54 protein-coding genes (1 of these 54 running past the window's edge) are annotated in these 55,763 nt (G+C 68.8%); 28 read left to right on the forward strand and 26 right to left on the reverse strand.

Going from position 1 to position 55,763, the window contains the following annotated elements; all coding sequences use genetic code 11:
- The first annotated feature begins 613 nt into the window (after positions 1–613).
- On the forward strand, positions 614–973 hold the full coding sequence (locus ABVF28_RS13955; RefSeq protein ID WP_371030936.1) for a hypothetical protein: 360 nt from the start codon (positions 614–616) through the stop codon (positions 971–973).
- Here the strand turns inward: ABVF28_RS13955 and ABVF28_RS13960 are convergent.
- From ABVF28_RS13960 to ABVF28_RS13980, 5 genes are all read right to left on the reverse strand, one after another.
- Positions 924–1,232: a hypothetical protein gene (locus ABVF28_RS13960; protein WP_371030937.1), complete on the reverse strand. Its 309-nt coding sequence runs from the start codon at positions 1,230–1,232 to the stop codon at positions 924–926. The genes ABVF28_RS13955 and ABVF28_RS13960 overlap by 50 nt on opposite strands.
- Positions 1,232–1,450, reverse strand: coding sequence for a glutaredoxin family protein (locus ABVF28_RS13965; RefSeq protein WP_371030938.1), 219 nt, complete (start codon positions 1,448–1,450; stop codon positions 1,232–1,234). Before ABVF28_RS13965 ends, ABVF28_RS13960 begins: the two co-directional genes overlap by 1 nt.
- A gap of 50 nt (positions 1,451–1,500) precedes the next feature.
- On the reverse strand, positions 1,501–1,992 hold the full coding sequence (locus ABVF28_RS13970) for an SOS response-associated peptidase (RefSeq protein ID WP_371030939.1): 492 nt from the start codon (positions 1,990–1,992) through the stop codon (positions 1,501–1,503).
- 530 nt (positions 1,993–2,522) lie between these two features.
- Positions 2,523–6,140: a glycosyl hydrolase gene (locus tag ABVF28_RS13975; RefSeq protein WP_371030940.1), complete on the reverse strand. Its 3,618-nt coding sequence runs from the start codon at positions 6,138–6,140 to the stop codon at positions 2,523–2,525.
- A gap of 220 nt (positions 6,141–6,360) precedes the next feature.
- On the reverse strand, positions 6,361–7,194 hold the full coding sequence (locus ABVF28_RS13980; RefSeq protein WP_371030941.1) for an SDR family NAD(P)-dependent oxidoreductase: 834 nt from the start codon (positions 7,192–7,194) through the stop codon (positions 6,361–6,363).
- An 81-nt stretch (positions 7,195–7,275) separates the two neighbouring features.
- On the opposite strand from ABVF28_RS13980, the gene ABVF28_RS13985 reads away from it, so the two are divergent.
- The 6 genes from ABVF28_RS13985 to ABVF28_RS14010 all read left to right on the forward strand — a co-directional run bounded on the left by ABVF28_RS13985 (position 7,276) and on the right by ABVF28_RS14010 (position 13,435).
- Positions 7,276–7,884 (forward strand): TetR/AcrR family transcriptional regulator, encoded by a 609-nt coding sequence (locus tag ABVF28_RS13985; RefSeq protein ID WP_371030942.1) that lies wholly within the window; start codon positions 7,276–7,278, stop codon positions 7,882–7,884.
- Positions 7,885–8,063: 179 nt separating this feature from the next.
- Positions 8,064–9,572 (forward strand): sugar ABC transporter ATP-binding protein, encoded by a 1,509-nt coding sequence (locus ABVF28_RS13990; protein ID WP_104310154.1) that lies wholly within the window; start codon positions 8,064–8,066, stop codon positions 9,570–9,572.
- Entirely contained in the window at positions 9,572–10,624 is a 1,053-nt protein-coding gene (locus ABVF28_RS13995; protein ID WP_371030943.1) for an ABC transporter permease, read from the forward strand. Before ABVF28_RS13990 ends, ABVF28_RS13995 begins: the two co-directional genes overlap by 1 nt.
- Positions 10,621–11,694, forward strand: coding sequence for an ABC transporter permease (locus tag ABVF28_RS14000; protein ID WP_371030944.1), 1,074 nt, complete (start codon positions 10,621–10,623; stop codon positions 11,692–11,694). The genes ABVF28_RS13995 and ABVF28_RS14000 overlap by 4 nt, the downstream gene beginning before the upstream one ends.
- A gap of 96 nt (positions 11,695–11,790) precedes the next feature.
- Positions 11,791–12,822, forward strand: coding sequence for a rhamnose ABC transporter substrate-binding protein (gene rhaS, locus ABVF28_RS14005; protein WP_104310157.1), 1,032 nt, complete (start codon positions 11,791–11,793; stop codon positions 12,820–12,822).
- Positions 12,823–13,102: 280 nt separating this feature from the next.
- Positions 13,103–13,435 carry an L-rhamnose mutarotase gene (locus ABVF28_RS14010; protein ID WP_104244631.1) on the forward strand — a complete coding sequence of 111 codons (333 nt, stop codon included), beginning with the start codon at positions 13,103–13,105 and terminating at the stop codon, positions 13,433–13,435.
- Between the two features lie 192 nt (positions 13,436–13,627).
- Here ABVF28_RS14010 and ABVF28_RS14015 read toward each other — a convergent pair whose 3' ends face one another.
- Complete coding sequence (locus ABVF28_RS14015) at positions 13,628–14,143, reverse strand: adenine phosphoribosyltransferase (RefSeq protein ID WP_104310158.1); 516 nt, start codon at positions 14,141–14,143, stop codon at positions 13,628–13,630.
- Between the two features lie 70 nt (positions 14,144–14,213).
- Positions 14,214–15,086, reverse strand: coding sequence for a LysR substrate-binding domain-containing protein (locus ABVF28_RS14020; RefSeq protein ID WP_371030945.1), 873 nt, complete (start codon positions 15,084–15,086; stop codon positions 14,214–14,216).
- Positions 15,087–15,118: 32 nt separating this feature from the next.
- On the opposite strand from ABVF28_RS14020, the gene ABVF28_RS14025 reads away from it, so the two are divergent.
- Positions 15,119–15,628: a GNAT family N-acetyltransferase gene (locus ABVF28_RS14025; RefSeq protein ID WP_371030946.1), complete on the forward strand. Its 510-nt coding sequence runs from the start codon at positions 15,119–15,121 to the stop codon at positions 15,626–15,628.
- Between the two features lie 422 nt (positions 15,629–16,050).
- Here ABVF28_RS14025 and ABVF28_RS14030 read toward each other — a convergent pair whose 3' ends face one another.
- Positions 16,051–17,061: a LacI family DNA-binding transcriptional regulator gene (locus ABVF28_RS14030; protein ID WP_371030947.1), complete on the reverse strand. Its 1,011-nt coding sequence runs from the start codon at positions 17,059–17,061 to the stop codon at positions 16,051–16,053.
- A gap of 257 nt (positions 17,062–17,318) precedes the next feature.
- On the opposite strand from ABVF28_RS14030, the gene rhaI reads away from it, so the two are divergent.
- From rhaI to ABVF28_RS14050, 4 genes are read left to right on the forward strand one after another with little or no spacing between them, the layout of a single operon-like run.
- Positions 17,319–18,485 carry an L-rhamnose isomerase gene (rhaI, locus tag ABVF28_RS14035; RefSeq protein WP_104254704.1) on the forward strand — a complete coding sequence of 389 codons (1,167 nt, stop codon included), beginning with the start codon at positions 17,319–17,321 and terminating at the stop codon, positions 18,483–18,485.
- Between the two features lie 58 nt (positions 18,486–18,543).
- Positions 18,544–20,580 carry a bifunctional aldolase/short-chain dehydrogenase gene (locus ABVF28_RS14040; RefSeq protein ID WP_104254703.1) on the forward strand — a complete coding sequence of 679 codons (2,037 nt, stop codon included), beginning with the start codon at positions 18,544–18,546 and terminating at the stop codon, positions 20,578–20,580.
- Positions 20,577–22,058, forward strand: coding sequence for a rhamnulokinase family protein (locus tag ABVF28_RS14045; RefSeq protein ID WP_371030948.1), 1,482 nt, complete (start codon positions 20,577–20,579; stop codon positions 22,056–22,058). The genes ABVF28_RS14040 and ABVF28_RS14045 overlap by 4 nt, the downstream gene beginning before the upstream one ends.
- Positions 22,059–22,077: 19 nt before the next feature.
- Complete coding sequence (locus ABVF28_RS14050; protein ID WP_104310164.1) at positions 22,078–23,337, forward strand: alpha-hydroxy acid oxidase; 1,260 nt, start codon at positions 22,078–22,080, stop codon at positions 23,335–23,337.
- Between the two features lie 312 nt (positions 23,338–23,649).
- Here ABVF28_RS14050 and ABVF28_RS14055 read toward each other — a convergent pair whose 3' ends face one another.
- Genes ABVF28_RS14055 through ABVF28_RS14065 form a run of 3 tightly spaced genes read right to left on the reverse strand, consistent with a single transcriptional unit; the run spans position 23,650 to position 24,963 of the window.
- The gene (locus ABVF28_RS14055) at positions 23,650–24,513 is read right to left on the reverse strand and encodes a Cof-type HAD-IIB family hydrolase (protein ID WP_371030949.1); all 864 of its coding nucleotides are present in this window, start codon (positions 24,511–24,513) and stop codon (positions 23,650–23,652) included.
- 10 nt (positions 24,514–24,523) lie between these two features.
- Positions 24,524–24,736 (reverse strand): DUF2945 domain-containing protein, encoded by a 213-nt coding sequence (locus ABVF28_RS14060; protein ID WP_211891485.1) that lies wholly within the window; start codon positions 24,734–24,736, stop codon positions 24,524–24,526.
- Complete coding sequence (locus ABVF28_RS14065) at positions 24,733–24,963, reverse strand: hypothetical protein (RefSeq protein ID WP_371030950.1); 231 nt, start codon at positions 24,961–24,963, stop codon at positions 24,733–24,735. Before ABVF28_RS14065 ends, ABVF28_RS14060 begins: the two co-directional genes overlap by 4 nt.
- Before the next feature lie 94 nt (positions 24,964–25,057).
- On the opposite strand from ABVF28_RS14065, the gene ABVF28_RS14070 reads away from it, so the two are divergent.
- Both ABVF28_RS14070 and ABVF28_RS14075 read left to right on the forward strand, forming a co-directional pair.
- The gene (locus ABVF28_RS14070) at positions 25,058–25,402 is read left to right on the forward strand and encodes a PadR family transcriptional regulator (protein WP_371030951.1); all 345 of its coding nucleotides are present in this window, start codon (positions 25,058–25,060) and stop codon (positions 25,400–25,402) included.
- Between the two features lie 508 nt (positions 25,403–25,910).
- Positions 25,911–26,159 (forward strand): hypothetical protein, encoded by a 249-nt coding sequence (locus ABVF28_RS14075; RefSeq protein WP_104310170.1) that lies wholly within the window; start codon positions 25,911–25,913, stop codon positions 26,157–26,159.
- Positions 26,160–26,671: 512 nt separating this feature from the next.
- Here the strand turns inward: ABVF28_RS14075 and ABVF28_RS14080 are convergent.
- From ABVF28_RS14080 to ABVF28_RS14095, 4 genes are all read right to left on the reverse strand, one after another.
- Positions 26,672–27,565: an NAD(P)H-dependent flavin oxidoreductase gene (locus ABVF28_RS14080; RefSeq protein ID WP_371030952.1), complete on the reverse strand. Its 894-nt coding sequence runs from the start codon at positions 27,563–27,565 to the stop codon at positions 26,672–26,674.
- A gap of 18 nt (positions 27,566–27,583) precedes the next feature.
- On the reverse strand, positions 27,584–28,219 hold the full coding sequence (locus ABVF28_RS14085; RefSeq protein ID WP_371030953.1) for a Type 1 glutamine amidotransferase-like domain-containing protein: 636 nt from the start codon (positions 28,217–28,219) through the stop codon (positions 27,584–27,586).
- Positions 28,220–28,283: 64 nt separating this feature from the next.
- Complete coding sequence (locus ABVF28_RS14090) at positions 28,284–29,741, reverse strand: amino acid permease (RefSeq protein WP_371030954.1); 1,458 nt, start codon at positions 29,739–29,741, stop codon at positions 28,284–28,286.
- A 91-nt stretch (positions 29,742–29,832) separates the two neighbouring features.
- Positions 29,833–31,380, reverse strand: coding sequence for an aminotransferase class I/II-fold pyridoxal phosphate-dependent enzyme (locus ABVF28_RS14095; protein WP_371030955.1), 1,548 nt, complete (start codon positions 31,378–31,380; stop codon positions 29,833–29,835).
- A gap of 75 nt (positions 31,381–31,455) precedes the next feature.
- Here ABVF28_RS14095 and ABVF28_RS14100 point away from each other — a divergent pair, with 75 nt between their 5' ends.
- Positions 31,456–32,361 (forward strand): LysR family transcriptional regulator, encoded by a 906-nt coding sequence (locus ABVF28_RS14100; RefSeq protein ID WP_371030956.1) that lies wholly within the window; start codon positions 31,456–31,458, stop codon positions 32,359–32,361.
- Here the strand turns inward: ABVF28_RS14100 and ABVF28_RS14105 are convergent.
- Genes ABVF28_RS14105 through ABVF28_RS14115 form a run of 3 tightly spaced genes read right to left on the reverse strand, consistent with a single transcriptional unit; the run spans position 32,327 to position 34,870 of the window.
- Positions 32,327–32,839: an N-acetyltransferase family protein gene (locus ABVF28_RS14105; RefSeq protein ID WP_371030957.1), complete on the reverse strand. Its 513-nt coding sequence runs from the start codon at positions 32,837–32,839 to the stop codon at positions 32,327–32,329. The genes ABVF28_RS14100 and ABVF28_RS14105 overlap by 35 nt on opposite strands.
- Positions 32,840–32,870: 31 nt before the next feature.
- On the reverse strand, positions 32,871–33,896 hold the full coding sequence (locus ABVF28_RS14110) for a lactonase family protein (RefSeq protein ID WP_371030958.1): 1,026 nt from the start codon (positions 33,894–33,896) through the stop codon (positions 32,871–32,873).
- Complete coding sequence (locus ABVF28_RS14115; RefSeq protein ID WP_371030959.1) at positions 33,893–34,870, reverse strand: Gfo/Idh/MocA family protein; 978 nt, start codon at positions 34,868–34,870, stop codon at positions 33,893–33,895. Before ABVF28_RS14115 ends, ABVF28_RS14110 begins: the two co-directional genes overlap by 4 nt.
- 302 nt (positions 34,871–35,172) lie before the next feature.
- Between ABVF28_RS14115 and ABVF28_RS14120 the strand changes: the two genes are divergently transcribed.
- Positions 35,173–35,397, forward strand: a complete 225-nt coding sequence (locus tag ABVF28_RS14120; RefSeq protein ID WP_104254665.1) for a hypothetical protein — start codon at positions 35,173–35,175, stop codon at positions 35,395–35,397.
- A 4-nt stretch (positions 35,398–35,401) separates the two neighbouring features.
- Here the strand turns inward: ABVF28_RS14120 and ABVF28_RS14125 are convergent, their stop codons facing one another.
- On the reverse strand, positions 35,402–36,931 hold the full coding sequence (locus tag ABVF28_RS14125; protein WP_371030960.1) for an RNB domain-containing ribonuclease: 1,530 nt from the start codon (positions 36,929–36,931) through the stop codon (positions 35,402–35,404).
- Between the two features lie 20 nt (positions 36,932–36,951).
- Between ABVF28_RS14125 and ABVF28_RS14130 the strand changes: the two genes are divergently transcribed.
- From ABVF28_RS14130 to ABVF28_RS14145, 4 genes are all read left to right on the forward strand, one after another.
- Positions 36,952–37,110, forward strand: coding sequence for a hypothetical protein (locus ABVF28_RS14130; RefSeq protein WP_371030961.1), 159 nt, complete (start codon positions 36,952–36,954; stop codon positions 37,108–37,110).
- Positions 37,111–37,166: 56 nt separating this feature from the next.
- On the forward strand, positions 37,167–38,222 hold the full coding sequence (locus ABVF28_RS14135) for a hypothetical protein (protein WP_371030962.1): 1,056 nt from the start codon (positions 37,167–37,169) through the stop codon (positions 38,220–38,222).
- A 159-nt stretch (positions 38,223–38,381) separates the two neighbouring features.
- The gene (locus tag ABVF28_RS14140; protein ID WP_371030963.1) at positions 38,382–39,467 is read left to right on the forward strand and encodes a DUF4870 domain-containing protein; all 1,086 of its coding nucleotides are present in this window, start codon (positions 38,382–38,384) and stop codon (positions 39,465–39,467) included.
- 146 nt (positions 39,468–39,613) lie between these two features.
- Positions 39,614–40,114: a DUF5956 family protein gene (locus ABVF28_RS14145; RefSeq protein WP_371030964.1), complete on the forward strand. Its 501-nt coding sequence runs from the start codon at positions 39,614–39,616 to the stop codon at positions 40,112–40,114.
- A gap of 302 nt (positions 40,115–40,416) precedes the next feature.
- Here the strand turns inward: ABVF28_RS14145 and ABVF28_RS14150 are convergent, their stop codons facing one another.
- From ABVF28_RS14150 to ABVF28_RS14165, 4 genes are all read right to left on the reverse strand, one after another.
- Positions 40,417–40,803, reverse strand: coding sequence for a hypothetical protein (locus tag ABVF28_RS14150; protein WP_371030965.1), 387 nt, complete (start codon positions 40,801–40,803; stop codon positions 40,417–40,419).
- Positions 40,804–40,977: 174 nt separating this feature from the next.
- Positions 40,978–41,235 carry a hypothetical protein gene (locus ABVF28_RS14155; RefSeq protein ID WP_371030966.1) on the reverse strand — a complete coding sequence of 86 codons (258 nt, stop codon included), beginning with the start codon at positions 41,233–41,235 and terminating at the stop codon, positions 40,978–40,980.
- 94 nt (positions 41,236–41,329) lie between these two features.
- On the reverse strand, positions 41,330–42,130 hold the full coding sequence (fabG, locus tag ABVF28_RS14160; protein ID WP_371030967.1) for a 3-oxoacyl-ACP reductase FabG: 801 nt from the start codon (positions 42,128–42,130) through the stop codon (positions 41,330–41,332).
- A gap of 118 nt (positions 42,131–42,248) precedes the next feature.
- Entirely contained in the window at positions 42,249–43,217 is a 969-nt protein-coding gene (locus ABVF28_RS14165) for an aldo/keto reductase (protein ID WP_371030968.1), read from the reverse strand.
- 363 nt (positions 43,218–43,580) lie between these two features.
- On the opposite strand from ABVF28_RS14165, the gene glnT reads away from it, so the two are divergent.
- The 4 genes from glnT to ABVF28_RS14185 are packed head-to-tail and all read left to right on the forward strand — an operon-like array spanning position 43,581 to position 48,128.
- Positions 43,581–45,020, forward strand: a complete 1,440-nt coding sequence (gene glnT, locus ABVF28_RS14170; protein ID WP_371030969.1) for a type III glutamate--ammonia ligase — start codon at positions 43,581–43,583, stop codon at positions 45,018–45,020.
- A gap of 52 nt (positions 45,021–45,072) precedes the next feature.
- Positions 45,073–45,981, forward strand: a complete 909-nt coding sequence (locus ABVF28_RS14175) for a glutamine amidotransferase (protein ID WP_371030970.1) — start codon at positions 45,073–45,075, stop codon at positions 45,979–45,981.
- Positions 45,969–46,730 (forward strand): protein glxC, encoded by a 762-nt coding sequence (locus tag ABVF28_RS14180; RefSeq protein ID WP_371030971.1) that lies wholly within the window; start codon positions 45,969–45,971, stop codon positions 46,728–46,730. The genes ABVF28_RS14175 and ABVF28_RS14180 overlap by 13 nt, the downstream gene beginning before the upstream one ends.
- Positions 46,731–46,751: 21 nt before the next feature.
- Positions 46,752–48,128 (forward strand): FMN-binding glutamate synthase family protein, encoded by a 1,377-nt coding sequence (locus ABVF28_RS14185; RefSeq protein WP_371030972.1) that lies wholly within the window; start codon positions 46,752–46,754, stop codon positions 48,126–48,128.
- 136 nt (positions 48,129–48,264) lie between these two features.
- Here ABVF28_RS14185 and ABVF28_RS14190 read toward each other — a convergent pair whose 3' ends face one another.
- The gene (locus tag ABVF28_RS14190; protein WP_371030973.1) at positions 48,265–48,831 is read right to left on the reverse strand and encodes an AAA family ATPase; all 567 of its coding nucleotides are present in this window, start codon (positions 48,829–48,831) and stop codon (positions 48,265–48,267) included.
- A 459-nt stretch (positions 48,832–49,290) separates the two neighbouring features.
- Between ABVF28_RS14190 and ABVF28_RS14195 the strand changes: the two genes are divergently transcribed.
- The 3 genes from ABVF28_RS14195 to ABVF28_RS14205 all read left to right on the forward strand — a co-directional run bounded on the left by ABVF28_RS14195 (position 49,291) and on the right by ABVF28_RS14205 (position 53,886).
- Positions 49,291–50,535, forward strand: a complete 1,245-nt coding sequence (locus tag ABVF28_RS14195) for an FAD-binding protein (RefSeq protein ID WP_371030974.1) — start codon at positions 49,291–49,293, stop codon at positions 50,533–50,535.
- A gap of 181 nt (positions 50,536–50,716) precedes the next feature.
- Complete coding sequence (locus ABVF28_RS14200; RefSeq protein ID WP_371030975.1) at positions 50,717–51,391, forward strand: TetR/AcrR family transcriptional regulator; 675 nt, start codon at positions 50,717–50,719, stop codon at positions 51,389–51,391.
- A 14-nt stretch (positions 51,392–51,405) separates the two neighbouring features.
- On the forward strand, positions 51,406–53,886 hold the full coding sequence (locus ABVF28_RS14205; RefSeq protein ID WP_371030976.1) for a YhgE/Pip family protein: 2,481 nt from the start codon (positions 51,406–51,408) through the stop codon (positions 53,884–53,886).
- 69 nt (positions 53,887–53,955) lie between these two features.
- Here the strand turns inward: ABVF28_RS14205 and ABVF28_RS14210 are convergent, their stop codons facing one another.
- Both ABVF28_RS14210 and ABVF28_RS14215 read right to left on the reverse strand, forming a co-directional pair.
- The gene (locus ABVF28_RS14210; protein ID WP_371030977.1) at positions 53,956–54,693 is read right to left on the reverse strand and encodes a GPP34 family phosphoprotein; all 738 of its coding nucleotides are present in this window, start codon (positions 54,691–54,693) and stop codon (positions 53,956–53,958) included.
- A 77-nt stretch (positions 54,694–54,770) separates the two neighbouring features.
- Positions 54,771–55,430, reverse strand: coding sequence for an XRE family transcriptional regulator (locus ABVF28_RS14215; protein WP_179555821.1), 660 nt, complete (start codon positions 55,428–55,430; stop codon positions 54,771–54,773).
- Positions 55,431–55,531: 101 nt separating this feature from the next.
- Between ABVF28_RS14215 and ABVF28_RS14220 the strand changes: the two genes are divergently transcribed.
- Positions 55,532–55,763: the start of a hypothetical protein gene (locus ABVF28_RS14220; RefSeq protein ID WP_371030978.1), read on the forward strand. Its footprint extends 359 nt past the window's final position; 232 of the gene's 591 nt are visible here — the first part of the coding sequence; it begins with the start codon at positions 55,532–55,534; the stop codon falls past the right edge of the window.

The raw sequence follows: 55,763 nt of genomic DNA on the forward strand, positions 1-55,763 counted from the left end.
TAACGGGCGCCTCGAGCACCTCCGCGGTATCGCGCTCGGCTTCCGGAACCTGACCCACTACATCGCAAGATCACTCCTCGAGACCGGAGGATTCAGGCCCTCTCTACACTCTCAAACGCGATGAGCCAGGAATCTTTCATCGGCCCGACGGTGAAGGAGTGGACATTTCGGGAACGCTGGATAATTACGCGCCGGACGGGTTGGGAGGGCGGCAGCATCCCTGGCGCTTGGTCCTGGCGTGCCTGGGCGATCTCAGGGCTCTCCACGGCTGGGGACCGTTCGTCCGCCAGTCGACGGGAGAGCGTTGCAAACGCCTCGTCGAGCGACGGGGACGCGGTGCGGTGACCTGCTGCGCCTTGCGAGCGACTTCACGGATCGACTGGCGGTGGCCTCGGGGGTCCTGTCCCACGTCGAGGTCACTGCAGATGAGCGCGCAGAGACCGTCTCGCACAGGTTGACGAGCACCGCGAGGCGACTGTGCAGGTGCGCTCGCCGGCGGCGCGATCCTTCGTTCATCTGCACAACGAGTGCTCGCGCGGTCACGTGCGGGATTCGTCTATCTCAGCGCTTCTGGCCTCGCTGCGTGTCGGTGGTCGGCGGGAGCATGCGCGCCGTGTTCCCTTCGTTCGATCCTGGCTCCGACGTGCCATCCGCTGAACTCGTGCCCACTGCCTACGCTCTGGCAGCGCTCACCTTGCGCTGCGGGCGCATCCACTACGTGGGCATCAAGGGACGACCCTTCGTCAAGGAGATTCAGTGGGTGCCGCTCGCGACGCGCCCCGTTGACGGTCTCTCATGGCTGCTGTGGGAGAAGGTGCCGCCTTGCTATCCGAACTCGCTGCGCGAGCTGCCCGCGACGGGCCTGGAAAGCGCAGCCGTGTTCGTCGACGGTCACCGATACCTGGCGGATCGACGCAATTACCTCACCGACAGCTACAACCAGCTGCAGCCGGGTGCGTGGATGGCGAATTGACCGGTGCCTGGCCCAACTCGTCGATGAGCTCGGTCGCGGTCGCGGCGACGCTCTGGAAGTGATCGCGTTCCGCAGTGGTGCTGTCTTCTCGCTGCGCCTTGTCGAGAGCGTCATTCGCGTAGTCCTGGAGCGCGTTGACCAGGATCGCGTACCGGTCGCTGCCTGTGAGGTCGAGGGTCACGATGCGGGTCTGCTGCTCAGCCGTGGAGGCAGTCTCGCAGCTGCCACCGACAGTCAGGCCCGGAATGACGAGCGCCATTAGAGGAGGGTAGCCACCCTGTCGATGTGATCGGGACGGAACCCAGACCAGTGGTCCTCGTCATCGACGACCACGACGGGCGCTTCGGTGTACCCGAGCTCATTAGTGATGTATGCGTGGGCGGCAGCATTCTCGTCCAGGGTGTCGTCGACCTCGACGAACTCGATCCCTCTGGCGGCCATGGCCTTCTTGGTGAGCTCACCGCACGCAGCGCTCACCGGTCGTGTAGACCCGCACCGCCTCGCTCACGACGTCGCCTCGGTCTCCGCTAGAGCGTGACAGGTTCGATGAGGCTGGCATCGGTGCGGTCAAGCTTGCGGACGTTGTTCACGGCTTGAGAAACCGGGTGCGTGGTGATCGTCGCGGCCACGGCCACGGCCGCCGACGTCTCGTCGAGCTCGTGCAGCATGGCGTCCTTGTGCTCGATATTCTCGGCGCTGGTCCACAGGTCGAACATCTCCGGTTCGAGGAACATGGGCATGCGGTCGTGGATCTCACCGGAGGCGTCCTTGGCTTGGCGGGTGATGATCGTGAACGTTGAGCGCCACTCGTCGTTCTCGTCCTTATACGCGGCTTGCAGCCCTGCTGCGGCCAGCACGGTTGCGCGGGAGGAGATGAAGTACGGCTGCTTGCCGTCTTCCACTTCTTCCCACTCGTAGTAGCCGCTCATCGGCACGATGCAGCGGCTCCCTGCGAACGCGCCACAAAACAGCTTCCTGCGATCGGCCCGGAATCGATCGTTTCTGGTGCCGGAGTCCACGAGGGTTGACCACGAATAAGCACTGAGGATTCAGTTCCTCCTGGGCTAAACGTGGCTTCACGTGCGTTGCCACCAGGGTCCCGGTAGTGCATGCTCGCCACCGCCCTGTTCTGTTGCCTGGCATGTGGGCCGTGCTTCTGCGTCTTTTTGTGCGGCCGCGGCGCCGGTGTGCCAGGTTGTCTCCGGTGCGCCGTGGAGGTCATTTCCCTTGTCTTGATCGCGCCAGCCTTCGCGTGCGCAATCGTCCTCGCTCGACCCGCGTGGTTGGGTGGCTGGTGGCCCGGTGCGAGTGCTCGACGCGTTCTTGGAGCGGCAGCGACGGAAGCGGTCGCTTCTCCGAAGGAAACCTGTGGCAGCGGATGGTTCCGCCGCAATCGTTCATCTCGGCGTCTGAACGACGTGCGCGCGGCCATCTTCGACCTGCGGCAGGACGCGGACCGGGCATGCCTGAGGAGGCTGGAGTCTGACCAACGCGGCCCCTGCATCCACACGTTCGTGCATGCAGGGGCCGCGCCCGGTTCTGCTCTGGACTACTCGATGCTCGCGCGTCCGCGGCGCTTCTTGATGAGGAACGCCGTCCCTGTGCCCGCGAGGACGACCCCGAGGAGCGCGAGGAAGCCGGCGAGACTGCCGTCGACGCCCGTCGTGGCGAGGTCGCCGTCCTGTCCGCCAGTGTCAGAGCCGCCGTTGCCGGGGCCGGCTGTCGGCGCGGTCGTGCCCGTCCCGCCCGTTGAGGTCGGCTGCGGCGTGGGCTCGCCCGTCGGCTCGGGGCTCACGGTCGGCTCGGGCGCGGCGAGCGCGACCGTGTCGCGGTAGGGGGTCAGCGTGATGGGACCCATGAGTCCGGTGCGCTGGTTCTCTGCGGTCTGGTAGTTCGAGTCGCCGGTCGCCTTGACGGCGTTGAACATGGTGGTGGCGACGCGCACGACGACCGAGTTGTCACCGGGCTCGAGGTGGTGTCCGAGATCGATGCGCGATCTGTCGGCCTGGTTCACCGTGACCTGCTCGCCATTCACCCAGACCTGGGCGGTGTCGAGCACATCCCCGAGTCCGAGGTAGGCGCCGTCCGTTTCCTTCCAGGTGTCGGGCAGGGTGACCGTGGTGCTGTAGGTGCCGAGTCCGGACGCGCTGCTCAGGTCGACATCACCGGAGATCTCGAGCCAGGACGGCAGCTTTCCGTCAGCGTCTGCGGTGATCTCGATGGCCTGCTGGTCGGTCTTGAGCGTCTTGGACGCCGTCATGCCGGTGGAGTCCGGCCCCGGGCCCCACGTCTGAGCGGCCAGCGACCAGGCGGTCAGCCCCTGAGCCGGTGCCAGTCCGCTGACCTCGGTCGTCGTGGACGTGCCGTCGCTGAACTCCGTGCGGAACGTGCCGTCACCGGTCGAGCGCACGGAGACGCTGCCGTCCGCCGCAGCTGCGAGCACCTGCGCGTCGCTCGCGACCGCATGCGTGCCCGGCTGCTTCTCGTCGACGAGCGCGAAGATGGCGGTGTCGTGAGCGGCGACGTCGATGGAGACCGTGACGCTGTCACCGTCCTGCGTGAACTCGCCGACCGGCCTCACCTCGCCGGACCACGGGTCCAGCTGGTAGGGGCGGCCGGTGCCTGCGAGGGTCAGCGTCTGCTGGACTGCCTCGCCGGATCGGTTGTACACGAAGTCGTACGTGACGCCGTCGGCTGCGCGCCGCACGAGGCCGAGCGCCGAGCCCTGACCGCTCGGGGTCGCGGCGGGCGTGATCGAGTCGCCGCCGAGAGCCGAGGGCAGCTCCGCCTCGGTTGCGAGCTGCGTGACGCTGGGCTGCGCGAGGAGCTCCGCGACGACGGTCGCCAGCTCCTCGGCGCCAGGCTCAGCCCCGGTCAGCTCGCTCGGCGCCTGCCCGACGACGTAGACCCGCAGGCCCTGCTTCGCGAGGTCCCGCAGCGAGCGTGCCCCATCGAGGGAGATCGTGCGCTGGTCGTTGAGGACGACCGCCTTGTACCCGGAGCGGTCGCCGAACAGGCCGCCGTCCGCATCCGGTGCCAGGCCCTCTTCTGCGAGGAACTGGGGTGCGAAGTAGTCGTAGGTGTACCCGGCCGACGAGGTCGCGGAGTCGGTGCCGAGCATGTGCTGCTCAGCCTGCTGGCCGCTCACCGACGAGCCCTTGAGGCCGAGATCCTCGTAGTAGACGCCCAGGTCGAGCTTCGCCTGGCCTTCGCGCAGCACGAACTGGGTGCGGGCGAGGGCATCGTTGACACCCGTCATGTCCTCCCAGTTGGCCTGGCGGGGTCCGAAGACGTCGTTCACGTTGAGCGCGCCGAAGATGTCCCACGGCTGGTAGCCGGGCCAGGTGCCGCCATCGCGACCCGCTATCCCGACCCCGGTGGGGGCATCCGGGTACGCGAAGCCGTGCCACACGAGCTGGTTCACGCCTCCCGCGTAGCTCTTGTACACGCTGTCGAGCAGGCCCTGCGAGTACTTGCCGCCGAGGACCGAGCCCTCGCCGCTGTCCGAGAACTGCCCGCCGATGTTGGGTCCGGCCATGCCGGAGCGGTAGCCGCCGAAGAACACGGCGCAGCACTCGACCGAGACGACGTCCTTGCCTGCGAGGTGCGCGCCCCCGCTGACGGCGCGGTAGTTCTGCTCAGCTCCGAGCGGGTTGGGGCTGCCGAAGTTCAGCGACTCGCCCTCTGGGATGCCGGCTGCGGAGGAGGCGTGCGACGTCGAGGTGGGGAGCCCGTACGCCTGCACGCGGAAGTCGAGGCCGTGCGTCTGCGCCCACGACTGCATGGGTGTCACGTACTCGTCGACGAACAGGTCGCTGATCGTCTCGCGGTAGTCCTCGCGGGCCTTGTCGCCGATGTCGCCGATCTCGAACGCCGCCTCGTGCGCCCCCTGGATGCCGATGCCGGCCAGGGCGGGGAGGACTTCGGTCGCGTCGTAGCCGCGGCGCTCCTCGAACTGCTCGAGGAAGCTCCAGGTCCATTTCTGGGATTCGCCGAGTTCGAGGGAGTCCTCGAAGATGGCGCCGCCGCCGACCTTGTCGAGGTTCGTCTTGACTGCGTCGGTGAGGATGTTCTCGTCCCAGAAGTCGGCCTGGATGTCGACGCCGCCTCTGCCGAGGTGATCGACGACGTAGTTGGGCTGCGTCGCCGTGTAGCCGCCGCGCTGCCCGACGAGGCCGGATGCGGTCTGCTGGAAGTCGATGACGGCCCAGCGGGTGCCGTCGGTCGGGAACGTGTAGTCGAGCTGCCCGTCGACGACCTTGTTGGTCACGTCGAGGATGGTGCCGGGCACAAGCGCGGCGGGGCCCTCGCTGCCGGGTGCGCAGTCGGCTTCGCACTGCGCGATCACCGTGCGGAGGCGAGTGGTCTCTGCGACGTTCACGAGGGGCGCGTCGGCCGCGTGATCGGCCGAGATCGGGGTCACGGTCAGTGTTCCGGTCGTGCCGAGGCGGTCGCCGACGGCCGTGACGCTGACCTTCTCAGCTGATCCATCCGCCCCGAGCGTCACGACGTCGCCGATCGCGAAGCCGCCGAGACTCGAGACGGTCAGGCTCGTCTGACCCGCGGTCGCCGCCTCGGCGAGCTTCGTCGCGACCGAGGGTGGCGTCGTCAGGGGCGCCGGCAGGGCGCCGGCGATCGTCTCACCCGGCGCGTGAGCTGACCAGCCGAAGATGAGCTGCTGCTCTGCTTCCGGTTGGTTGAAGCTGTTCAGAGTGGGAACGGTCGGCGGGTAGTGCGGCCCGAGGTTCTGGTCGACGATGAGGCCCAGCTCGGCGGCCTTCTCGGTGATGACCTCCATCTTGTGGGCCCATGCGGGTGTGCCCCAGCCGTATTCGGCCAGGAACGCGTTGCTCTGATTGCCCTCGCCGGCGACGATGAACGGCGCGACCTCGACGCCGCCGGCTCCGGAGGCGGCGATCTGGTCGAGCTGCTCGCGCAGCACGCTGTCCTCGGTGTACGCAAGCGGCATCCACCACCGGAACATCGGTCGGACGGATGCGGGTGGATCCGCGAACGCGGCGGCGTCGATGACGGGTGTCGTCGCCGGGGGAGTGATCGGCTCGGCAGTCGCCGGGGCGGCGAGCAGCGGAGTGAGGAGGACCGAGAAGGTCGCTGCCGTCGCGAGCGCGACGGTGCGGCGCTGGTGGCCTCGAGTTGGTTGGGGCACGGGTGTTCCTTTCCCTGCGCGAGGCAGGATGTGTGGGTTCGATTCGCCTGTGAAACGATTCATGTAAAGGTCGGAAACCCCCGCTCCCTCGACTGCTCGGGGGAGCGGGGGTGACGGGCTCAGGCCTGGATGACAGCCCCGCCGTCGGCGCTGAAGTTCTGGCCGGTGATCCAACGGCTGTCGTCGCTGGCGAGGAAGATCAGGACACTCGGCGTGGACATCAGATCGTCTCCCCGGCGTCGGCGAGCAGCGTGCTGCCGGTCATGACCACCGACAGGTCACTCGCGGCGAAGAGCACGACGCGCGCGATGTCGTCCGGAGTGCCGGTGCGGCCGATCAGGCTCTGGTTCATGACGTCGAGGTCCGGCAGCTCCACGCCTGCGGCCTTCGCGGCTTCCATCCCGGCTGCGGCTGCGGCGATGTTCCCCTCGGTCGGCACGTAGCTCGGGGCGACCCCGAGCACGCGGATCCCCATCGGCGCGAGGTCGAGTGCGAGTGACTTCGTGAGGCCGTTGGCGGCGTGCTTGGAGCTCGCGTAGGCGGCCATGCCGGGGAAGCCGACCTTGAATCCAGCCGTGGAGATGATGTTCACGATCACGCCGCCCGAACCGCCCTGGCTCATGTGCCTCGCGGCTTCACGCGAGCCGAGGAAGGCGCCGCGGGTATTCACCGCGAACACCTGGTCCCACATCTCGTCTGGCATGTCGAGCACGGGCGCGTTCGGGAAGATGCCCGCGTTGTTGACCCAGATGTCGATCCCGCCCAGCTGCTCTGCGGCGAGGTCGGCGGCGGCGGCGATGGACTCGGTTCGGCTCACGTCGGCCGCAGTGGCGATGGCTCGTGTCTTGTGCTGCGTCGCGATCTGCTCGGCTGCGGCCTCGGCGCCTCCGCGGTCGAGGTCGAGGATGAGCAGATCGGCGCCGGCCTCGGCGAGCCGTTCGCAGATGGCGCGGCCGAGACCCTGTGCTCCACCGGTGACGACTGCGCGGCGCCCTCTCAGCGAGATGAGGTCGGTGATGGGCGCTGTCGAGACGTCGGGGAACGGGTACGGCATGAGACCTCCACGTTGAGTTCTGAGCGAGTATTGGCAGAGTATGTCAATACTCCGACGTCGGCAAGGAGGAACAATGTGGCTATGAGTGAGACACGACGGCCCGGTCGTCCCGCGTCCGCGGATCACGGCCAGCTCCGCAGTCAGATGCTGCAGATCATCCTCCGCGACGGATACGGGCACGTCACGATGGCGCAGCTCGCCGCGGAGGCCGGCATCAGCGTGCGCACGTTGCACCGCCACTTCCCGTCCAAGGCCGACATCGTCTGGCAGGGCGCGGAAGGCGGGCACGAGGCGTTGAGGCGCGAACTCGACACGGTGGATCCCGAGCTGCCGGTGCTGCAGGCGCTCGCGGTCGCGGTCGGCAGGGTGTTCGACCTCGAGGCGGAAGATGAGCCGACCGCGCGTCTCCGGCTCCGCGCCATCGCGGCCATGCCGCCCGAGCTGTCGTCCCGCCCCGATGCGTACTCGGGGTGGCGAGCGGAGACGGCAGCGTTCCTGGCGCGCAGGCTGGGCCTCGGTCCGGACGACCTGGTCGTGCGGGCGGCGAGCGCGGCCGTCCAGGCGACGATGGCGGAGGCTCTCTCGTGGTGGGCGACGAACGCCGGTTCGCGCGAGAGTGCCCACTCGGCGATCGAGCGGGCATTCCTGGGGTTGGAGGGCGCGCTGGTCCCGAGCCCCGGTGGCGCGTGACGCTCCCGTGTAACAAGTCCGCATCCCCCGCTTGACGTTTTCTGCGAGCGTCGCGTAGTGTCACATCCAGTCGCTTGAAACGATTCACAAAGTCGGTGAACGCCAAGCGGATCACAACGCTCAATCCAGAGCACCTCCCTCAACACCCCGCAATACTCAACGAAGAGAACGGAGCCACCGTGACGAGTTCGCAAGTCGTACTCGAGCTGCGCGATGTGCAGAAGTCATTCGGATCCGTCGTCGCACTCCGATCCGGCACGATCGCCGTCGAGTCCGGTTCCATCCACGCACTCGTGGGTGAGAACGGCGCCGGCAAGTCCACGCTCGTCAAGATCGTCGCTGGCCTCTACCAGCGCGACGCCGGCACCTTCCAGCTCGGCGGCGAAGACGTCAACTTCACATCCACGGCCCAGTCGAAGGCCGCGGGCGTCGCGGTCATCTACCAGGAGCCCACGCTCTTCCCTGACCTCTCGGTCACCGAGAACATCTTCATGGGCCGCCAGCCCACGAACCGCTTCGGCCGCATCAACCGCGCAGCGATGCGCGATGAGGCGAAGGCGCTGTTCGCCAGACTCGGCGTCAACATCGACCCCGACCGCCCGGCCGAGGGTCTCTCCATCGCCGACCAGCAGGTCATCGAGATCGCCAAGGCCGTCTCGCTCAACGCGAGAGTCCTCATCATGGATGAGCCGACCGCCGCCCTCTCCGGCGTCGAGGTCGACCGCCTCTTCGCCATCGCGCGTAGCCTGCGCGATGAAGGCCGAGGCCTCATGTTCATCTCCCACCGCTTCGACGAGGTCTTCGCGCTCTGTGACAAGGTCACCGTCATGCGCGACGGCAGCTACATCGCCACGAACCTCATTAGCGAGACGACGGTGGATGCGCTCGTGCAGCAGATGGTCGGCCGCGAGGTCACCGAGCTGTTCCCGAAGCAGGACGCCGTCATCGGCGAACCCGTCCTCGTCGTCGAGGACCTCGAGAGCCCCGGCATCTTCCACGACATCAACTTCACGGTCCGCTCCGGCGAGATCGTCGGCCTCGCCGGCCTCGTCGGCGCCGGCCGCAGCGAGGTCGCCCGCGCCGTCTTCGGCGTCGACAAGTATAAGTCGGGCCGCGTCACCGTCGACGGCAAGACCGTCAAGCCGGGCTCACCCGTCGCCGCCATGCAGGCTGGCCTCGCGCTCATCCCCGAAGACCGCCGCAAGCAGGGCCTCGTCGTCGACTCCGGAGTCGGCGAGAACATCACGAGCGTCATCCTGAACCAGCTCACCAAGCTCGGCGTCATCAGCGGCCGCAAGCAGAACGACGACGCCCGCGAATGGGCAACGAAGCTCGAGGTGAAGGCGCAGGCGCTCGACACGATCGCCGGCACCCTCTCCGGCGGCAACCAGCAGAAGGTCGTCATCGCCAAGTGGCTCGCGACGAACCCCAAGCTGCTCATCATCGATGAGCCGACGCGAGGCATCGACGTCGGCACCAAGTCAGAAGTGCACCGCCTGCTCTCCCAGCTCGCGGGCACCGGGATGGGAATCCTCATGATCTCCTCGGAGCTCCCAGAAGTCCTCGGCATGGCCGACCGCGTGCTCGTCATGCACGAAGGCCGCATCGCCCAGGAAATCGATCGCAGCCAGGCCACCAGCGAGAGCGTCATGCGCGCCGCGACCGGCGCAGTGACGGTGGTGCTCTGATGACCACGACCACCACCCAGGGGCCGCACCCCACCGCCGGCGCACCCATGCCGCCCAAGAAGGCCCTCCGCTTCGGCAACTTCGGCAAGGCGCGCGAGCTCGGCATCCTCCTCGCCCTCGCGATCGTCCTCATCGTCGCGACCGTCGCCAACCCGAACTTCCTGTTCAGCCCCGACGGCTGGCGCGACCTCTTCCTGACGCCGTCCATCCTGCTGCTCGTCGCAGTCGGCCAGGCCATCGTGCTCATCACCCGAAACGTCGACCTGTCCGTCGGCTCCGTGATCGGCCTCACCGCCTTCCTCACGGGCCGCCTCTTCATCGACTTCCCGGGCATCCCGATCCCCGTCGTCGTCATCGCGGCCGTGCTGTTCGGCGCGATCCTCGGCTTCGTCAACGGCGCGCTCGTCGCCTACGTGCGAGTCCCCGCCATGGTGATCACGCTCGGCACGCTCTACGCCTACCGCGGCATCAACGTCATGTGGGCTGGATCGAGCCGCATCAATGCAAGCGACATGCCCCGCGACTTCCTCGGGCTCGGCACCGGTCAGATCCTCACGATCCCGATCCTCACGATCGTCGCCGTAATCGTGCTCGCCATCGCAGCCTGGGTTATGAAGAACACCCGCCCAGGCCGCGAGTTCTACGCCATCGGCTCCGACCCCGACGCCGCGAAGCTCTACGGCCTCCCCGACGTGCGCCGCGTGCTCACCGCGTTCGTGCTCTCCGGCGCGCTCGCCGGCCTCGCCGGAGTGTTCTACGTGGCCCGCTACGGCACCGTCAGCTCCCAAGCCGGAGCCGGTTGGGAACTGGATGCCGTGGGCGCTGCCGTCATCGGCGGCGTCGCCATCACAGGTGGCGTCGGAACGCTCTGGGGTGCAGCCATCGGCGCGATGCTCCTCATGACCATCAACCGCGTGCTCCCGCTCGTCGGCATCCCGGACTTCTGGCAGCGCGCCGTCGTCGGTGTGCTCATCCTCGCCGCGATCGTGCTCGACCGCGTCCTCGCCATCCGCCAATCCCGCAAGCTCGTCGAAGCGAGGGAGGAATCATGACCGCTCTCACGACCCCAACGTCGTCCGCTGCCACGCAGCGCACCATCGAGAACTACTCGCAGCCAGCCTGGCGGCGGATGCTGTTCACCCGAGAGATGGCGATCGTCGCCCTCCTCGTCGTGGTGTGCGTCGTCTCCATGGCCGCGGTGAAGGGCTTCTCGCAGCCCATCACCATCACCTACCTGCTCATGGACGTCGCCGCGGTGCTCATCATCGCCCTCCCGATGACGCTCATCATGATCACCGGCGAGATCGACCTGTCGGTCGGCTCCATGGTCGGACTCTCCAGCGTCACCACCGGCGCCCTCTACCAGGCGGGCCTCCCGTTCGAGGTCGCAGCCCTCGCCGCGATCATCGTCGGCGTCATCGGCGGAGCGTTCAACGGCTTCCTCGTCACCAAGGTCGGCCTGCCATCGCTCGCCGTCACCATCGGTACGCTCGCCCTCTTCCGCGGCATCGCGGTCGGCGTCCTCGGCACCGCGGCGGTCACGTCGTTCCCCGAGTTCTGGACCGACATCGCGAAGGCCAAGATCGTGGGCACGCCCCTGCCCGCCATCATGATCCCGTTCCTCATCCTGCTCGCGATCTTCATCATCGTGCTGCACTACACGCCCTTCGGACGCGGGGTCTACGCGATCGGCCTCTCCAAGGAAGCCGCCCACTTCTCGGGCGTCCCCGTCGGCCGCACGAAGTTCATCCTGTTCGTGCTCTCCGGCGCCCTCGCGGCCCTCGCCGGCATCTACTTCACGCTGCGCTACGGCTCAGCGCGAGGCGACAACGCGACCGGCCTGGAGCTGCAGGTCATCGCGGCGGTCGTGCTCGGCGGCGTCTCCGTCTTCGGCGGACGCGGCAAGCTCTTCGGAGTCGTCGCAGCCGTCCTCCTCATCGGCGTCCTCGCGAGCGCCCTGCGCCTCGCCAACGTCACCTCCGACGTCATCAACATCATCACCGGAGTACTCCTCATCGCCTCCGTCGTCGGAGCAAGCCTCCTGCCCAGGATCCGCCGCAAGCGGCCCAGGGTAGAGAAACCGCTGGTCGGCAAGACCAGCGGGACAGTTCCGAAGGCCTGAGCGGCCCCACGACCTGAAGCTCACATCCACCCACACACGCAACACCCCAACCGTCGCCCGGAACACCGAGCGGCTCAGTACCCGAAGGGAAACCCCATGAAGCTCGCAACGAAGCGGCTGAGCGCAGCTGGCGCACTCGCAGTGAGTGCAGCACTCGTGCTCACTGGATGCACCACCGGCGGCGACGACACCGCAGCAGGCGGCGGAGACACCGGCAACCTCACCGTCACCTTCCTCCCCAAGAACCTCGGAAACCCGTACTTCGAGGCGTCCAGCGTCGGCGGCCAGGCCGCTGCCACCGAGTTCGGCGGCACCTTCGCCGAGGTCGGCCCGTCGGAGGCAACCCCCGACGCGCAGGTCAGCTACATCAACACCCTCACGCAGCAGGGCGTCGGCGGCATCGTCATCGCCGCCAACGACCCCGAAGCCATCTGCGACGCCCTCAACGAGGCCCGCGACGCCGGCACGAAGGTCGTCACCTTCGACTCCGACACCAACCCGGAGTGCCGCGACCTCTTCATCAACCAGGCCGACGCCGACGGCATCGCCAAGGCCCAGATCGACCTCATCGCCGAGCAGATCGGCGGATCCGGCGAGATCGCCATCCTCTCCGCAACGGCCAACGCCACGAACCAGAACGCCTGGATCGAGAAGATGGAAGAGTACGTCGGCACCGAGTACCCCGACATCACCATCGTCGAGACCGTCTACGGCGACGACGACGACCAGACTTCGTTCGACAAGACCGCAGCTCTCCTCCAGACGCACCCCAACCTCAAGGGCATCGTCTCGCCCACGACGGTCGGCATCGCGGCTGCAGCACGCTACATCCAGACGTCCGACTTCAAGGGCAAGGTCGCGGTGACCGGTCTCGGCACGCCGAACCAGATGCGCGAGTTCGTCGAGGACGGCACCGTCACCTCGTTCGCCCTCTGGAACCCGGAAGACCTCGGCTACCTGTCGGCCTTCGCAGCCCAGGCACTCATCGCCGGCGACATCACCGGCGCTGAAGGCGACACCTTCACCGCAGGCGAGCTCGGCGAGTACACGGTCGGCGCCGACGGCACCGTCCTCCTCGGAGAGCCCTTCGTCTTCGACAAGGACAACATCGGCGACTTCAGCTTCTAAGAACCGAGCAGCTGAAGGCGGGCGCCAGTCGCCACGCCGAACCGAACTGCAGACGCCGCGCCGGGGCCACCTCCCGGCGCGGCGTTTGCGCATCCCGCTCACTGCACGCCCGTCGTTCCCCGCGCATCCCCGCGAGTGCATCCATGCGGGAGATGGATGCTCGTCGCGCAACGAAGCTGCGCCTCCCGGATGTTTGCGGAGGTGGGTGGTGGCGGACGGGGCGGCAGATGCGGAGCGGCACTCACTCAGGCCAGCCGCCAAACCAGATAGGAAGAACCTCATGCCAAGAATCGGATTCCAGCTCAAGGTCGCACCGCAGCACATCGACGAGTACGTCCGCCGTCACGCCGAGGTGTGGCCCGAGATGCTCGCCGAGATCGCCGCCGCAGGGCGACGCAACTACTCGCTGTTCCTCGCCCCGGACGGCACGCTGTTCGGCAGCTACGACGTCGACGACGAGGCCGCCGCCAACGCCTACCTTGCGGCCTCCCCGGTCGCCGCCCGCTGGGAGGCGGACATGTCCCAGTTCTTCGACGGACTCGAGGGCCGCGCCGATCAGGCGGCGTCACCCCTCGTCGAGGTCTTCAACCTCGAAGACCAGCTCGGCGCCTAGCGTCCACTCGTCGCGGGGTCTTGGCGCGTCCCCGCCGCTGATAGGTCGCTTTCATCCCGTCCCAGCGCCCGATACGGGGCGAAAGTGCCGCATCCGGCGAGGGGCGCGTCGGATGCGGCACGCTGAGGGCAGGCTGAGGGCAGGCCGTGCGCAAGGGGGCCGCGCAGCGGGCGAGCGCAGGTCGAGCCGAGCTCAGACCTCGAAAAGGCTGTGCACGGGGCCGCAGATACGCTGACCGTCGAGCTCGAGCAGCTCCATCAGCACGGCCGTGCCGGCGAGCGTGTAGCCCAGCTCTTCGAGCAGCTGCTGCCCGGCGCGGAGCGTCCCACCGGTCGCGAGGATGTCGTCGACGAGGAGCACACGTGTGCCGGCGGGGAGGTCCTTCGACGCCTCGAGCCGGTCCGTCCCGTACTCGAGGTCGTAGGTGACTGAGACTGCGGGGCGCGGCAGCTTGCCCGCCTTCCGGATGGGGACGAGGCCGACGCCCGTCGCGTTGGCGATGGCGCCCGCGAGCAGGAAACCTCGCGCCTCGACGCCTGCGACGACGTCGAAGGTTCCGGCGAAGGGCTCGATCACGGCGTCGACGGCGGTGCGCAGGGCAGGCCCGTCGGCGAAGAGCGGCGTGATGTCGCGGAACTGGATGCCCGCTTCCGGGAAGTCGGGGATCGTCGCGATGAGCGACTCGGCGCGCGCGAGCTCAGGGTTCACGCGTCCAGGATACGTGTGGGGAGCGAGCGGGCACGGGTCGCGCCGGCCCCCGACCCCGGGCGATGATCTCTCAGTCCACGTCGATGAAGGCGCGCAGGATGGGCCGGTGATCGTCGGCGCGCGATGCCCACGCGAGCTCACTGAAGGCGTCGGTGTCCTTCAGATCGAGCACCGCGATGCCTGGCGGCGGGGAGAGGACGGTGCTCGCGGGAGCCACGGTCACCCCGATGCCAGCCGCGACGAGGTGCAGCAGCGTCGTCCAGGTGCTCCCCGTCTGCACGATGCTCGGCATCCGCCCGCCTGCCAGCACTGGCGCGAGGTTGCGTTCCGTCGCCAGCGCCCCGGCTTCGGCGGGGAAGAACACGAAGGGGTCGCCGGCCAGTTCGCTCGCGCGGATGCTGCCCCGCGTCGCGAGTGGGTGGGCGAGGGGTACAGCCGCCACGAACCCTTCAGTGCGGAAGGGCGTCAACCGGACGCCGTCGACGGGGTCCGGGTCGCGGACGATCGCGAGGTCCAGCTCGCCGAGCGCGACCTTCACGAGGAGGTGCGCCGTCCATCCTTCGAGGAGCTCGATGTGCACTCGAGGGAATCGTGCTCCGAACCGCTGGACCCGTTCGACGGGGCCAAGGGGGAGCGCTGAGCTGACGAACCCGACGTCGAGTCTGCCCTGCTCTCCACGGCCGATGCGGGTGACCTCATCCACGATGCGCTCGGACTGCGCGACCAGCGAGATGGCCCGCTCGCGGAGCGCGACGCCCGCCGCGGTGAGACTCACGCTGCGGGAGGAGCGGGCGAACAGCTCGACGCCGAGCTCCGCCTCGAGTCGCTTGATCTGCTGCGAGAGCGCGGGCTGCGCCACATGCAGAGCGGCCGCGGCCCTACCGAAGTGCAGCTCGTCGGCAAGCGCGAGGAACGACCGAAGCGCTCGAATCTCCAGATCCATGCATCCAGCTTATGGATGCGTGCGCATCTGTATTGGACGCGCGACTTTCGCTTCGCGAAACTCAGCTCACGACCATCACCATCGCCCCGCTGCAGGATGACGCGGACGCGGCGGCATTCCGCACCCTCAACGAGGAGTGGATCACCACGTTCTTCGCGCTCGAGGACGCCGACCGTGCCGTGCTCGGTGACCCTCAGCACGCGATCGTCGACCAGGGCGGGACAGTGCTGATCGCACGCGACGGTGAGGCGCGCGTGGGCTGCGTCGCGTTGCTGCGGGTCGGCGAGGGGGTCGCTGAGCTGGTCAAGATGGCGGTCGCCCCGGAAGCCCGCGGGGCGGGGATCGGGCGGATGCTCATCACGGCCGCGATCGAGACTGCGCGCGAGCAGGGCCTCACGAAGCTCATGCTCGAGAGCAACCAGTCGTTGGCCCCGGCTGTTCGTCTCTACGAGTCGGTCGGATTCCGACACGTGCCAGCATCGGCGCACGCACCGACCCCCTACTCGCGTGCCGACGTCTTCATGGACCTCGACCTGGTCTGAGGGCACAGGCGCCTCTGCGCGTCTGCTGTGCGTCTGCTGCCCGCCTGCCGCCTGCTGCCTCCGCCCCGGTTGCAAGACCTGGGGCTTGAGCATCCGCACCATCGGATGCGCGTGCGCAAGTGCGAGATCTGAGCGCGGGTTGCCGTTAGACCTGGGGGTTATGCATGCCGGGCGGCGCGGGGAGGTGCGCGAACCCCAGGTCTGCAGGAGGGGGATGGGAAGAAGCGGGGCAAGGCAGAGAGCGCGGGCGGCCCGCACTCGTTCGCTAGACCTGGGGGTTGCGCATCCGCTTTGCCGGGTTCGCGTGCGCAAGTGCGAGATCTGAGCGCGGGTTGCCGTTAGACCTGGGGGTTATGCATGCCGGGCGGCGCGGGGAGGTGCGCGAACCCCGGGCCTGCGGGAGGTTGAGCGGCGCGGGGGCGCTAGACGCGGGGCGTTGTGGACGCGCGGGGCACGAGCTCAGGAGTGAAGCGGATGTGCTCAGGGCTGGCCTTCGGGTCGCGGGCTGATGCGACGAGCAGGTCCATGGCCTTGGAGCCGATGAGGTGCGCCGGCTGGTGGATGGAACTGAGGGAGGTCGATGCGAAGGCGGCGAAGTCGATGTCGTCGTAGCCGATGAGGGCGATGTTCTCCGGCACCCTCGCATGGCTGGTCCCCTGCAGGCTTTGGAGGAGGCCGAGCGCGAGCATGTCGTTGGCGGCGAAGACCGCGTCCGGCAGCTCGGCGGCGCCTCGCTCGGCGAGGACGAGCCCCGCGCGCCGGCCCTCTGACATGGAGAGCGCATCCGTCGCCAGCACCTCGAGCGTCGCGCCGGCGACCTCGCTCACCGCGTCGCGGGCTCCCTCGAAGCGGTCGGTGACCTGCTGAATCTCCATCGGGCCGCCGACGAACGCGATGCGTCGGTGCCCGGTCTCGAGGAGATGCTCGACGGCGATGCGGCCGCCCGTTCGGTCGTCGACGGCGACGGATGGGTAGCGTTCGTCGTCGCTCTCGCGGTCGACGAGCACGACCGGCGTCCCGCGCTTGTGCAGGAGCTCGAGCTGGGGCATGTTCGCCGCCATGGGCGTGACGAGCACCCCGAAGACGCGCTGCTCCTCGAAGAGCCCGAGGTGGGTGCGCTCCCGCTCCTCCTGTTCGTCGCTGTTGGCGACGAGCACTGAGAAGCCAAGCTCGGCGGCGCGCTCTTCCGCGCCGCGTGCGACCTCGGTGAAGAAGGGGTTGCGGAGGTCGAGCACGATGAGGCCGACGGTGCGGCTCTCGCCGGCGCGCAGCTGCCTGGCGGCGTCGTTGCGGACGAAGCCGAGCTCCTCGATGGCCGACTGGACGCGCTCGACGGTTGCCTCGGACACCTTCTCGGGGTGGTTCAGGACGTTCGAGACCGTGCCAACGGAGACGCCGGCGAGAGTCGCGACGTCGCGCACGCTGACTGCCATGGGCCTCCTTTGGTGTACTGAGCAGGATAGGCCACGGGTGAGCGCTCCCGGACCTCGTCCTCGGCGCGGCGTCGTGCGTTCGGCGGGCAGTTCTGTCCCAGCGCTGCGACGCGATTGAAACGTTCTTGACTTCGCGGACGCCGCCTCGTAACCTGAACGCACTGAAACGATTCAATACCTGATCGTGTTCCCGGAGCCGTGGACGACGTCGTTCGGCCCGGGGCAGACCCACAACCGACCAATGAAGGCGACGAACCGTGAGCATCCTCTCCGCAGACCAGCTTGCAGCGCTCGAAGGACAGGGCATCGAGCTCCCGTCCTGGGCGTTCGGCAACTCAGGCACCCGATTCAAGGTGTTCCAGACGGCGGGCACGCCGCGCGACCCGTTCGAGAAGATCTCCGACGCGGCCCAGGTCAACAAGTACACCGCGCTCGCCCCCAGCGTGGCCCTGCACATCCCATGGGACGTGGTCGACGACTTCGCCGCCCTCCGCAAGCACGCGGAAGACCTCGGCGTCGAGCTCGGCACCATCAACTCGAACACGTTCCAGGACGACGACTACAAGTTCGGCGCCCTCACGCACGAAGACGCAGCGGTGCGCCGCAAGGCCATCGACCACCACCTGCGTTGCATCGACGTCATGGACGAGACCGGCTCGCGCGACCTGAAGATCTGGCTCGCCGAAGGCTCCAACTACCCCGGCCAGGCCGACCTGCGCGGCCGCCAGGACCGACTGCACGACTCGCTGCAGGAGATCTACGCCCGCATCGGCGACCACCAGCGCCTCGTGCTCGAGTACAAGTTCTTCGAGCCGGCGTTCTACCACACGGATGTTCCTGACTGGGGAACGAGCTACGTGCAGGTCGCGGCCCTCGGGGAGAAGGCCATGGTCTGCCTCGACACCGGCCACCACGCGCCCGGCACCAACATCGAGTTCATCGTCATGCAGCTGCTGCGCCTCGGCCGCCTCGGCTCGTTCGACTTCAACTCGCGCTTCTACGCCGACGACGACCTCATCGTCGGCTCGGCAGACCCGTTCCAGCTGTTCCGCATCCTCGCCGAGGTCATCCGCGGCGGCGGGCTGAACAACCCGGACGTGGCCTTCATGCTCGACCAGTGCCACAACGTCGAGTCGAAGATCCAGGGCCAGATGCGCTCTGTCCTGAACGTGCAGGAGATGACGGCGCGCGCGCTGCTCATCGACAAGGACGCCCTCACGGCCGCACAGAAGTCAGGCGACGTGCTCGTCGCGCACGAGGTCTACATGGATGCGTTCTCGACGGATGTGCGTCCCGCCCTCGCCGAGTGGCGCGAGTCGCGCGGCCTGCCCGCGAACCCGCTCGCCGCGTTCCGCGCATCCGGCTACGAGCAGCAGGTCGCCGAGGAGCGCGTCGGCGGCGTCCAGGCCAGCTGGGGCGCGTAAGCGCCACCGCGCCGACCAGCCCCCGACTTCACGACCTCAGAGCTTCGAAGGAACTGACATGACGAACCCAGCAGCAGCCGATCTCATCTCGCGCAGCAACCGTCTCGGGGAAGACCCGAAGAACACGAACTACGCGGGTGGCAACACGTCCGCGAAGGGCACCGAGACCGACCCCGTGACGGGTGAGCCCGTCGAGCTGCTCTGGGTGAAGGGCTCCGGGGGAGACCTCGGCACGCTCACCGAGCAGGGCCTCGCCGTGCTGCGCCTCGACCGCTTCCGTGCGCTCACGAACGTCTACCCGGGCGTCGAGCGCGAGGACGAGATGGTCGCGGCCTTCGACTTCTGCCTCCACGGCAAGGGCGGAGCGGCCCCGTCGATCGACACGGCCATGCACGGCCTCGTGGATGCGGCGCACGTCGACCACCTGCACCCCGACTCCGGCATCGCGATCGCCACGGCGGCCGACGGCGAGGAGCTGACGGCGAAGATCTTCGGCGACAAGGTCGTCTGGGTGCCCTGGCGTCGCCCCGGCTTCCAGCTGGGCCTCGACATCGCGAACATCAAGGACGAGAACCCGCAGGCCATCGGCTGCATCCTCGGCGGCCACGGCATCACGGCCTGGGGTGACACATCGGAGGAATCGGAGCGCAACTCGCTCTGGATCATCGACACTGCAGCGGCATACATCGATGCACACGGCAAAGCCGACCCGTTCGGCGGCGTCGTGAGCGGCTTCGAGGCGCTCCCCGCAGACGAGCGTCGCGCTCGTGCGGCGGCACTTGCACCCTCGATCCGCGCCGTCGCGTCGCACGACGCCCCGATGATCGGGCATTTCACCGACGACGAGCGGGTGCTCGACTTCCTCGCGAGCGAGAAGCTCGCCGAGCTCGCCGCCCTCGGCACGAGCTGCCCCGACCACTTCCTGCGCACCAAGGTCAAGCCGCTCGTGCTCGACCTGCCGACCACGGCATCCGTCGAAGAGCAGCTCGCCCGCCTCGAAGAGCTGCACTCGGCGTACCGCGCCGACTACAAGGCCTACTACGATAAGTTCGCGACGGCCGAGTCGCCCGCCATCCGCGGCGCCGACCCGCTCATCGTGCTCGTCCCGGGCGTCGGCATGTTCTCGTATGGCAAGAACAAGCAGACCGCACGCGTCGCCGGTGAGTTCTACTTGAACGCGATCAACGTGATGCGCGGCGCCGAGGCGCTCTCGAGCTACTCCCCGATCTCGGACGAGGAGAAGTTCCGCATCGAGTACTGGGCACTCGAGGAGGCGAAGTTGCAGCGCATGCCGAAGCCGAAGACGCACCAGGGGCGCATCGCGTTCGTCACTGGCGCCGCATCCGGTATCGGCAAGGCCATCGCTACCCGTCTCGCGGCCGAGGGCGCGTGCGTCGTCGTCGCCGACCTCGACCTCGAGAAGGCGCAGGCCGCAGCGGCTGAGCTCGGAAACACCGACGTCGCGATCGGCGTCGCGGCGAACGTCGCGGACGCAGCCGGCGTGCAGGCCGCCATCGACGCGACCCTCCTCGCGTTCGGCGGCATCGACCTCGTCGTCAACAACGCCGGCCTCTCGCTCTCGAAGCCGCTGCTCGAGACGACCGAGAAGGACTGGGACCTGCAGCACGACGTCATGGCGAAGGGCTCCTTCCTCGTGTCGAAGGCCGCCGCCAAGGCACTCATCGAGCAGAAGCTCGGCGGCGACGTCATCTACATCTCCTCGAAAAACTCCGTCTTCGCCGGCCCGAACAACATCGCCTACTCGGCGACGAAGGCCGACCAGGCCCACCAGGTCCGCCTCCTCGCGGTCGAACTCGGCGAGCACGGCATCCGCGTCAACGGAATCAACCCCGACGGCGTCGTGCGCGGCTCCGGCATCTTCGCGGCAGGCTGGGGCGCCAACCGCGCCGCGACCTACGGCGTGAAGGAAGAGGACCTCGGCCAGTACTACGCGAACCGCACCATCCTCAAGCGCGAGGTCGTGCCCGAGAACGTCGCCGACGCGGTGTACGTGCTCACGGGCCCGGAGCTCACGCGCACGACCGGCCTGCACATCCCCGTCGACTCGGGCGTCGCGGCGGCCTTCCTGCGATGACCGAGTCTGCTGCGAAGGGGACGGCTGCCGGCGGCCGCGGTGGGGCGGATGCGCCTCGCACGGTCGCGGCGGTCGACCTCGGCGCCACGAGCGGTCGTGTCATCACGGGCACGATCACGGATGGCGTGCTCACGATGCGCCACGAGGCGCGCTTCCCGAACAACCCGGTGCGCACCCGCGATGGGCTGCACTGGAACCTCCTCGGCCTGTACCAGCACGTCCTCGACGGGCTGGCGGCGGCGGAGCGGGATGCGCCCGGCCAGATCGCGAGCATCGGCATCGACTCGTGGGCCGTCGACTACGCGCTGCTGCGCGACGGTCGTGTCCTCGGCGTTCCGTACGCGTACCGCGACGAGCGGACCGCGCGCGGCGTCGAGGCCGTGCACGCCATCGTGTCGCCGGAGGAGCTCTACCGCCGCAACGGCCTCCAGCACCTGCCGTTCAACACGGTCTTCCAGCTGGCCACCGACGGCGAGCTGCTCGAGCTCGCCGAGCAGATGCTGCTCCTGCCCGACCTGCTCGCCTACTGGCTGACGGGAGCGCAGGTCGCGGAGCGCACCAACGCATCCACGACCGGTCTGCTCCGCGCCGACACTCGTGAGTGGGATGCGGAGATCGCCGAGCAGGTCGGCGTGCCCGCGCGCATCCTGCCGCACCTCGTTGATCCGGGCGCCGTGCTCGGCTCGCTCGAGGGCGAGGCCGCTCGGGTTGTCGGACGCGACATCGACGTGGTCGCGGTCGGCTCCCACGACACCGCCTCCGCGATCGTCGCCATCCCCAACACGGGCCGCGACTTCGCCTACGTCTCGTGCGGCACGTGGGGACTCGTCGGCCTCGAGCTCGACGAGGCCGTCGTCACCGACGCCGCTCGCGAGGCGAACTTCACGAACGAGGGCGGCGTCGACGGCCGCGTGCGCTTCCTGCACAACGTCATGGGCTTGTGGCTGCTGTCCGAATCGCAGCGCCACTGGGAGCCTGCGGCGACGGATGCGCAGCGCTCGAGCACCCTCCAGCAGCTGCTCGCAGACGCGGCGCAGGTCGCCGGCGACGTGCCGATCTTCGACGTCAACGACCCCGTCTTCATGGCGCCGGGCGACATCCCCGGACGCATCACCGCCTGGCTCACCGAGCGTGGCCTCGAAGCGCCGACGACGCCCGCCGGCATCGTCCGCTCGATCGTCGAGAGCCTCGCGCAGGCCTTCGCCGACGCCGTCGCGACGGCGTCGAACCTCGCCGAGCATCCGGTGAGCGTCATCCACATCGTCGGCGGAGGGTCGCAGAACACGCTCCTCTGCCAGGCGACGGCCGACCGCTCGGGCCTGCCCGTGCTCGCCGGCCCCGTCGAGGCGACCGCCATGGGTAACCTGCTGGTGCAGGCACGCGCACACGGCTGGGTTCCCGACAGCCTCGCCGAGATCCGATCCATCGTCGCGAGATCGACGCAGATCATCCGCTACGACCCGAAGCACACCCGATAGAAGCGAAGGCAGCTGCCCCATGGTGAAACGTCAAGCCCCCAAGCCCCTCGAGCTGCTCGAGCTCATGCAGTTCAAGAAGCCCGACCTCAACGGTCGCCGCCGTCGCCTCAACTCGGCGCTGACGATCGAGGACCTGCGCCGCATCGCGAAGCGCCGCACCCCGAAGGCGGCCTTCGACTACACCGACGGCGCCGCCGAGGGCGAGCTGTCGCTGCGCCGCGCGCGCACCGCGTTCCGCGACGTGGAGTTCAACCCGTCGGTGCTGCGCGACGTCGCGAACGTCGACACGTCCAGCACGGTCCTCGGCGGGCCGATGGCCATGCCGTTCGCGATCGCCCCGACCGGGTTCACGCGCCTCATGCAGACCGAGGGCGAGACGGCCGGAGCCGGCGCTGCCGCGGCCGCGGGCATCCCGTTCACGCTGTCGACGCTCGGAACGACGACCATCGAAGAGGTCGCGAAGGTCAACCCGAACGGCCGCAACTGGTTCCAGCTGTACGTCATGAAGGACCGCTCGATCTCCTACGGCCTCGTCGAGCGTGCCGCGAAGGCGGGCTTCGACACGCTGCACTTCACGGTCGACACCCCCGTCGCGGGCGCCCGCCTGCGCGACAAGCGCAACGGCTTCTCCATCCCGCCGCAGCTGACGGTCGGCACGATCATCAACGCCATCCCGCGCCCCTGGTGGTGGATCGACTTCCTCACCACCCCGAAACTCGAGTTCGCGTCGCTCGCGACGACGGGCGGCACGGTCGGCGAGCTGCTCGACTCGGCCATGGACCCGACGATCAACTTCGAGGACCTCAAGGTCATCCGCGAGATGTGGCCGGGCAAGATCGTCATCAAGGGCGTGCAGAACCTCGAGGACTCGAAGACCTTCGCCGACCTCGGCGTCGACGGCATCGTCCTCTCCAACCACGGCGGGCGGCAGCTGGATCGGGCTCCGATCCCCTTCCACCTGCTCCCCGCCGTCGCACGCGAGGTCGGCAAGGACCTCGAGATCGGCGTCGACACCGGCATCATGAACGGCGCCGACATCGTCGCGTCGGTCGCGCTCGGCGCGAACTTCACGATGATTGGCCGCGCCTACCTGTACGGCCTCATGGCCGGCGGACGCGAGGGCGTCGACCGCACCATCGCGATCCTCTCCGACGAGATCATCCGCACCATGAAGCTCCTCGGCGCGCACACGCTCGAAGAGCTGAACCCGTCGCACGTCACGCAGCTCAAGCGCTACGTGCCGACTTCGTTCATCGAGGCGGCACCCGACCGCGCGTAGTTTCGGACGCTTCGCTGACCGGCCGATGCGCCCGCCGATCGCGGCACGTTCACGCAGGAAAGTTGTGGCACTGTGCTGCTCCCGCTCCGGGGAACAACACGGTGCCACAACTGCTTTGGGCTGGGCTGGCCGCCGGGCTGGCTCGGTTCCAGCCGGTCAGATTGATGGGTTTTCGCGACTGGTGATGGGAAAATACCCACCACCAGTCGGCGTAACCCATCACGCTGGTCCGGCGGAACCCATCACCGGTTGGCAAAACCCATCAGAGTCGAAACTGCGTTGCGCGACGCTAGGTGGAGGTCGCTTCGACACCTATCCCTTCGCGTCCAGCAGCGCGCTCACGACGGTGAGCACGCCCTGCTCCTGGTTGGAGGGCGCAAGGTACCGCGCGAGCTCCTTCACCTCTGGATGCGCGCCCGCCATCGCGTAGGAGCGGTCGGCCTCGCGGAACATCTCGACGTCGTTGAAGAAGTCACCGAACACTGCCGTCTGCGCGGCGGTCACGCCGAGGCGCTCCTGCAGCTGCCGAACCGCCCTGCCCTTGTTGGCCTCTGGCGGCATGATGTCCATCCAGTGGTGGCCGGAGACGACGACTCGGTGGGATTCGCGGAGCTCGTCGACCTCGGTGGCGGCGCCCGTCTCGACCTCAGCGAAGTCGTAGACGGCGATCTTGACGTACTCGTCGTCCGTGTCGAGCACGTCGTCGACGACGGTGAGCGCCTCGTAGTAGTTGCGGGCCTCGGCGATGAACTCGTCGTCGCCGCGTTCGATGTACGCGGACTTCTTGCCGCACAGCACGAACCCGAGGTCGTGGCCACTTGCGGCGAGGCCCCGTAGGAGCGCGATTGCGCGCGCGATGAACGCGCTCTCGAGCGTCAGCGAGTTGACCTCCGCTCCATTCCGGACCACGAAGGTCCCGTTCTCGGCGATGAACGACATGCCCTCCGAGTCACGCTCGAAGAGCTTCGCGAGCGTCGCGTACTGGCGGCCGCTCGCTGGCGTGAACTCGACGCCTGCCTCGCGCATCCGCGTCAGCAGCGCCCAGAACTGGTCGGGAACGGTGTGGTCGTCGAGGAGCAGCGTGCCGTCCATGTCGGCGACCACCAGCCGCACGTCGTTGCCGTCGAGCGACGTCTCGTAGTGGCGGTCGGCGGTCTCGAGAACGGTGTCTGCCATGCGGGCAAGCCTACGAGAGCTTGCGGAGCGCTGACCCCTTGTGCGCGGCCTTCGCTCCAGTCTTCTCCGACTCGATGAGGTATGCGGGCTCGTCCGTCGATGCGGTGAACTTCTGCCCGTCGAACTGGAAGTCCTTGGTCTTCTTCTCGATGATCTTGCCCTGCGTGCGCCCCTGCGACGTGTTCCAGCTCACGCGGTCGCCGTTGCTGAAGTCTGCGGTCATGGTGTCTCCTCGCTGCTGCTGTCGCTGCCGTCGGTTTCGTTCGGGCCGTTTGAGTGTGGATCGGTTCGTGTGCTCGGGTTCGGCTTGCGGTACGCGATGATGGCGAACACCACGCCGAGCGCGAACCAGACGATCCAGATGCTGCCGTCGTTGCCAAGATCTATGAGCGCGACGATGAAGAACGCGAGCGCCACCCACGCGTAGGTGTTCAGCAGCAGCTTCCTCATGTGCGCATCCTGCCCGTCCGTGCTGGACGTGGAATGGATGCGCCGCGAAGCCGACTAGATGCGAATACGCACTAGTCCGTGCAATGATCTAGTCATGACTTCGACTGACTGGCCCGGCGAGTGGGTGCGAGCTGCCCTGCCCGGAGCGGTGCTCGCACTCGTGAGCGAAGAGGACGCGTACGGGTACCTCATCGCGCAGCGACTCGCGGCGGCTGGATTCGGGACGATCAAGGGCAGCACCCTGTATCCGCTGCTGGCTCGCCTCGAGCAGGACGGTGTCCTCGCCTCGACGTGGCAGGACGGTTCCGGGGGGCCAGGTCGCAAGTACTACTCGATCACCGATGCGGGCCGGCACCGACTCCAGGAGCACCGACGCTTCTGGCAGGACTTCACGACGACGACGACGGCGGTTCTCGCCGAGAAGAGGAACACGAGATGAGCAGCGGACAGCTGGACGACTACGGTGATCAACTGACCGACGAGCTCGAACTTCGCGACGTCCCGATCGATGCCATCGAGCGCATCGTTCGCGAGGTGCGGAGTCACACGGCGGAATCCGGGGAGGACCCGCTGGATTCGTTCGGGACACCTCAGCAGTACGCGGACCATTTCGCGCCGCGGACCTGGACGCGCAGGGCTCTCTGGTGGATCGTCGCGCTCGCGGGGCTGCTGGGGGCGGGGGGCCGGGTTCCTCATCCTCAGCGGGATCTTCGGTCTGCTCGATTCCTCGGCTCAGCTGTGGGGGCTGCCTCCTGGCGTCCGCCTCGGGGGCGGGGTGCTGTGCCTGGCGGGGTTCATCGGTTTGCTGGTCTGGATGGCGGTGGGATCGCGCCGCCGCTCCGCGACGTGGCGGGTGCAGGAGTCGACCTGACGTCGCTTCGGCGAGCGACTCTGCCCTCCGGGTGCAGACTCACATTCGGTTCGGGTGAGAGTGCGAGACTGCCGCCATGACTGAGCAGACTCCCCACCACGTGACACTCGATCTGACCGACGAGGGACGCCACGCGGTCCTCATCGCCGCTCTTCAGGAGTACGCCGACGCCGCCCTCGACAGCGTTGAGCGCGACGAGAGCACGACTGCCGAGCGCGATCACTTCCAGATCATTGCGACCACCGCTCAAGGGCTCGTCGACGAGATCATGGCTGCTGGCGGACATGCTGTTCCGGTCGCGGCCCCGGATCTGTCATCGAGCTGACTCCACGGTCGCCCTACCGGCGACGACCTCCGATCACAGCTCGGGGGCACCTGAGCCGTAGCCGGTCTCGCGCTCGCGGGCTTCCCGGGCGTCATTCTCCAATTCCTGCTGGCGCCTCTCCTTGCGGCCGCTGGAGTAGCTGGAGAAGCCGACAATCGTGACGCACACTCCGGTGGCCACGTTCAGCCAGCTGGCGTTGCCGTGGCCAGGAGCACTGCCGAGACGATCGTGAACGCCGCGCCGACTATGAACAGGACCAGCCGAAGGTTCCGGCGTTCCGCTTGCTCTCATTGCGCATGGACTGCATGGACGGCACTGTAGCCGTCTCTCCCTCATGCTCGGGTTCTCGGTCGGGGTGCTGCCGCCCGGTTGAGAGGCACCGTCTCAAGGCTCCAGGGCATCCAGGATCGCGACGATCGGGCCTTCCTCGGCGTCGCGCCACCCTTGACCTGCCCAGAGGTTGACGAGCGTGCTGTCGCCCGCGGCCGTCGCGTTCGCGCGCATCGTGCGGGTCAGGTGGTGGAGCGCCGGGTACCCGACGGGCGCATCCCGTGGCTTTCGACGAAGGCGTTCACGAGCGCCCGTGCGGGGCGGCCGGTGAAGGCACGCGTGAGGGTCGTCTCGGTGTAGCGGTCATCCGCGAGTGCTGCCTTGTGCGTTGCGGATGCTCCACTCTCGTCGGAGAGAAGCACCGCGGTTCCGACCGCGACCAGGTCTGCGCCCGCGTCGAGCACGTCGCGCACCCGGTCGCGACGAGTGATACCACCCGATGCGATCAGCGGCAGGTCCGTGACCGTGCGCACGCGCTCGACGAGCGTCGCGAGCGGGACGTTCTCCGGGAAGGTGTCCGCATCCCAGACGCCGCTGTGACCGCCGGCGTCGTACCCCTGAACGGTGAGGGCATCGGCGCCGGCTGCTGCAGCCCGTCGAGCCTCGTCGACGGACGTCACCGTCTGGATCGTGAGGATCCCAGCGGTCTTCAGCCTCCGGAACACGTCCGGTGAGGGGAGCCCGAACGTGAAGCTCACCACCGGGGTTCGACTGTGGATGAGAGCATCCAGCTTCTCCGCCCATTCGTCGTCGTCTTCCAGCCTGGGCGCCATGGTCGCGGCGTCGTCGTGCGTGGACGCGTGCTGCCGGATGCGCTCCCAGTACGCGGCGTACCCCGCTTCGTCGATGGGGTGGGGGTTGGGGACGAAGAGATTGACACCGAATACCGGCACCCCTGCCTCGGTCACCTCAGCGATCTGCGCCTCCAGGGCCGCCGCTGTCTTGTACCCGCCAGCGAGCTGCGCGAAGTGTCCTGCTCTTGCGGCCGCGATGACGAGGGCGGGAGTGCTCGGACCGCCAGCCATGGGCGCGACGGCGATGCGCGTGAACGTGTCCAGGGGCGAGGGGAGGGGCATTGTCGAACCTTTCCGTGATCACCCTGTGGAGGGTGACTCGATCACTTTCGCACCAGTTCCAGTGGCGACGAGCGCCTGGTCATCGGCGAGGGGGAGCAACGGGTAGTCGGGGCCGTAGGCGCCCAGGGTTCTGCGGATCAGCTCCGGCGGGTAGGGCGGCAGCTGCCCGTCCGCGTGCGGGATGACCGTCTGCTCCACCAAGCCGAGGCCGGCGAGATCCGTGAGCGTCGGCCCATCCGCAGGATCATCCATCAGCGATGCAGGCGTGACGTCGGGCCCCGCGATGATCGACCCGGCGCTGGAGCCGACGTAGGGGAGCCCCGCTCGCACGAACCTGACCAGGGGCTCGTCGCAGCCGGAAACGCGCAGCCCCTCGAGGAGCGCGAAGGTGCTCCCACTGGCCACGTACACCGCATCCAGCCCTTCCAGCACGCGCTCGAACTCGGTCGGGTCCAAGTCGCGAACGGTGATCCCGACGATCTCATGGCCGAGCTTCGCCACCGAATCGCGTTCCGCTCGCACGAACGGAGCCTCCGCGAACGCCGCCTGAGCGTCGTCGATGTAGCCGAGGCGGAGCGGAGCTGCCCCACCAGTCGAGTCGGCGAGGAAGGGTGCCAGCGCACCCGTGCAGCGAGAAAGCAGCAGGATGTTCACGCCGGGAACGGTACCAGCCACCCCCGACAACGGCGCCGACCCGGTGTCCGCGACACGGGCCGCGCTACTCGTCCTCGTCGAGCGGATGCGCGATGGTCGGGATCGGAGCCGTCAGCGGTCGCCCTTCCCGCTGCAGCTTCCGCTTCTGCAGCTGCCAGAGCACGGTGAGGATGAGGAACCAGACGGGTGCTGCGAGGAACGGCAGGCGCGTGTCGTCGCCGTAGATGAGCGTGCCGGCAATGAACACGAAGAACGCGAGCACGAGCCAGGGGGCGACGCGTGCGAGCGGCATCTTGAACTTCGACGCGCGGTGCTTCTCGGGGTACCGCCGCAGGTACACGATGTAGCTCACGACGATGGAGCCCCACGTGAAGAGGATGAGCGTCGCGCACATCGACGAGACGAACGTGAAGGCGGCGATGACCTCGTCGCCCGCGAAGAGCAGCGGTATGGCGGAGAAGAGGAAGACGCAGGTGAAGAAGACGGCCTTCGTCGGCACGCCCTGCCTGCTGGTCGACGCGAACCCCTTCGGGGCGTGACCGTCCTTCGAGAGCCCGAAGAGCATCCGGGTGCCCGAGTACAGGCCGGAGTTGGCGCTCGACGCGGCCGAGCTGAGCACGACGAGCTGGATCGCGAACGCCGCGAGGCCGAAGCCGGCGATCGCGAGCGTCGACACGAAGGGGCTCTTGCCCGGCTCGATCTTGTCCCACGGCGTGACGCTCATGATGACGATGAGGGCGCCGACGTAGAAGATGAGGATGCGTGCGACGATCGAGTTGATGGCCTTCGGCAGCGTCTTGCGGGGGTTCTCGGTCTCGGCGGCGGCAGTGCCGACGAGCTCGACCCCGATGAACGAGAAGATGCCCATCTGGAAGCCGAGCACGAACCCGCTCGCGCCCATCGGGAACATCCCGCCGTGCTCCCAGAGGTTCGAGAGGGTCGCGGTGTCGCCGTCGGGGCTCTGGAATCGGGTGAGGATGAGCACGATGCCCACGGCGATGAGGCCCAGGATGGCGACGATCTTGATGATCGCGAACCAGAACTCGGTCTCACCGAACCACTTCACGGGCTGCAGGTTCAGGACCGTCAGCACGACAACCGCGATGAGGGCGGGCAGCCAGCTCGGGATGTCGGCGTTGAACCACTGCACGTACGCGGTGATGGCGACGATGTCGGCGACGCACGCGATGACCCACGAGAACCAGTAGTTCCAGGAGACGAAGAACCCGGCCCACGGGCCGAGCATGTCCTTCGCGATGTCGCCGAAGGTCTTGTAGTGGAGGTTCGAGAGCAGCAGCTCTCCGAGGGCGCGCATGATGAAGAAGACGAAGAACCCGATCACCATGTAGACGAAGATGATCGACGGCCCGGAGACGCTGATGAGCTTGCCGGAGCCGAGGAAGAGCCCCGTCCCGATGGCGCCGCCGATGGCGATGAGCTGCAGGTGGCGGTTCTTGAGGCCGCGCTGCATCTCGCCCTGCGGCGGTTTCGTGGCGGTTGTCGCGCTGGTTGTCGTGGACATGACACTCCCTTGTGCTGATGCCTTGATGCTGAAGTTGACTGCTGAGGTTGACGGCGGATCGAGGTCTGGCGGCCGCGCCACGGCCGCAGGGTCAGGCGACCACGCGGAACGTGCTGAGCTCTGCGTCGTTCGCGCCGCGGACGTACCCGGAGGGGGCGGCTCCCGTGTGCCGGAGGAAGTCGACGACCTCCTGGCTGAGGACCTCGCCGGGCAGCACGTTCGGCACACCTGGCGGGTAGGCGGCGAGGGAGTCCGCGGAGATGCGGCCGACCGCCTCCGTGTACGGCACCGTCTCGACGGGGCTGAAGAACGCGTCCGAGAGGCCCATGGCGCGCTCGCAGCTCGCGGGCAGCGAGACCGGGCGAACGGGCTCGACCTCCGCCTCCGGCAGCGCCTGCAGCGCACCCCACAGCCGCTCGACATCGACCCGCGCCGTCGCGCCGACGAGCACGAGCAGAGCTGACGGGGTCGACAGCTCGCAGTACACGCGGTGGTCGCGCAGCAGCTGGTAGTGCGCATCCGTGCCCGTGATGCCGGCGCCGCGCGTGTCGATGGCGATCTTGAAGGGGTCGTTCGCGATCGCATCCGGGCTCGCGAGGATGTCGGGTGTCGCGTCACGATAGCGGCGGTCGTCGTGCACGAGCCCGCGGATGCGCCGGGCGGCGGCGAGGGCCGCTTCGACCGCATCCGGCCGAGTCACCAGGTGCCTTCTCGCCTCGTCGAGCGAGGCGAGAAGGAGGGCGCTGCAACTCGTTGACTGGTACGAGCGCACGACCCGGTCGACGAGCGACTCGATGCGCCGCGCCTGCGGTCCGTGCCCGAGCTGCAGCATCGCCGACTGCGTGAGCGAGCCCGCCCCCTTGTGGGTGCTGGAGATGACGAGGTCGGCGCCGAGCCGCACCGCGTTGGTGGGCAGCTCCGCGTGCATCCCGAAGTGCGAGCCCCACGCCTCGTCGACGATGAGCGGCACCCCGTGCCCGTGCGCGACGTCGGCGATCGCGGCCACGTCGGCGACGGCGCCGAAGTAGCTCGGGGTGACGATGTAGACGGCCGCAGACTGGGGATGCTCGGCGAGGGTCGCAGCGACCTGCGCCGCGGTCACGCCGTGGGCCGCCCCCAGCCCGGAATCGACGGCCCCGTGCACGAAGTTGGGCGTCAGGCTGGTGTGGGTGATGCCGTCGATGACGCTCGAGTGCACGCTGCGCTGCACCGCGAACTCTGTGCCGAGGCCGCGCACGACGGTCGTCGCGACGTGGTTGCCGCCCGATGCGCCGTTGGTCGTGAACCAGACGCGACTCGCACCCCACGCATCCGCGGCGAGATCCTGGGCGCGCATGAGCGGGGTGACGCGGCCCGGCGTCGTGAGGCGCCACGTCTTCTGGTCGACGCCGCTGAAGAGCATGGGGAAGTCGAGGGTCAGCGCGTCGGCACCCACGAGGCTCGCCACGCCGGGCGCGTTCAGGGCCTTCGCATGGTGGGCTGGCACGTGCATCCGCTGCCAGTCGTGGGAGGCGAGGGAGCGGAGGGCGTCGGCGTACGGGGTCTCGAACTGCGCTCGCGGGATGTGCCGGTCGGCTGCCGCCGTGGTGTCGTCGTCCTGAGCAGCGCTGCTCGGGACGGGTGCGTAGAGGATGGACATGGGTTCAGGTTAGAAACGAAGTCAGGACGGCGATATAGCAGGATCCTGCCGCCAGTGACATACGGTCTATGTGTGATGAACCTCCAGCAGTTCCGGGTGCTCCTCGCCGTGCAGGAGCACGGGAGCCTGACGGGAGCGGCGAAGGCGCTGCAGTACGGGGTGCCGACGGTGACGCACCACCTGCGAAGCCTCGGGTCGCACCTCGGCGCCCGGCTCGTCGTGCGCGGGCGGCGCGGCACGTCCCTGACTCCGCTCGGGGAGTCGTTCGCCGCCGACATCGCGCAAGCGGTCGCGCGCATCGACTGGGCGGAGCAGGTGGTCGCCGACCAGCGCGACGCCGGCGTCGTCACCCTTCGAGTCGGCACGTTCGCGTCGATGGGGTCGCGCCTGCTGCCCGCCGCGATCGCCGCCCTGCAGAAGCGCACGTCGGTGCGCGTCGAGGTCGTCGAGGGGGAGCCGACCGAGGTCGTGCGGATGCTGAGGAGCGGCGAGGTGCACGCGGGGCTCATCTTCGACGTGTCCGTCGAGCCCGCGTTCGTCGTCCCCGATCTCGTGCTGCAGCGGCTGCTCACGGAGCCGTACCGCGTCATGGTTGCGCGCGACAGCGAGTGGGCGGCGCGGGAAAGCATCGACTTCGCTGACCTGCGGGAGGTGCCGTGGGTGTTCAGCCGCAGCAACGACGAAGCATCCGACCGCGTGCTTCGCCGCGTCGGCCAGTCGCTCGGCTACCCCGTCCGCGAGCTGATGCGCACCGACGACCTCTACATGATCCATGGCCTCGTCGCCGAAGGGCTCGGCTTCGCCCTCTCGACGGATGCCGCCATCGACCCCGACTTCGACGTCGTGCTTCGCCCCGCCGTGCAGGACCTGGGGGAGCGGCACGTGTCGTTTGTCACCCGCCGGGGATCCGTGCCGAAAGCTGCGGGCTGGCTCGCGGAGATCCTGCTCAGCGGCCGAGCGCCCGCAGCGGATCGCCCGTGAGTCGGAACGTGTCCCACTCATTCATCGGGAACGCCCCGAGGGTCCTGTAGAACCCGATCGACGGCTCGTTCCACTTCAGCACCGACCACTCGAGGCGCCGGTACCCCTTCGCGACGCACTCCTGCGCAAGCGAGCCGAGCAGCGCCTTCCCGATGCCCCCACCGCGCGCATCCTCCCGCACGTAGAGGTCCTCCAGCCAGATGCCGTGCTCGCCCTCCCACGTCGAGTAGCTCAGGAACCAGATGGCGATGCCGTCGAGGCGCGCGGGGTCGGTGCCGGCCCTGGCCCCGGTCTCGTGCGGCGCTTCCGCGACCGTCGCGAAGACCGCCGGGTTCTCGCCGAAGAAGCTCCGATGGAGCTGCTCCTCGGTGGTCTTGACCGCGTCCGGTTCGCGTTCGTAGACCGCGAGCCCGCGGATGAGGTCCAGGATCTGCGGGACGTCGGCGGGAACAGCAGGGCGGATGATCGGCTCGGTCACGGCACGACGCTAACAGCCGGTGTGCCAGGCGTCAGACCCAGCGCACCCAGTTCGCGCCGCTGCCGGTCTCGACCTGCTGCAGCTCGGTGAGGTGGTTGCCACGGACCTCGTACAGCGACACCTGCGTGGAACCCTCGCCCGCGGCGACGAGGAAGTGGCCGTCGGGGCTCATCCCGAAGCCTCTCGGCTGCTGCTGCGTGACTGTGAACGCGTGCGCGTCCTCGAGTGAGCCGTCCTCGGAGACCTTGAGGGGCGCGAGCGTGCTCGTCGTGCGCTCCGAGGTCCAGAGGAACTGCTCGTCCGCACCCCAGTGCACGTCAGCACCCCAGATGGAACGGGGCTCGAGCGGATTCGCACCGAGAGTTCCCCGCTGGAGGCCTTGGAGTGCGTCCGCGAAGCTCGCCGCGTCGACGAGCGACAGGATGCCCGTGGCCTGGTCGCGCGCGAAGCGCAGCACCTCGCCGCTGAACTCGGTGATCGCGTAGGCGTCGGTCTCCGCGCCGTTGAGCACGATGTGGCGGGGCCCGCTGCCGGCCGGTGCTGCCGCACCGACGGGGTCGAGCGGCTCGAGCTCGAGGTCGTCCGTGATCGCGTACTGCCCCACGAGGTCGTCGCCGAGCGAGACGAAGTACGCGAAGCGGCCGTCGCTGCTCGGGGCCACCGAATGGAGGTGCAGGTGCTCGACGACGGCCGTCGGCTCGCCGACCTCGCCGTCATCGACCGGCGCGATGAGGCCGTAGTTCGCCGAGTACGCGGCACCGAGCAGCGCGGACCCGTTCTTCGTGAGCGCAACGTAGTTGAGGCCACCGCGGGGCGTATCGCGCCGCGAGACCTGCGTCAGCTCGCCAGACTCACGGTCGAGGCGCAGCGTCACGATGCCCGCCGGGCTGCCCTTCACCGAGGCGTAGACGAAGTCTCGGTCGGTGTCGACGACGAAGTTCGAGCATCCGGTCAGCCCGGAAGCGACGGAGAGCCGTTCGAGGGCGGTGCCGTCGAAGCGGAAGACCGAGATCGAGCCTTCGCCGGCGTTCGCGACGAGTACGAGTTGGGTGGTCATGCAGTCTCCTTCTGTGGTGCTGTGGCCGCGCGCGCAGCCACGACGACGGAGAGCACGTCGGCGCTGTGGTCGAGACGACGGTCTCGCGCGTCTGTGTCGTGCTCGCGGATGATGCGCTCGAATTCCTGGAACTCCTCCACCATGCGGTGCGGGTACTTCGTGAGGTCGACCTGCGCGGCGGCGCCGCCTCGGGTCGCGTAGCTCACGGAGGCCATGACGTTCGGCGGGCCGTCGACGACGATCCAGCCGTCCTCACCCTGGATCTTGCTGCGGATGGGGCCGTCAGAGTCCTTCGCGCAGACGCACACGGCCGTGGTGTCGCCGTAGTCGAGGACCAGCACGCCGGACGTGTCGACGCCGCGCTGCACGTTCGGCGTGTAGCTGACGTGCTTCGGCCTGCCGAGCAGCCCGACGACGAAGTGGATGGCGTAGATGCCGAGGTCCATGAGCGCTCCGCCGCCCTGCGCGGGGTCGAAGGCCGGCAGCACGGTGCCCTCGCGGAAGGCGTCATAGCGGGAGGAGTACTGCGAGTAGTCCGACTGGATGAGCTTGACCTTGCCGACCAGGTCGAGGTGCTCTCTGATCCAGCGGTAGTTCGCGAGGTACTGCGTCGTGATGGCCTCGATGAGGATAAGGTCGCGTTCCGTCGCGAGGGCGCGCAGCTCCTGCAGCTCCGATTCCTCGAGCACGAACGGCTTCTCGCAGATGACGTGCTTCCCGGCCTCGAGCGCCTTGCGGGAGACCTCGAAGTGCAGGGAGTTGGGCACGGCGACCCAGACCGTGTCGACGGACGCGTCAGCGAGGCACTCGTCGAGGTCCGTGTAGACCCGCTCGATGCCGAACTGCGTCTTGAGCTCTTCGAGACGCTCGCGACGGCGACCGGAGATCGCGGCGAGCTCGAGCCCGGGGACGTCGGCCACGTGGGGAAGGAAGTCGGCGACGATCTGCCCGGCGCCGATCACAGCGAGCCTCATCGGCGGGTCCTCGGCTGCGTGGCGCGCGTGGGGGAGATCGTGGGATGCACGCTGTCGATCCTATTCGGGGCGCGACCCGTGCTGGTCGTCCGCGCGCGTTCGCGGGTTGTCGTAGCACCGCCGCCTGCGAACGCGGGCGAGATCGCGGAGGAAACATCCAGGGCCTCGCCGCGTTGCCCGCCACCGCGGGGAGGGGAGTTCTCCCCGCCTCCCGCTCGGGCGCTGCAGTGCCCGTGCATCCCAATCTGCGGGTCTACGCTCGCCGGCATCCCGGACCAGCCGGGCCTGTCGAAGGAGTTCTCATGCGTCGAATCGCCTCAAGCATCACCGCAGCCCTCTTCGCCGTCGGCATCGCCGTCTCCGCCCCGGCGATCGCGAACGCTGGCACCGAGCAGATGTACTGGACCGGCGGATCTCTCGCCGACTGCCAGGCAGTGCAGCGCACGTACATCAGCTCGTGGACGAAGATCACCGAGTCCTGCCACCGCAACGGCAACGGCTACTCGTTCACCTGGGCCTCGCTGTAGGCATCTAGCCGCGGCGGGGTGCCGGGCCCGGCGAGACGACGCTGAGTGTGACCGTCCGCTTGTCCGGGTCGACCGACTCGACGCGAACCACGACCGGGGCGCCCAGCTCGAGCGCCGAGGCGTCGCCTACGACCCTCGCCCTCACCGCCGGATCGCGAAGCAGCACGGTCGCCTTCGCCCGTCGCTCCGTGGCTTCACCGGTCGGTGAGGACTCGACGACGATCCCGTCGAGCTCCTCGCCGACCAGTGGTCCGAGCAGCACTGCCTCGAGCAGGTCGACGGTTCCTCGCTCGTACGCGTTCGCGCGCTGCGACCCCGCTGCCATCTCAGCCGGGAGCGCGCCGAGCGCATCCACCACCCAGGACGGCACCTCTCGGCCGGCGCAGAACGCCAGCGCGATCTCGCTGCCGTACCGGTCGACGAGGCGTCGGAGGGGCGCCGTGACGTGCGCGTACTCGGCCGCGATAGCGCTGTGCGATGCGCCGCGCGGGACCTCAGGGTTCGTCGGCGTTCCGAACGCCACGTATCCCGCGCCGCGGAACAGTCGGGTCGCCTCGGTCGCGAACGCCGCGTATTCGGGACGCGACGTGTCGACGGTTCGCACGAAGTCGGCGTAGGAGGAGCTCGGGGTCCAGTCGAACCCGAGGGCCGTGGCGACACGGCGTAGGCGCTCGACATCTTCGGGGCGAGCCTCGTCGAGGGTGCGCCAGATGCCGACTCCGGCGAGGCGATGCATCCTCGCCGCGGCGATGCCGGTGAGGAGTGACAGCTGCGCGTTGAACTCCTCGCTCGCCAGCGGCTCGCGCAGCACCAGCCGGTAGCGGGTCCCGTCTTCGCTGCGCTCGATCTCCTGGTCTGGGACCTCGAGCGTTGCGCCCCCGCGCTTGAACTGGGCGTCGATGCGCAGCTGACCCACCTCGGCGAGCAGCTGCAGCAGCTCGTCGGCGGTTCCGTCGTCGAGCTGTCGCTGCACCGACGCGTAGTCGAGCTGCGCCCGCGAACGGACCACGGATCGACGTACGTCGATGTCGTCGAGCAGCTCACCCGACGCGTCGAGCCGCATCCGCCACACCACTGCCGGTCTATCGACGTCGGGGAGCAGGCTCGCGCCACCCTCGCTGAGGACGGCCGGATGCAGGCCGAAACGGCCGTCGGGGCCGTACACGGTGAGGGCGCGCCGGTGGGTCTCGGCGTCGAGCGCGCCACCCGGCTCGACGAACGAGGCGACGTCGGCGATCGCGTAGAACACCTCGAACCCGGCGGGTTCAGCGTCGGCTGCCGCGACGCGTCGGAGGAAGAAGGCCTGGTCGAGGTCGCGGGATCCGACGGGGTCGAGGGTCACGAAGGGCAGGTCGCGGAGGTCCTGCCTGGCGGAGTCTGGTCCGGCGTCGAACTCGCGTGCCGCAGCGGCCTGGGCCTCGAGCAGCGCGTCGGCGGGGTAGTCGACGGGGATCTCGAGTTCGGTGCGCAGCCGCTCAAGGTACGGGGCGAGCACATCGGCGGCCGCGCCGGCCTGCACCGCGCGCTTGCTCATCGGGTGCTCAACTCCGGAGCGTGGACTCGGCTGTTCGACTGCATAGCGTCAACGTAGCCGGTGCCGCCGACATCCGAGCCGAGCATGCATCCCGCGCCGAAGCCACCTCACCTCTCGATCTCGCCCCCGTCCGCCTCGCGGCTGGCACCGACCGGCGTGACGCGGCCGCAACGCTCTGAGCGGAACCGGATGCGCCCCATACGTTTTCCATAGAACGGTGGGTCACGATAAGCGCATGGTTGACTTCAACAAGATTCTCGGCGCGGCCTCCAAGGCCCTCGGCAACTCCGGTGGCTCCAGCAACTCCGGCAACCGGGGCGGCGGGAAGAGCGGCTCCGGGGACTGGAAGGACATGGTCCGCAAGGTCGCCGACCAGGTGACCGGCGACGGTCAGCAGTCGCGCGGCCAGCAGGGCTACCAGAACCAGCAGGGCCACCCGGGGCAGGCGCCCCAGTACGGCCAGTCCGGCCAGCAGGGCCAGTACGACCAGCGGCCGCCGAGCGCACCGAGCTACGGCTCACGACCCGGCGCGAGCGCCGGGTCGGGAAGCGCCGCCGACAAGGCGGCCATCGCGAAGTACGACTACCTCCTCAAGACGGCTGCGCCCGATCAGCTCGAGCAGGCCCACCGTGAGGCGTTCCAGCGCCTCACGCCTGAGCAGCGCGACCAGGTGCGCGAGCGCCTGAGCGCCGAGTCCGGCCCGTACGACTGCCCCCAGTCGAGCTCACCAGACGACCTGGCGCGCGCCGCGACACGCGGAGAAGTGCAACGGCCCGGCTTCATGGCGAAGGTGCTCGGCGCGGGCAAGCGCATCGCCTCCTCGCGTGGCGGGGGCAACTTCACTCCCGGTTCCAGCCGTGGGGGCTCCTCCCGCTTCGGCCGAGGGATGGGCGTCGCGGGGGCCGGAGCGGCTGCGGCCGGTGCGGGAGCGCTCGGCGGCATCGCGCTCGGCGTCGTCGGGGGCGCCGTGGCGAGCTCCGTCGCCCTGCCTCTGCTCGGCGACGCGATGGCATCCGGTATCGACTTCGACGGCATCGCCGCGTCCGGCATCGAGGGCTTCGAGGGGCTCACCGCCGACCTCGGGGAGTTCGGCGGCATCGGCGAGACCGTCTCCGGTCTCAGCGAGCAGGCTTCGGGCCTCGGCGACCAGGTGAGCGGCTTCGGCGACCAGTTCGCCGGTGCGGGTGAGCAGCTCTCAGGAGCCGGCGATCAGTTCCTCGGCGGCGTCGAGGAGCAGGCAGGCAACTTCGGCTTCGACATCCCCGGCCTCGGAGACCTGTTCGGCAAGTAGCTCACGCCTCCTCGGGGGTTTCACGCCTGGTGCTGACCAACTCCCGTGATGGATGAGCGTTCGCGCTGCCCCTGAGCTTGCGATCCGCGCATCCATCACAGAAGTTGGCCCCGATGCCCGCGACCCCGAGCCGCGGGCATCGGCCGTTAGGCTCGGATGATGGCGAACCGCAGCTATCTCTACGTTGTCGACGAGATCCCAGGTCAGGGGGCCCCTCTCACGCGAGTCACCGGTCTCTCGGAGTGGAAGTGGGATGTGCCGCCTGTGCACGAGCTGCTCGTCTCCGGGTCCGGCCGCCTCGTTCCCTCGACGATCTGGGATGCGCCTGCCATGGCCATCCTCGGCGACTACGACCAGGGCGTCGCCAACCTCGAGCGTCTCTTCGCGCAGCTCCCGCACGACGAGGAGACGCAGCGACAGATCGCCGAGGCGCGCAACGCGCTGAACGACCCCGCGAACCGCGGTCGCTACCTGCTGCTCGAGGTCGCCGAGATCCACGTGCTGGGTGTCACGGACGACGACAACCCCTTCCCGGAGATGCTGACCGAGGCGCAGGGCATGGTCCACGACGACGAGGCGAGCGTGGACTCGCTCATCCGCTACGCGCTCGGGCTTCCCGCCGAGAAGCGCCCGCAGCTCACCGGCTCCGGGTCGTGGGCCAGCAACCTGTACTTCGCGCCATCCGGGGCACCGCAGCAGGAGCCTGCCGCGGTACCGGATGCAGTGCCCGAGGCCCAGCCGGCACCGCCGGCCGCCGCGCAGTACGCAGCGCAGGCACAGCAGCAGGCACCGCAGTTCCCGCCACCGACGGGCCAGCCCCAGCAGGTTCTCCTCGTCAGGCCTCTCGCGAACGGGGCCGTGCAGTGGGGCGTCGGGCTGCTCGCGCTTATCCCGTTCCCGTTCGTGAGTGCCATCGTCGCGGGAATCGTCATGACGGCGGTCGGACGGTCGCGCGCACCGGCGACCGAGGCCGGGGAGCGGAACCGGACGAACGCCGCCAACTGGGGAATCACCTACCTGATCTCCTCGGTCATCCTCATCGCGCTGCACATCGCGTTCCTCTTCACCTTCGACGACGAGTACTCGTCGACGTTCTACCCGATCGGCATCCCCATCACCATCTGGTTCGCACTCTCGGTGACGCACGTCGTGCTCTCGATCGTCGGCCTCGTGAAGGCCTCGCGGGGCGTCGTGTTCAAGCCCATCGCGCTGCCGTTCTTCAGCCCCCGCGCTCGCCTCTGGTGAGTCGCACGCGCTGACGCTCCCCAGCGTGGGGCTCGTGCTCGTACCCGTCGTGGACTCGGCGGCGTGGCGGATGCGCGACAATAGCCTGCAGCACCGTCGGCTCGAGTCGGCGCGTGCACGGGGAATTCAGGCTGGGGGGCCGAGATATGCCGATCAATGACACCGAGGTGATGCTCGCGGCGCGGGACGCGCTGCCGAGCTGGTCGTGGGACGACTTCGCGAAGGAGCCGCCGCAGACAGTGGAGCTCATGCGGCTCGATCCGAACGGGTGGCACGCGCTCATCGCCTACCTCGCGGGGCCGAGCTGGGTGTACCAGGAGCCTGCTCGCTACGATCCGGTCGACGAGACCGGCGGCGTGCGGCGCGTAGATGCGTCCACGGCTGGCACCTTCTCGGGCGATGCGGACGTCACCGGCGACCACGACGAGATGGCCCGATACCTGGTGGACGCCGGAGTGCCCGAGCCGCCTCGAGGGGTGCAGTGGATGCTCTGCCTCCCCGACGGGGTCACCGAGTGGGAACTCGAACACGCGTGCCGACTCGCTGTGCACAACATCGATCCGGCAGATCGCCGCCGGAGCGCTCTCGAGGTGCACGCCGCCCTGCGGGTGCTTCTGAACGGAAGGATGACGCCGCTGTCCTGGTGACCACCTCCCGGCGAAGATGCGGCGGCAGCTCAGTCGATCTCGTGCGAAGCCGGCGACTGCAACCCAGGCTGCTGGGGTGCATCCTGGGTCCGCAGGTACTTGCGCAGCGCCTTGATGGCAAGGACGAGGGCCCAGACCGCGAGCACTGCGACGACCGTCGCCAGCGCTAGCGGGACGACCGCCAGGAGTGCGTGAACGAATCGGGTCGGCGGGGGCGACGTCGGGGCCCGTCAATCTCGCGTGACGGACCCCGACGGCTCACTCATCCGCTTCCAGGAGAACCTGGGGCGGAGAACAGCTGACTAGTTCTGCGTGACCGCGGGCGCCTGGCGGCCGCGGCGGGCGGCGATGAACGAGCGCACGCCGGCCGTGATGAGCGCGACGAGCAGGACCAGCATGATCGTGCTGCTGATGATCGCGCCCGGGCGCTCGGCCGTGCCAGCGAAGAGGTCGCCGAGCTGAGCGACGTTCATGAGCGAGCCGAGGGCGCCCAGCAGTGCTACGGCGAGCGCGCCGTGGATGGCGTGCTTGCGGAGCTTGGGGTTGCGGGCGATGAGGCCTGCGATCACGAGCAGGACGCCGACTGCTGCTGGGATGAGGGCCGTGAGGCTGCCGGTGTCGCTGACGAAGTACGCGACGGCACCCGTCACGACGAGGAGGGCACCGATGAGGATGGTGAAGAGAGGCATGCGGGATGGGATCCAATCTCGCGGTAGGCCAGCGGCATCCCAGGCGGACCGCTTCGCGCGGGCTCTGCCCTGGCGCGTGACGGCCGGCGACGGGGGAGTCGCTGGTCGTTGGTGTCTGGTCCCGCCAACTTTACCAGTCGGTCGGTTTCGACCCGCAGTCTGGAACCCAGATCGTCAGCGGGCTGCGCCCTCGATCGCGTCGCGCCCGGACTCGCGCGATTCGAACGCGCCGAGGAAGGTGCCCTGGCCGTCGTGGGCGCGGAACTCTCCTTGGACGAGCTCGACGAAACCGGCGAAGTCGTCACCCGTCGGGGTCTCGCGCATGGCAACCCAGAGGCCGTTCGCGGGTGAGAGCCAGCGCAGTAGTCGGCGAGGGGTCGCCTCCACTGCCGACTGAGGTGCCGACGGTCGGGGGATCTCGAGCAGGCTCATGGGGTTCCTCGGTTCGGAGTGGTTGGCCGGATAGTTAGGCTAGCTAGCTATTCCTGGGAGTGGGCATAGGGTTGTCTGAGGGCGGTGCTGCGGATCAGGCAACGGCGTCGGGTGATTCGGGGAGCGTCTGTCCGCCATCGACTACGATCGTCTGACCGGTGATGAATGCGGCTTCCCTGCTCGCGAGGAACGCCGCCGCGAAGCCGATCTCCTCCGCGCGGCCGAGTCTCCGCAGCGGCACGGCCGACGTCATCGACGCGAGGTACTGCTCGCCCATCTCCTCGAGTCCAGCTGATTCGACGTTGCCTGGCAGCACGGCGTTGACGGTGATCGCGTGCTTGGCGAGCTCGATCGCCGCCGTGCGCATGAAGCCCAGCTGGGCCGCTTTGGACGCGCCGTAGTGCGACCATCCCGGGTAGCCGGTGATCGGGCCCGTGATGGATGAGGTCATGACGACCCGGCCGCGCCCCGATTCCTGCAAGGCGGGAAGGCACGCCTGGACGGCATAGATCGTTCCCTTCACGTTCGTGTCGAGCACCTCGTCGAGCTGTGCCGGCGTCATCGTGGCGAGCTCGGCCTGCGGGAAGATGCCAGCGTTGGCGCACAGCACATCGATACCGCCGAGCAGATTGGTAGCGGATGCGGCCAGGGCACGGCACGACTCCGGGTCGGCGACGTCGACCGTGAGTCCGACCACGCGCCCCGGTGCCTCCGAAGCCGCAAGCTCCTCGAGCGACGCGACGGCCGCATCCACTCCCGTCTGAGAGCGGCCAGCGACGGCAACGCGCGCGCCCGCCTGCACGAACACGCTGGCGATGCCGAAGCCGATGCCCTTCGTGCCGCCCGTGATGACGACGCGGGTATCGGACAGGTCGAAAAGTGGTGCAGCTGGCATGGGGCGCCTTTCGTGGATGGGCAGGTGTGGCCATTCCATCGCGACGAGGAGCTGCGGCGGCGGGTGCGAAACCTCCCGGCGATCGCTCGTAACCCAGTGTTTACGCCGAGCCGCGCCGTCACCACCAGAACGGAGGCTGGGTGACGTGGGGCGCCTCGAGCCGCGCCACCTCGTCATCGGTGAGCGTCAGCTCGAGCGCGGCGACGGCGTCGTCAAGGTGCCTGGCCTTCGTCGCGCCCACGATCGGTGCCGCCACCGTCGGGTTGCGCAGCACCCAGGCGAGCGCGACCCGAGCCATCGGCACGTCGCGTTCTGCAGCGATCTGCTCGACGACATCGATGATCGGGCCATCGGCGTCGGTGTCGAACGCCTTCGCGACGGCGTCGACCTCGGCGCGTGACGACGATTGGCCGCGCGGGCGCGTCAGGCGCCCCTTGCCGTTCGGCGAGTAGGGCACGAGGCCGACGCCCATGTCGGCGCACATGGGGATCATCTCCCGCTCCTCCTCGCGCTTCAGCAGGTTGTACTGGTCCTGCATGGCCACGAAGGGCGTCCATCCGCCGACGGCCGCCGCCTGCTGCAGCTTCGCGAACTGCCACGCGTACATCGACGATGCGCCGAGGTAGCGCACCTTGCCTGCGCGTACGAGGTCGTCGAGCGCCTGCATCGTCTCCTCGACCGGGGTCGCGTCGTCGAAGCGGTGGATGTACAGCACGTCGACGTGGTCGGTGCCGAGCCGCTCGAGAGAGGCGTTCGCTTGCTCGAGGATGGCCTTCCGGGAGAGGCCCGAGCCGCCGGGGCCGTCGTGCATCTTGCCGGAGACCTTGGTTGCGACCACGATGTCCTCGCGTCGGCTGAAGCGGCGCATCGCGCGGCCGATGATCTCCTCGCTCGTGCCCTGCTGGTAGACGTTCGCGGTGTCCCAGAAGGTGATGCCGAGCTCCACCGCCTGGCGGAGCAGCGGCGCCGCCGCGTCGTCATCGAGGGTCCAGCTGTGCAGGCCGCGATTCGGGTCGCCGAAGCTCATGCAGCCAAGGGCGAGGCGACTGACGCGGAGGCCGGTTCGGCCGAGGTTCGTGTACTCCATGCCAGGAGCGTATGGCGGACCACCGACATCGAGGGAGTTCCTGCGAGTACCCGTTACGCAGTGCCCGGCTTGCCGGCTCTTACCACCCGGCGACAGACCTGGGCTTAGCGCAGGTGAAGGCGCGCGCGGGGATGTGCAACTGCGAGGTGTGCGGAGGTGGCTTCGCCAGACTTGGGGGTTGTGCCTCTCCCGCTGTGCGTGAGGGTGCGCAAATGCAATGTCTGCGCGCCGCTGCCCCGCCGCTGCCCCGCCGCTGCCCCGCCGCTGCCCCGCCGTCGCCGCCGCCAGTTCCCGTAACCCAGTGTTTACAGGGGCGAACGCTCTGGAAACATCCGCATGTCTACTATTGGCGAACAACGTTTCATGTCAGGTAACATCGACAACATGCGGGAGACGACCATGACGCAACTAGCCCCCAAGCTGGTCGAGGCCACCCCACCAGGCGGGAACAGCCTCGCGGCCGGCGACCGCATCACGCTCCGCGACCTCGCGCAGGCGCACGGCGTGCACTTCATCCTCGCCACCTTCGTCGACCTCAACGGGAAGCCGTGCGCGAAGCTCGTGCCGACCTCGGCGGCCGACGAGCTCGAAGCGGGCGCCCTCGGGTTCGCGGGCTTCGCCGCCGGCCTCATCGGCCAGGAGCAGCACGACCCCGACCTCATCGCGATCCCCGACCTCGACTCGTTCACGCCGCTGCCGTTCGTTCGCGAAGGGCTCGCGCTCGTGCACTGCGACCCGCACGTCGACGGCAAGCCGTGGCCGTACGCGCCCCGGAACATCCTGAAGCGCGCCATCGCCGAGCTCGCCACACGCGGCATGACGGCCAAGGTCGGCGCCGAGGTCGAGTACTTCCTCGTCGACCGTGCAGAAGACGGCACCCTCGCCCCGGCGGACAAGCGGGACAACGGCCCGCGCCCCTGCTACGACGCCCGAGGCGTGACGCGGATGTACGACCACCTCGCATCCGTCTCGACCGCCATCAACTCGCTCGGCTGGGGCAACTACGCCAACGACCACGAGGACGGCGCCGGGCAGTTCGAGCAGAACTTCGACTACGCCGACGCGCTCACGACGGCCGACCGGGTCATCACGCTCCGCTACATCCTCAACGTGCTCGCCGAGGAGCGCGGCATGACGGCCACGTTCATGCCCAAGCCCTTCACCGACCGCACGGGCACGGGCCTCCACCTGCACCTCTCCCTCTGGAGCGAGCAGGACGAGCCGCTCTTCCCCGCGACGACGGGCACCGACAGCGAAGCGGATGCGCGCGGCCTCGGCCTCTCGCCCGTCGCGTACGGCTTCGTGGCCGGCCTCCTCGAGCACGCGCCCGCGCTGCAGGCGTTCCTCGCCCCCTCGGTGAACTCGTACAAGCGCATCGGCACGGCCACCTCCAGCTCCGGGGCGACCTGGTCGCCGCGCAAGGCGTCGTACGGCGGCAACGACCGCACGCACATGGTGCGCGTGCCGGACAACAAGCGCGTCGAGCTCCGTTCTGGTGACGGCGCCGCCAACCCCTACCTCGCGGTCGCGACGGCCATCATGGCGGGCATCGACGGTATCGACAACAGCATCGACCCGGGCAACCCGTCAGGGCCTGGGCAGGCGCCGGAGGGCGCGGCCGTACTCCCCGCAACGCTCCTCCACGCCGTCGAAGCGCTGCGCCACGACCCCGTGATCCTCGCCAGCCTCAGCGGAGACGAGGCCACCGGCCGCTACTTCGCCGACGCGAAGGAGACCGAGTTCCTCACCTGGCACGCCCAGGTCAGCAACTGGGAGCTCGACACCTACCTCACCGCCTTCTAGCCACCCGCATCCAGAAGCCAGACCAGCTCACCCCCTCGAAAGGACCACGCCCGTGTGTGGAATCGCCGCGCTGCAGTTGCGCAACCCCCAGCTCAGGCCGCAGATGGGCGACCTGCTCTCGACCATGCTCTGCGAGATGGTCGACCGCGGACCCGACTCCGCCGGCCTCGCCGTCTACGACAACCCCGACCTCACCGGCAGTGCGGCGTCGACCCTCAGCCTGCTCGGGGGCACGCAGCTGCTCACCGCAGAAGAGCTGACGGCCGAGCTCGAGCGCACCCTGCCTGCGGGCGCCGCCCCCAAGGTCTCGGTCGTCGGGGACACGACGCTCGTCAGCGGGGAGCTGTCGACGAGCCTCCTCGCGGATGCGGTCAGCACGGTCCTCCCGACCGCCACGATCATCGGCCGCGGCGGCCACCTCGCCGTCATGAAGAGCGTCGGCAACCCCATGGATGTCGCCTCCAACCACGGCCTCGAGTCGATGTCCGGCAGCCAGGGCGTCTCGCACACCCGCATGGCCACCGAGTCGGCCGTGACGGCGGGCGGCACGCATCCCTTCGCCGTCGCCGACGACCTGTGCCTCGTGCACAACGGCTCCTTCTCCAACCACGCGTCCATCCGCCGCGAGCTGAAGCGCACTGGCGTGCAGTTCGACTCCGAGAACGACACCGAGGTCGGCGCCCGCTACATCGCCTCCCGCCTCGAGCAGGGCGACACCCTCGAACAGGCGCTCATCAACCTCGGCGAGGTCTTCGACGGCTTCTACACGCTCGTCGTCACCACCGCCGACAGCATGGCCATCGTGCGCGACCCCATCGCCTGCAAGCCCGCCATCGTCGCCGTCACCGACGACTACGTGGCCATGGCCTCCGAATACCGCGCCCTCGCGCAGCTCCCCGGCATCGAATCGGCCGACATCTTCGAACCAGTCCCCGGAAAGGTCTACACGTGGTCACTCTAGACAGCACCCAGTACGCGGCAGCCCCGGCGGTCGCACCGGCCCCCATCACGCCTCCGGCGGCAGCTCCGGCGTCAGCCGCCACTACCACCATCGACCTCGCGGGCCAGGATGTGCGAGTCGTGAACGCGGCAGTGCAGACGGCCGAAGGCGGAACCAGGTGGAGCATCCAGCACCCCGCCGGGAAGCACAACATCGCGGTCGGCATCACCTCCGCCATCGACGTCACGATCGACGGGCACGTCGGCTACTACGCCGCCGGGATGCACCAGCAGGGCTCGGTCACGATCAACGGCAACGCCGGCGTCGGGCTCGCCGAGAACATCATGAGCGGCACCGTGCACGTCACGGGTGACGCCTCCCAGTCGGCGGCCGCGACCGGCCACGGCGGTCTCGTCGTCATCGACGGCAACGCGGGGGCCCGCTGCGGCATCTCCATGAAGGGCGTGGACATCGTCGTGGGCGGCAGCATCGGCCACATGTCGGCGTTCATGGCGCAGGCCGGACGCCTCGTCGTGTGCGGCGACGCGGGGGAGGCGCTCGGCGACTCCATCTACGAGACGCGCATCTACGTGCAGGGCACCGTCGAATCTCTCGGCGCCGACTGCATCGAGAAGCCCATGCGCGACGAGCACCTCGCGGAACTCGCCGAGCTGCTGCTCGCCGCCGGCCGCGACGACGACCCGGCTGCCTTCAAGCGCTACGGCTCGGCCCGCAAGCTCTACCACTTCAACGTCGACAACGCCTACTAGGCCGAGCAGAGAGAGCCAGCCATGACGCTCATCGAACAGCCCACATCCGCGGCCACCGCAACAGCCACCCAGTCGCCCGCGCAGCTCGCCGAGCTCGGCCTCCGCGAGTCGGCGACCTTCGACCGCGCGACGATCTCCGACATCCAGCGCGCCGCCCGCACCGGCATCTACGACATCCGCGGGTGGGGTGCGAAGCGGCAGCTGCCGCACTTCGACGACCTGCTGTTCCTCGGCGCATCCATGTCGCGCTACCCGCTCGAGGGGTACCGCGAGCGCTGCGGCACCGACGTCGTGCTCGGCGACCGCTTCGCCTCGAAGCCGCTGCACCTCGACATCCCGGTCACCATCGCGGGCATGAGCTTCGGCGCCCTCTCCGCGAACGCCAAGGAGGCCCTCGGCCGAGGCGCGTCCGAGGTCGGCACCTCCACGACGACCGGCGACGGCGGCATGACGCCGGAGGAGCGCGGCCAGTCGAAGCACCTCGTCTACCAGTACCTGCCCTCTCGCTACGGGATGAACCCGGACGACCTGCGCAAGGCCGACGCGATCGAGATCGTGCTCGGGCAGGGCGCGAAGCCTGGCGGCGGCGGCATGCTGCTCGGGCAGAAGATCACCGAGCGTGTGGCCGGGATGCGAACCCTGCCCATCGGTATCGACCAGCGCTCCGCGAGCCGCCACCCCGACTGGACGGGCCCGGACGACCTGACGATCAAGATCGCCGAGCTGCGCGAGATCACCGGCTGGGAGAAGCCGATCTACGTGAAGATCGGCGCATCCCGCCCCTACTACGACACGGCGCTCGCCGTGAAGGCCGGCGCAGACGTCGTGGTGCTCGACGGCATGCAGGGCGGCACGGCTGCAACGCAGCAGGTGTTCATCGAGAACGTCGGCATCCCGACGCTGGCCGCGATCCCGCAGGCAGTCGCGGCGCTGCAGGAGCTCGGGATGCACCGCAAGGTGCAGCTCATCGTGTCCGGCGGCATCCGCACCGGCGCCGACGTCGCGAAGGCCATGGCCCTTGGCGCCGACGCGGTCGCGATCGGCACTGCCGCGCTCATCGCGCTCGGCGACAACGACCCGCGCTACCAGCAGGAGTACGCCGACATAGGCTCCGCCGCGGGCTTCTACGACGACTTCCAAGACGGGCGCGACCCGGCCGGCATCTCCACGCAGGACCCGGAGCTCGCCTCCCGCCTCAACCCCGTCGAGGGCGGGCGACGCCTCGCGAACTACCTGCGCGTGCTGACCATGGAGGCGCAGACCATCGCCCGCGCGTGCGGGAAGTCGCACATTCGCAACCTCGAGCCGGAGGACCTCGTCGCGCTGACCGTCGAGTCAGCGGCCATGGCCAACGTGCCGCTCGCCGGCACGAGCTGGATCCCCGGCAAGCAGTACTGAGGCGCGGGGCCTCTGCCGCCTCTCCGCCTCACCATCGACGGCGCCTCTCCAGCTGCGCCGCCTCTATCCGCGCCGCCTGGCCAACTTCCGTGACGAAACGATACTTCGGAGCCCCGAAACCTCGGATGCGGAGGTTTCATGACGGAAGTTGGTCAGACGTCGAGGGCCGGAGGGTTGCCGCCTCGAGTTGGGCGAGGCGCTCGGCGCGATCGCCCGCGAGCTCCGCGACGCGGAGGCCGATGAGGTCTGGATCGGCGGCGAGGTCGAGGAGGGCGTCGTTCATGGCATCCCGAAGTTCGAGGTCCTCGTCCTCGCTGACCGCGATCTGGTCCCGATAGGCGAGGGGGACCAGGGCAACGAGATCGATCTGCTCGGTGGCTTGGCGCGTGAGCGCGGCACCGCGCGCGATGGATGCGCGCGACCGCCCGGGCCTGCCGAGCGCATCGAGTGCGTGCAGGTAGGCCAGAAAGTCGACGGGCCCGCGTTCGGCGATGACGTTGGAGCCCGCCGGAAGCTCGGCCAGCCGGTGAGCCGCGATGTCGAGCTGGCGGCTGAACAGGACCGCGTCGAGTTCATCGAAGCGGTCGTCGATGAGTTCCTCGAACGGATCCGGCAGCACGAGGTACTCCGGATGCGCGGCCGCGAAGTCGCTGATGAGCGTGCTCTTGCCACTCGCATGGGTTCCCGACACGACGATCCGCATGGCAGGCGAGCCTAGGTCGTCGCGCGCGCCATCGCCATCGCTTTCGCTTTCGCCGCCGCCTTACACTCCGTCTCCACCTCTTAGCCATTCCCTCTGGCCAACATCAGTGCGATATCGGCGCTTTCTCCGTGTTTGGCGCTCGTCAGGCGCGATATTGCACTCATGTTGGTCAGGCGATGCTGTTCGTGAGTCCAGTTGGCTCGCGTTTCAGTGCAGCCGGCTGCCACTCCATCTACCGCCCTCTCGGCCACAAGCCGTTTGGCCAACTTCCGTGATCAGAGGGTGCCTCGAGGGGCTAGTGAGCCGGATGCTCCGGTTTCGTCCCGGAAGTTGGCCAGCGACAGACCAACTCACCCTGCCCCCCCGTATCGTGGTCGGCGGTAGAGCTCCAGGCCTGACGGTCCGCTCGAGCCCCGCCGGGTGCATCCACTTCGCAACGTCGCAGAAAGCAGGACAGCAGTGACCTCCAACTGGGCTGGCAACATCACCTTCGAGGCGGAGCGCGTCGCCGCCCCGACGAGCACGGCCGAGGTCAGGGAGGTGGTGCGCGCCGCGGTGGCTGCCGGACAGTCGGTGCGGGCGCTCGGCAGTGGGCACTCGTTCAACCGGATCGCCGACACGAGCGGAGTGCAGGTGTCGACGCGGGGGCTGCGCAGCCCGCTCCGCATCGACGAGGACCGGCGGTGGGTGTCGATCGGCGCTGGCACCCGCTACGGGGAGCTCGCGATCGACCTCGCCGAGCACGGCCTGGCGCTCGCGAACCTCGCCTCCCTCCCGCACATCTCCATCGCGGGGGCGGTCGCGACGGGCACCCACGGTTCCGGCAATACCAATCGGAGCCTGGCCGCCGCCGTCGCCGCCATCGAGTTCGTCGCGGGCGACGGGGAAGTGGTCGTGCTCGAGCGGGGCGACGAGGGCTTCGACGGGGCCGTCGTCTCGCTGGGGGCCCTCGGAATCGTGACGCGCATCCGCCTCGACGTCGTGCCCCACTTCGAGGTGCGGCAGCGGGTCTTCGAGAACCTGCCGTTCGCGGCGCTGCTCGAGAACTTCGACGAGATCACCGGCACCGGGTACAGCGTGAGCGCCTTCACGACGTGGGCCGAACCCGAGGTCATCGACCAGGTGTGGGTGAAGCAGCTCGCGAGCGAGCTCGCGCCTGGCGACTTCTACGGGGCCACGCCCGCGACTGAGGCCCTGCACCCCATTCGTGGCGTCTCGGCCGTGGCCTGCAGCGAGCAGTTCGGCGTCGCCGGCCCCTGGTACGAGCGTCTGCCGCACTTCAAGCTCGAGTTCCAGCCCTCCAACGGCGCGGAGCTGCAGAGCGAGTACCTCATCCCACGGCTTCGGGCCCAGGATGCGCTGCTCGCGCTCGCGGGCATCGCCGACCGCATCCGCCCCCACCTGCTGGTCAACGAGGTGCGCACGATTGCGCGCGACTCCCTCTGGCTGAGCCCCATGCACGGCAACGATGCTGTCGGCCTGCACTTCACATGGAAGCAGGACCCGGAGGTCGCCGAGCTGCTGCCGCTGCTCGACGAGATCTTCGAGCCACTCGGCGGTCGCCCGCACTGGGGCAAGGTCTTCGACGAGCGGATCGACGTCGCCGAGCGGTACCCGCGCATCGGCGACTTCCGGAAGCTCGTCGGGCGCTACGACCCGAACGGCGTCTTCGCGAACGACTTCACGCGACGCGTGCTGCGGTAGGCCTGAGGCTGGACGCGATTCGAGCCCTGGCGCGCGGAACGGCCCGTTTCTGCACTGATGTTGGTCACGCGGGAGTTCGCTTGGCATCGCCGCGCCCCACTGCGACTCGAACTGACCCTGTTGTGATCTCGCACGATCGTGCTAATTTACATCTGTAAATTAGTTGCGAGCGAGGAGTGCCGTGATCCAGGAAGATGCGAGGTTCGTCCGTTCGCGGGCGGCGCTCATCGCTGCCGTCGTCGAACTGCTCGATGAAGGGCGCGACGCAGCCCAGCTGAGCATCACCGACATCGTCGGCCGGGCCGGAGTCAGTCGTCCCACGTTCTACAAGCACTTCGACGACACGGCCGCGCTCATCCGCGAGGCCGCCCTCCGCCGCCTGCAATCGGCCTTCGATCGGATTCCGAGCGTCGGCGACGACCCTTCGTGGCCGACCTTCGTGCGCGGCACGCTCCGCGCGCTCCTCCACGAACTCGACGCAGACGCCCCTTTCTACCGGGCGGCTCTCGAGAGCAGCTTCGGCCTCCTCACGGGCGACGTCATCGCGTACCTCGCCACGAGGCTCCTCGAATCGTCACCGCTCGGACCCGTCATCCGACGGCGCCCGGGCCCCGACACCCCGCGGGACCGCGCCGAGTTCCTCGCGGCCGGCGCCATGTGGCACGTCACGCGGTGGCTCTTCACTGACGCCGACGTCCCAGTCGAAGCGGACACGAACCCGACCGCCGACTCCTCGGCCGCTGCTCGCGCATCCACCGATGAACTCGTCGAGCGCCTCTCCTCCCTGCTCCTCGCATCCTCCGGCGCGACTGTCGCCGAGCTTGACGCCCTCCGCGCCGAGCACGTTCGCTCATAGGACTTCACACCCACATGCGTTCCTTCTCACTTCCCGCCTTCGTGCGCTCGCACCGGCGGACGCTCATCGTCATCGTCGGCATCGCGCTCATTCCCCTCATCTACGCGGGCTCGCTGATCTGGTCGAACGAGGACCCGACGCACCGCCTCGACCACATCAACGCGGCCATCGTGAACAGCGACCAGGCGGCGACCCCCGCGACGACCACCGAGGGGGAGCCGGCCGAACCCGTCGATCTCGGCGCGACGCTCACCGAGAAGCTCGTCGACAGCACCGAGTCGAACAACTTCAGCTGGCACGAGATGTCGGCTGATGAGGCGCAGAGCGAGCTCGAGTCCGGCAAGGTGCTCGCCGTGCTCGATATCCCGGCGGGCTTCTCTGCGGCGGCCGTCTCGGCGGGTGGTGACGACCCGCTGGACGCGGCCATCGCTCGCCTCTCCATCACCACGAACGACGGGGCGAACATCATCGTCGGCAACATCGCGTCGACGGTCGGCACGACGGTCGCCGACGAGCTGGCGACAGAGGTCTCCGAAGAGTACCTCCGCAACGTCTACGTGGGCTTCACCGACATCCACGAGAGCGTCTCCGAGGCTGCCGACGGCGCGACCGAGCTCAACGACGGCGCCGAGCAGGCGCGCACCGGCTCTGGCCAGCTCGTCGTCGGGCTCGGCCAGCTGCGCGAGGGCGGGCTCACCCTCGCCGACGGCAGCGCGACGCTCGCCGACGGGGCGGCTCAGGTGGATGCGGGCGTGCAGCAGCTCAACGCCGGTCTCGTCACCGCCAACTCGGGTGCGCAGACGCTCAGCTCCGGCGCCGCGGACGCCAACGCGGGCGCGCAGCAGCTCAGCGCGGGCGCTGCGACCGCGAACACGGGTGCACAGCAGTTGAGCGCGAAGCTTGCAGAGGCGAGCTCCGGTGCGCAGCTCCTCAGCGATGGGCTCGCGGAGTTGAACTCCAAGACGAGCGACCTGCCTGCGAGCGTCACGACGCTCACGGAAGGGGCGACGACTCTTGACGCTGGAGCGACGGCTCTCGCCGGTGGCCTCGAGACGGCCCTTGGAGCGAGCAGGGGCCTCGACGACGGCACCACTGCCCTCGCCGCTGGTGCCGGGGACCTCTCAGGCGGCATCGATTCGCTGCTTGCCGACTACGACTCGCTGTCCGACGCCCAACGCAAGGAACTGCTGACGCAGCTCTCCACTGCTGGACAGTCCCTCGGCGCGAAGGCCGGCGAACTGAGCGCCGGGACATCCGCGCTCGTCGGTGACGCCGCCGCGGGGACCGGGCTGAGCTACCTCCAAGCGAAGTCAACCGAACTCGCCGCTGGCGCCACCCAGCTCTCCGACGGCGTCTCACCGCTCAGCGGCAACGTCGACGAGCTCGTTGCAGCGGTCTCAACGGTTTCGAGCAAGTCGGCGGAACTCGCGACCGGGGTGGAGCAGCTCTCCACCGGTGCTTCCACGCTCGCGACGGGCACCCAGTCGCTCGCCGACGGAACGTCGACGCTGGCGGCCGGAACCCAGTCGCTCGCGGACGGCGCATCCTCGCTCGCGACGGGCACGCAGACACTCGCGGACGGCGCATCCACCCTCGCGCAGTCGACGCCGAAGCTCGCCTCGGGTGCCTCCGAGCTCTCGTCGGGCGCGACAACCCTCGCTGACGGAACCGCCGACGCCGAGTCGGGCGGCGCCGAGCTGAACGACGGCATCACGCAGCTCGCCGACGGCAGCAAGACGCTCGCGGATGGCCTCGACGACGGGGTCTCCGATATCCCGAGCTACACGGATGCACAGGCCGACCACCTCGCCGGCGTCACGTCGACGCCAGTGGAGATCACGAAGACCCGCCTCAACGAGGTGCCCGCGTACGGCTACGGTCTCGCCCCCTACTTCATGACGCTCGGCCTCTGGGTCGGCGCGCTCGCCTTCTACCTGATGTTCCCGCCACTGCGCGAGCGTCTTGTGCTCGGCCGTCAGCCCGCGATCGTCGTGGCGCTACGCAGCTTCGCGCCCGGCGCGATGCTCGGCGCCGCGCAGAGCCTGCTCATGCTCACGATCGTCCGCTTCGGGCTCGGGCTCGAACCCGCCGACATGCTCGGCCTCATCGCGCTGGCGCTGCTCACGAGCGTCACGTTCGTCGCCGTCAACCAGGCCTTCAACGCGCTCCTCGGCCCTCCCGGACGCTTCCTCGCGCTCATCATGATCGTGCTCCAGCTCTCCTCAGCCGGCGGCACCTACCCGGTCGAGACGGCACCCGCGTTCTTCCAGCTCATCCACTCGTGGCTGCCGCTGAACTACGCCGTCACGGCGTTCCGCTCGCTCGTCGCCGGCGGGTCGATCGGCATCGGGGAGGCGTACGGGATGCTCACCGTCTGGCTCGTCGCGGCCCTCGCCCTGACGACGCTGTCGATCGTCATCAAGCGCCGCCGGGAACGCCTGAAGCCGGCCGCAGCACCCGCTGCTGCGCGCATCCCGGAAGCCTCCACGGTCTAGGGCTTCCGCGTAGGGCTTCCGCGACTGCCACCCCGAAAGCGCTGTCAGGCGGGCCGCGGCGTCCGTGACCTAGTTGTTCGCCGCGTTGGCGGCGACGCTCGCCGCGACTGCAGCGTTGATCGTGATGGCGTTCATGGTGCGGGCGACGGCCGAACTGGCCGCGGTGGCTCCCCAGTCACCTTGCTCGAGGGCCTTGGCGCGGTTGATGACGTCGGTCTCCCAGGGGATCTCCCGGTGCAGCGTCGGCATCGACCCGCTCGCGGACATGAGCGCCGCGAGGGCAGCGGTTCGCGCGTCGGGTTCCGCGCCGTCGATGAGCACGGACTGCACGCGGCTCATGAGCCTGGCGCGGCGTCCCGTATCGCCCAGGCTGAGCGTCGTCTTCGGGATGAACCCGAAGGTCTTGCCCTGCTCGCGGGTGAGGTCGCCGCGGACGATGAGGCTCTCGAGCAGTTGGCCGCGGAGGGTCGGCCCGATAGCGGCGAGCATGCCCTGCACCTCGCGCCGCTTCTCCCGCGAGTACTCCCAGGCCGACCGCAGAATCTCGTCCTCGGGCGCCTCATCGCCGACCGAGAGCACCAGCGTTCCGCGAGGCCCCGCCTGCTCGATTCCGATCTGGTCGTTCAAGGCCAACTCAGTGAGCACCGCCCCGCCGAGCACGTAGAAGAGGGTGCCTTCGCCGCCGATGGTGCCGTCGTCCGGGTTGAAGAGCAGCAGCAAGAGGTCTTCTGCGAGCAGCGGCTGCGGATCACTGGCGTGGTCGGCGCCGGCACCGGTGTCGTCGTGGATGCGGTCGGGCTGTTCCATGGATCCCCCTGGCTGGTGCGCGAGTCGTCGTGCGCGCCAAGCTAGCATCCGCGCCTCAGGCCGATTCCTGGCGCGCCTCAGCCTTCGGCGCGGTCTCCGTACGCGGTGACCGACAGGAAGCGGGCGGGCAGCTCGATGAGCTCTTCCGGCCCGTGTGGGCCCTCGCCGTCGAACTGGAGGGTGTCGCCTGGGCCCATCTCGTAGCGCGCATCCCCGTGTCCGTAGGCCATGCGGCCTTCGAGCATGTAGAGCAGCTCGGTGCCCGGATGCTGGAACAGCGGGAAGACCTCGCTCGCCTCGGTGAGGGTCACGAGCACAGCCTCCATGCGCTTGTGCTGGCCGCGCAGGGCGCCGAGGAGCTCGTAGAGGTGCCCGGATCGGGAGCCTCGGCGCACGATCTGCGCGCCGTGGCCTGCTGGCACGTAGACGGCTTCGCGGTCGGAGTCGACGCCGCGGAAGAGCGCCGTGACGGGCACGTCGAGGCCGTGGGCCAGGCGGCCGAGCGTGGTGAGGCTGCAGGAGGTGAGGGCGTTCTCGATCTTCGACAGCATGGCCTTCGAGATGCCCACCTTCTCGGCCATCTCGGCGACGGACAGGCCGGTCGCGAGCCGGTACGCGCGCACCTGGGCTGCGATGGCCCGCTCGAGGTCGCCCGGCTGCGGGCCGACCGTGGCCGGGTCGACCTCGCGGTCCACCGAACCCACGCCGATCTCGTCGTGGTCGTGTGCGTCGCTCATGCAGCCTCCGGGGTTCCGCTCAAGCCTAGCTTTCGAGCGTTCGCGAGCCGGACGCCTGGCATCGTTTGGTGTTGGGAGCCCCTTGCCCCTAGCGTTGCGGCATGACGAGCGCGAGCGCAGGGGCAGAGCGTGGCTGGGTTCTGCGCGCGGCGATCAGGGCCGGGCTGCTCGCGGTCATCGCCGGGTTCCTTGCCTACATGCTGCTGATCTTCCCAGGGGCGGCGGCCGCATCCAGCATCGATCGCGACTCGGCCGAGGGCGCCCGACTCGCGGGGACGCTCATCCCGATCGCCGTGGCGAGCATCGCTGCCGCGCTGGTGCTGGGGGTCTGGC

The organism is Pseudoclavibacter sp. JSM 162008, assembly GCF_041366455.1.
In the GTDB taxonomy this organism is placed as follows: domain Bacteria; phylum Actinomycetota; class Actinomycetes; order Actinomycetales; family Microbacteriaceae; genus Pseudoclavibacter.

What these genes read in the sequence shown, in the direction of transcription:
- ABVF28_RS13960 (WP_371030937.1), bottom strand. Translation starts at nt 1,232, where the DNA reads ATGGCGCTCGTCATTCCGGGCCTGACTGTCGGTGGCAGCTGCGAGACT.
- ABVF28_RS13980 (WP_371030941.1), bottom strand. Translation starts at nt 7,194, where the DNA reads ATGCCGTACCCGTTCCCCGACGTCTCGACAGCGCCCATCACCGACCTC.
- ABVF28_RS13985 (WP_371030942.1), top strand. Translation starts at nt 7,276, where the DNA reads ATGAGTGAGACACGACGGCCCGGTCGTCCCGCGTCCGCGGATCACGGC.
- ABVF28_RS13995 (WP_371030943.1), top strand. Translation starts at nt 9,572, where the DNA reads ATGACCACGACCACCACCCAGGGGCCGCACCCCACCGCCGGCGCACCC.
- ABVF28_RS14000 (WP_371030944.1), top strand. Translation starts at nt 10,621, where the DNA reads ATGACCGCTCTCACGACCCCAACGTCGTCCGCTGCCACGCAGCGCACC.
- rhaS (WP_104310157.1), top strand. Translation starts at nt 11,791, where the DNA reads ATGAAGCTCGCAACGAAGCGGCTGAGCGCAGCTGGCGCACTCGCAGTG.
- ABVF28_RS14010 (WP_104244631.1), top strand. Translation starts at nt 13,103, where the DNA reads ATGCCAAGAATCGGATTCCAGCTCAAGGTCGCACCGCAGCACATCGAC.
- ABVF28_RS14020 (WP_371030945.1), bottom strand. Translation starts at nt 15,086, where the DNA reads ATGGATCTGGAGATTCGAGCGCTTCGGTCGTTCCTCGCGCTTGCCGAC.
- ABVF28_RS14030 (WP_371030947.1), bottom strand. Translation starts at nt 17,061, where the DNA reads ATGGCAGTCAGCGTGCGCGACGTCGCGACTCTCGCCGGCGTCTCCGTT.
- ABVF28_RS14040 (WP_104254703.1), top strand. Translation starts at nt 18,544, where the DNA reads ATGACGAACCCAGCAGCAGCCGATCTCATCTCGCGCAGCAACCGTCTC.
- ABVF28_RS14045 (WP_371030948.1), top strand. Translation starts at nt 20,577, where the DNA reads ATGACCGAGTCTGCTGCGAAGGGGACGGCTGCCGGCGGCCGCGGTGGG.
- ABVF28_RS14050 (WP_104310164.1), top strand. Translation starts at nt 22,078, where the DNA reads ATGGTGAAACGTCAAGCCCCCAAGCCCCTCGAGCTGCTCGAGCTCATG.
- ABVF28_RS14055 (WP_371030949.1), bottom strand. Translation starts at nt 24,513, where the DNA reads ATGGCAGACACCGTTCTCGAGACCGCCGACCGCCACTACGAGACGTCG.
- ABVF28_RS14060 (WP_211891485.1), bottom strand. Translation starts at nt 24,736, where the DNA reads ATGACCGCAGACTTCAGCAACGGCGACCGCGTGAGCTGGAACACGTCG.
- ABVF28_RS14065 (WP_371030950.1), bottom strand. Translation starts at nt 24,963, where the DNA reads ATGAGGAAGCTGCTGCTGAACACCTACGCGTGGGTGGCGCTCGCGTTC.
- ABVF28_RS14070 (WP_371030951.1), top strand. Translation starts at nt 25,058, where the DNA reads ATGACTTCGACTGACTGGCCCGGCGAGTGGGTGCGAGCTGCCCTGCCC.
- ABVF28_RS14075 (WP_104310170.1), top strand. Translation starts at nt 25,911, where the DNA reads ATGACTGAGCAGACTCCCCACCACGTGACACTCGATCTGACCGACGAG.
- ABVF28_RS14080 (WP_371030952.1), bottom strand. Translation starts at nt 27,565, where the DNA reads ATGCCCCTCCCCTCGCCCCTGGACACGTTCACGCGCATCGCCGTCGCG.
- ABVF28_RS14090 (WP_371030954.1), bottom strand. Translation starts at nt 29,741, where the DNA reads ATGTCCACGACAACCAGCGCGACAACCGCCACGAAACCGCCGCAGGGC.
- ABVF28_RS14095 (WP_371030955.1), bottom strand. Translation starts at nt 31,380, where the DNA reads ATGTCCATCCTCTACGCACCCGTCCCGAGCAGCGCTGCTCAGGACGAC.
- ABVF28_RS14100 (WP_371030956.1), top strand. Translation starts at nt 31,456, where the DNA reads ATGAACCTCCAGCAGTTCCGGGTGCTCCTCGCCGTGCAGGAGCACGGG.
- ABVF28_RS14110 (WP_371030958.1), bottom strand. Translation starts at nt 33,896, where the DNA reads ATGACCACCCAACTCGTACTCGTCGCGAACGCCGGCGAAGGCTCGATC.
- ABVF28_RS14115 (WP_371030959.1), bottom strand. Translation starts at nt 34,870, where the DNA reads ATGAGGCTCGCTGTGATCGGCGCCGGGCAGATCGTCGCCGACTTCCTT.
- ABVF28_RS14120 (WP_104254665.1), top strand. Translation starts at nt 35,173, where the DNA reads ATGCGTCGAATCGCCTCAAGCATCACCGCAGCCCTCTTCGCCGTCGGC.
- ABVF28_RS14125 (WP_371030960.1), bottom strand. Translation starts at nt 36,931, where the DNA reads ATGAGCAAGCGCGCGGTGCAGGCCGGCGCGGCCGCCGATGTGCTCGCC.
- ABVF28_RS14135 (WP_371030962.1), top strand. Translation starts at nt 37,167, where the DNA reads ATGGTTGACTTCAACAAGATTCTCGGCGCGGCCTCCAAGGCCCTCGGC.
- ABVF28_RS14140 (WP_371030963.1), top strand. Translation starts at nt 38,382, where the DNA reads ATGGCGAACCGCAGCTATCTCTACGTTGTCGACGAGATCCCAGGTCAG.
- ABVF28_RS14145 (WP_371030964.1), top strand. Translation starts at nt 39,614, where the DNA reads ATGCCGATCAATGACACCGAGGTGATGCTCGCGGCGCGGGACGCGCTG.
- ABVF28_RS14150 (WP_371030965.1), bottom strand. Translation starts at nt 40,803, where the DNA reads ATGCCTCTCTTCACCATCCTCATCGGTGCCCTCCTCGTCGTGACGGGT.
- ABVF28_RS14155 (WP_371030966.1), bottom strand. Translation starts at nt 41,235, where the DNA reads ATGAGCCTGCTCGAGATCCCCCGACCGTCGGCACCTCAGTCGGCAGTG.
- fabG (WP_371030967.1), bottom strand. Translation starts at nt 42,130, where the DNA reads ATGCCAGCTGCACCACTTTTCGACCTGTCCGATACCCGCGTCGTCATC.
- ABVF28_RS14165 (WP_371030968.1), bottom strand. Translation starts at nt 43,217, where the DNA reads ATGGAGTACACGAACCTCGGCCGAACCGGCCTCCGCGTCAGTCGCCTC.
- glnT (WP_371030969.1), top strand. Translation starts at nt 43,581, where the DNA reads ATGTCAGGTAACATCGACAACATGCGGGAGACGACCATGACGCAACTA.
- ABVF28_RS14185 (WP_371030972.1), top strand. Translation starts at nt 46,752, where the DNA reads ATGACGCTCATCGAACAGCCCACATCCGCGGCCACCGCAACAGCCACC.
- ABVF28_RS14190 (WP_371030973.1), bottom strand. Translation starts at nt 48,831, where the DNA reads ATGCGGATCGTCGTGTCGGGAACCCATGCGAGTGGCAAGAGCACGCTC.
- ABVF28_RS14205 (WP_371030976.1), top strand. Translation starts at nt 51,406, where the DNA reads ATGCGTTCCTTCTCACTTCCCGCCTTCGTGCGCTCGCACCGGCGGACG.
- ABVF28_RS14210 (WP_371030977.1), bottom strand. Translation starts at nt 54,693, where the DNA reads ATGGAACAGCCCGACCGCATCCACGACGACACCGGTGCCGGCGCCGAC.
- ABVF28_RS14215 (WP_179555821.1), bottom strand. Translation starts at nt 55,430, where the DNA reads ATGAGCGACGCACACGACCACGACGAGATCGGCGTGGGTTCGGTGGAC.